General features: G+C 44.9%; 50 protein-coding genes and 7 tRNA genes (1 of these 57 running past the window's edge). 34 read left to right on the top strand and 23 right to left on the bottom strand.

The window, feature by feature from the left end:
- A partial coding sequence (locus NI468_RS04995) for a transposase family protein (RefSeq protein WP_478244144.1) occupies positions 1 to 424 on the bottom strand: 424 nt, incomplete at its 3' end.
- A 461-nt stretch (positions 425 to 885) separates the two neighbouring features.
- Here NI468_RS04995 and NI468_RS05000 point away from each other — a divergent pair.
- From NI468_RS05000 to NI468_RS05015, 4 genes are read left to right on the top strand one after another with little or no spacing between them, the layout of a single operon-like run.
- A complete protein-coding gene (locus tag NI468_RS05000; RefSeq protein ID WP_034438391.1) occupies positions 886 to 2,244 on the top strand; it encodes a COG3014 family protein in 1,359 nt (452 codons plus the stop codon).
- Between the two features lie 19 nt (positions 2,245 to 2,263).
- Positions 2,264 to 2,665, top strand: a complete 402-nt coding sequence (locus NI468_RS05005; protein ID WP_005248406.1) for a YcfL family putative periplasmic lipoprotein — start codon at positions 2,264 to 2,266, stop codon at positions 2,663 to 2,665.
- A 12-nt stretch (positions 2,666 to 2,677) separates the two neighbouring features.
- Positions 2,678 to 3,277, top strand: coding sequence for a penicillin-binding protein activator LpoB (gene lpoB / locus NI468_RS05010; RefSeq protein WP_005108476.1), 600 nt, complete (start codon positions 2,678 to 2,680; stop codon positions 3,275 to 3,277).
- Positions 3,278 to 3,329: 52 nt separating this feature from the next.
- Entirely contained in the window at positions 3,330 to 4,316 is a 987-nt protein-coding gene (locus NI468_RS05015; RefSeq protein WP_005108477.1) for a CsgG/HfaB family protein, read from the top strand.
- Between the two features lie 86 nt (positions 4,317 to 4,402).
- Here the strand turns inward: NI468_RS05015 and recN are convergent, their stop codons facing one another.
- A complete protein-coding gene (gene recN, locus NI468_RS05020) occupies positions 4,403 to 6,064 on the bottom strand; it encodes a DNA repair protein RecN (protein ID WP_253100393.1) in 1,662 nt (553 codons plus the stop codon).
- 440 nt (positions 6,065 to 6,504) lie between these two features.
- Between recN and ppnP the strand changes: the two genes are divergently transcribed.
- The 3 genes from ppnP to NI468_RS05035 all read left to right on the top strand — a co-directional run bounded on the left by ppnP (position 6,505) and on the right by NI468_RS05035 (position 8,642).
- Positions 6,505 to 6,828 (top strand): pyrimidine/purine nucleoside phosphorylase, encoded by a 324-nt coding sequence (gene ppnP, locus NI468_RS05025; RefSeq protein ID WP_004281089.1) that lies wholly within the window; start codon positions 6,505 to 6,507, stop codon positions 6,826 to 6,828.
- Positions 6,829 to 6,962: 134 nt separating this feature from the next.
- Positions 6,963 to 7,712 carry a 23S rRNA (guanosine(2251)-2'-O)-methyltransferase RlmB gene (gene rlmB, locus NI468_RS05030; RefSeq protein WP_005101440.1) on the top strand — a complete coding sequence of 250 codons (750 nt, stop codon included), beginning with the start codon at positions 6,963 to 6,965 and terminating at the stop codon, positions 7,710 to 7,712.
- 6 nt (positions 7,713 to 7,718) lie between these two features.
- Positions 7,719 to 8,642: a DMT family transporter gene (locus NI468_RS05035; RefSeq protein WP_005108480.1), complete on the top strand. Its 924-nt coding sequence runs from the start codon at positions 7,719 to 7,721 to the stop codon at positions 8,640 to 8,642.
- A 21-nt stretch (positions 8,643 to 8,663) separates the two neighbouring features.
- On the opposite strand, the gene coaE is transcribed toward NI468_RS05035, so the two are convergent.
- The 4 genes from coaE to pilB are packed head-to-tail and all read right to left on the bottom strand — an operon-like array spanning position 8,664 to position 13,095.
- Positions 8,664 to 9,263: a dephospho-CoA kinase gene (coaE, locus tag NI468_RS05040; RefSeq protein WP_253100396.1), complete on the bottom strand. Its 600-nt coding sequence runs from the start codon at positions 9,261 to 9,263 to the stop codon at positions 8,664 to 8,666.
- A 1-nt stretch (position 9,264) separates the two neighbouring features.
- Complete coding sequence (locus NI468_RS16260; protein WP_276534265.1) at positions 9,265 to 10,125, bottom strand: prepilin peptidase; 861 nt, start codon at positions 10,123 to 10,125, stop codon at positions 9,265 to 9,267.
- Positions 10,125 to 11,354 carry a type II secretion system F family protein gene (locus NI468_RS05055; RefSeq protein ID WP_247143108.1) on the bottom strand — a complete coding sequence of 410 codons (1,230 nt, stop codon included), beginning with the start codon at positions 11,352 to 11,354 and terminating at the stop codon, positions 10,125 to 10,127. The genes NI468_RS16260 and NI468_RS05055 overlap by 1 nt, the downstream gene beginning before the upstream one ends.
- A 31-nt stretch (positions 11,355 to 11,385) precedes the next feature.
- On the bottom strand, positions 11,386 to 13,095 hold the full coding sequence (gene pilB, locus NI468_RS05060) for a type IV-A pilus assembly ATPase PilB (protein ID WP_253100399.1): 1,710 nt from the start codon (positions 13,093 to 13,095) through the stop codon (positions 11,386 to 11,388).
- A gap of 277 nt (positions 13,096 to 13,372) precedes the next feature.
- Between pilB and tpiA the strand changes: the two genes are divergently transcribed.
- The 11 genes from tpiA to NI468_RS05115 all read left to right on the top strand — a co-directional run bounded on the left by tpiA (position 13,373) and on the right by NI468_RS05115 (position 20,633).
- Positions 13,373 to 14,164: a triose-phosphate isomerase gene (gene tpiA / locus NI468_RS05065; protein ID WP_253100402.1), complete on the top strand. Its 792-nt coding sequence runs from the start codon at positions 13,373 to 13,375 to the stop codon at positions 14,162 to 14,164.
- Between the two features lie 13 nt (positions 14,165 to 14,177).
- Positions 14,178 to 14,507 carry a preprotein translocase subunit SecG gene (secG, locus tag NI468_RS05070; protein WP_005248398.1) on the top strand — a complete coding sequence of 110 codons (330 nt, stop codon included), beginning with the start codon at positions 14,178 to 14,180 and terminating at the stop codon, positions 14,505 to 14,507.
- A gap of 53 nt (positions 14,508 to 14,560) precedes the next feature.
- Positions 14,561 to 14,645, top strand: a tRNA-Leu gene (locus tag NI468_RS05075).
- A gap of 53 nt (positions 14,646 to 14,698) precedes the next feature.
- Positions 14,699 to 14,775, top strand: a tRNA-Met gene (locus NI468_RS05080).
- A gap of 80 nt (positions 14,776 to 14,855) precedes the next feature.
- Positions 14,856 to 14,932 (top strand) — tRNA-Met (locus tag NI468_RS05085).
- 65 nt (positions 14,933 to 14,997) lie between these two features.
- A tRNA-Met gene (locus tag NI468_RS05090) sits at positions 14,998 to 15,074 on the top strand.
- A gap of 88 nt (positions 15,075 to 15,162) precedes the next feature.
- Positions 15,163 to 15,239: transfer RNA gene (locus NI468_RS05095), tRNA-Met, on the top strand.
- A gap of 227 nt (positions 15,240 to 15,466) precedes the next feature.
- Positions 15,467 to 15,991, top strand: a complete 525-nt coding sequence (gene rimP, locus NI468_RS05100; RefSeq protein WP_004281103.1) for a ribosome maturation factor RimP — start codon at positions 15,467 to 15,469, stop codon at positions 15,989 to 15,991.
- A gap of 34 nt (positions 15,992 to 16,025) precedes the next feature.
- Positions 16,026 to 17,510 carry a transcription termination factor NusA gene (nusA, locus tag NI468_RS05105; protein ID WP_004281105.1) on the top strand — a complete coding sequence of 495 codons (1,485 nt, stop codon included), beginning with the start codon at positions 16,026 to 16,028 and terminating at the stop codon, positions 17,508 to 17,510.
- 10 nt (positions 17,511 to 17,520) lie between these two features.
- The gene (gene infB / locus NI468_RS05110; protein WP_086044369.1) at positions 17,521 to 20,229 is read left to right on the top strand and encodes a translation initiation factor IF-2; all 2,709 of its coding nucleotides are present in this window, start codon (positions 17,521 to 17,523) and stop codon (positions 20,227 to 20,229) included.
- Positions 20,229 to 20,633 carry a ribosome-binding factor A gene (locus NI468_RS05115; protein WP_064102366.1) on the top strand — a complete coding sequence of 135 codons (405 nt, stop codon included), beginning with the start codon at positions 20,229 to 20,231 and terminating at the stop codon, positions 20,631 to 20,633. The genes infB and NI468_RS05115 overlap by 1 nt, the downstream gene beginning before the upstream one ends.
- Before the next feature lie 84 nt (positions 20,634 to 20,717).
- Here NI468_RS05115 and NI468_RS05120 read toward each other — a convergent pair whose 3' ends face one another.
- The 11 genes from NI468_RS05120 to NI468_RS05170 all read right to left on the bottom strand — a co-directional run bounded on the left by NI468_RS05120 (position 20,718) and on the right by NI468_RS05170 (position 33,783).
- Positions 20,718 to 21,119, bottom strand: coding sequence for a Na+/H+ antiporter subunit G (locus tag NI468_RS05120; protein WP_086044370.1), 402 nt, complete (start codon positions 21,117 to 21,119; stop codon positions 20,718 to 20,720).
- Positions 21,120 to 21,129: 10 nt separating this feature from the next.
- On the bottom strand, positions 21,130 to 21,405 hold the full coding sequence (locus NI468_RS05125; RefSeq protein WP_064094624.1) for a monovalent cation/H+ antiporter subunit F: 276 nt from the start codon (positions 21,403 to 21,405) through the stop codon (positions 21,130 to 21,132).
- Entirely contained in the window at positions 21,402 to 21,920 is a 519-nt protein-coding gene (locus NI468_RS05130) for a Na+/H+ antiporter subunit E (protein ID WP_004281112.1), read from the bottom strand. The genes NI468_RS05125 and NI468_RS05130 overlap by 4 nt, the downstream gene beginning before the upstream one ends.
- Positions 21,920 to 23,728 (bottom strand): monovalent cation/H+ antiporter subunit D, encoded by a 1,809-nt coding sequence (locus tag NI468_RS05135; RefSeq protein ID WP_086044371.1) that lies wholly within the window; start codon positions 23,726 to 23,728, stop codon positions 21,920 to 21,922. The genes NI468_RS05130 and NI468_RS05135 overlap by 1 nt, the downstream gene beginning before the upstream one ends.
- Positions 23,728 to 24,093: a Na+/H+ antiporter subunit C gene (locus NI468_RS05140; protein WP_004281114.1), complete on the bottom strand. Its 366-nt coding sequence runs from the start codon at positions 24,091 to 24,093 to the stop codon at positions 23,728 to 23,730. Before NI468_RS05140 ends, NI468_RS05135 begins: the two co-directional genes overlap by 1 nt.
- A gap of 4 nt (positions 24,094 to 24,097) precedes the next feature.
- The gene (locus NI468_RS05145) at positions 24,098 to 26,935 is read right to left on the bottom strand and encodes a monovalent cation/H+ antiporter subunit A (RefSeq protein ID WP_253100549.1); all 2,838 of its coding nucleotides are present in this window, start codon (positions 26,933 to 26,935) and stop codon (positions 24,098 to 24,100) included.
- A gap of 436 nt (positions 26,936 to 27,371) precedes the next feature.
- Complete coding sequence (locus NI468_RS05150; protein WP_253100405.1) at positions 27,372 to 28,754, bottom strand: ATP-binding protein; 1,383 nt, start codon at positions 28,752 to 28,754, stop codon at positions 27,372 to 27,374.
- Between the two features lie 41 nt (positions 28,755 to 28,795).
- Positions 28,796 to 30,298 carry a UvrD-helicase domain-containing protein gene (locus NI468_RS05155; protein WP_253100408.1) on the bottom strand — a complete coding sequence of 501 codons (1,503 nt, stop codon included), beginning with the start codon at positions 30,296 to 30,298 and terminating at the stop codon, positions 28,796 to 28,798.
- 15 nt (positions 30,299 to 30,313) lie between these two features.
- Positions 30,314 to 31,096 carry a bifunctional phosphoribosyl-AMP cyclohydrolase/phosphoribosyl-ATP diphosphatase HisIE gene (hisIE, locus tag NI468_RS05160; RefSeq protein WP_253100411.1) on the bottom strand — a complete coding sequence of 261 codons (783 nt, stop codon included), beginning with the start codon at positions 31,094 to 31,096 and terminating at the stop codon, positions 30,314 to 30,316.
- A 226-nt stretch (positions 31,097 to 31,322) separates the two neighbouring features.
- Positions 31,323 to 32,210: an SDR family NAD(P)-dependent oxidoreductase gene (locus NI468_RS05165; RefSeq protein WP_174894126.1), complete on the bottom strand. Its 888-nt coding sequence runs from the start codon at positions 32,208 to 32,210 to the stop codon at positions 31,323 to 31,325.
- Positions 32,211 to 32,505: 295 nt separating this feature from the next.
- A complete protein-coding gene (locus tag NI468_RS05170) occupies positions 32,506 to 33,783 on the bottom strand; it encodes an O-acetylhomoserine aminocarboxypropyltransferase/cysteine synthase family protein (RefSeq protein WP_004732469.1) in 1,278 nt (425 codons plus the stop codon).
- A 308-nt stretch (positions 33,784 to 34,091) separates the two neighbouring features.
- On the opposite strand from NI468_RS05170, the gene ettA reads away from it, so the two are divergent.
- On the top strand, positions 34,092 to 35,753 hold the full coding sequence (gene ettA, locus NI468_RS05175; RefSeq protein ID WP_253100414.1) for an energy-dependent translational throttle protein EttA: 1,662 nt from the start codon (positions 34,092 to 34,094) through the stop codon (positions 35,751 to 35,753).
- A gap of 69 nt (positions 35,754 to 35,822) precedes the next feature.
- Here ettA and NI468_RS05180 read toward each other — a convergent pair whose 3' ends face one another.
- The 5 genes from NI468_RS05180 to NI468_RS05200 all read right to left on the bottom strand — a co-directional run bounded on the left by NI468_RS05180 (position 35,823) and on the right by NI468_RS05200 (position 38,498).
- Positions 35,823 to 36,164, bottom strand: coding sequence for a membrane protein (locus NI468_RS05180; protein ID WP_004281123.1), 342 nt, complete (start codon positions 36,162 to 36,164; stop codon positions 35,823 to 35,825).
- A 150-nt stretch (positions 36,165 to 36,314) separates the two neighbouring features.
- A tRNA-Glu gene (locus NI468_RS05185) sits at positions 36,315 to 36,390 on the bottom strand.
- A gap of 36 nt (positions 36,391 to 36,426) precedes the next feature.
- Positions 36,427 to 36,502: transfer RNA gene (locus tag NI468_RS05190), tRNA-Ala, on the bottom strand.
- A gap of 57 nt (positions 36,503 to 36,559) precedes the next feature.
- Positions 36,560 to 38,068, bottom strand: a complete 1,509-nt coding sequence (gene gltX / locus NI468_RS05195; protein WP_253100417.1) for a glutamate--tRNA ligase — start codon at positions 38,066 to 38,068, stop codon at positions 36,560 to 36,562.
- 127 nt (positions 38,069 to 38,195) lie between these two features.
- Positions 38,196 to 38,498 carry a hypothetical protein gene (locus tag NI468_RS05200; protein WP_004281126.1) on the bottom strand — a complete coding sequence of 101 codons (303 nt, stop codon included), beginning with the start codon at positions 38,496 to 38,498 and terminating at the stop codon, positions 38,196 to 38,198.
- Between the two features lie 393 nt (positions 38,499 to 38,891).
- On the opposite strand from NI468_RS05200, the gene NI468_RS05205 reads away from it, so the two are divergent.
- The 9 genes from NI468_RS05205 (at position 38,892) to NI468_RS05245 (ending at position 49,334) form a co-directional block, all read left to right on the top strand.
- Entirely contained in the window at positions 38,892 to 39,893 is a 1,002-nt protein-coding gene (locus NI468_RS05205) for a sulfate ABC transporter substrate-binding protein (protein ID WP_253100420.1), read from the top strand.
- Positions 39,894 to 40,137: 244 nt separating this feature from the next.
- On the top strand, positions 40,138 to 41,157 hold the full coding sequence (locus NI468_RS05210; protein WP_005248379.1) for a sulfate ABC transporter substrate-binding protein: 1,020 nt from the start codon (positions 40,138 to 40,140) through the stop codon (positions 41,155 to 41,157).
- A 185-nt stretch (positions 41,158 to 41,342) separates the two neighbouring features.
- Positions 41,343 to 42,254 carry a 16S rRNA (cytosine(1402)-N(4))-methyltransferase RsmH gene (gene rsmH / locus NI468_RS05215; protein WP_085064331.1) on the top strand — a complete coding sequence of 304 codons (912 nt, stop codon included), beginning with the start codon at positions 41,343 to 41,345 and terminating at the stop codon, positions 42,252 to 42,254.
- 76 nt (positions 42,255 to 42,330) lie between these two features.
- Positions 42,331 to 42,597: a cell division protein FtsL gene (gene ftsL / locus NI468_RS05220; protein ID WP_370940785.1), complete on the top strand. Its 267-nt coding sequence runs from the start codon at positions 42,331 to 42,333 to the stop codon at positions 42,595 to 42,597.
- A 15-nt stretch (positions 42,598 to 42,612) separates the two neighbouring features.
- Positions 42,613 to 44,436, top strand: coding sequence for a penicillin-binding protein PBP3 (gene ftsI / locus NI468_RS05225; RefSeq protein WP_005101401.1), 1,824 nt, complete (start codon positions 42,613 to 42,615; stop codon positions 44,434 to 44,436).
- An 11-nt stretch (positions 44,437 to 44,447) separates the two neighbouring features.
- Positions 44,448 to 45,944, top strand: a complete 1,497-nt coding sequence (locus NI468_RS05230; protein ID WP_253100423.1) for a UDP-N-acetylmuramoyl-L-alanyl-D-glutamate--2,6-diaminopimelate ligase — start codon at positions 44,448 to 44,450, stop codon at positions 45,942 to 45,944.
- 9 nt (positions 45,945 to 45,953) lie between these two features.
- Complete coding sequence (locus NI468_RS05235) at positions 45,954 to 47,357, top strand: UDP-N-acetylmuramoyl-tripeptide--D-alanyl-D-alanine ligase (RefSeq protein WP_253100426.1); 1,404 nt, start codon at positions 45,954 to 45,956, stop codon at positions 47,355 to 47,357.
- Positions 47,358 to 48,476, top strand: coding sequence for a phospho-N-acetylmuramoyl-pentapeptide-transferase (gene mraY, locus NI468_RS05240; protein ID WP_253100429.1), 1,119 nt, complete (start codon positions 47,358 to 47,360; stop codon positions 48,474 to 48,476).
- 54 nt (positions 48,477 to 48,530) lie between these two features.
- A complete protein-coding gene (locus tag NI468_RS05245; protein ID WP_253100552.1) occupies positions 48,531 to 49,334 on the top strand; it encodes a putative RNA methyltransferase in 804 nt (267 codons plus the stop codon).
- A 51-nt stretch (positions 49,335 to 49,385) separates the two neighbouring features.
- Here NI468_RS05245 and ponA read toward each other — a convergent pair whose 3' ends face one another.
- Positions 49,386 to 51,911 carry a penicillin-binding protein PBP1a gene (ponA, locus tag NI468_RS05250; protein WP_253100431.1) on the bottom strand — a complete coding sequence of 842 codons (2,526 nt, stop codon included), beginning with the start codon at positions 51,909 to 51,911 and terminating at the stop codon, positions 49,386 to 49,388.
- A 165-nt stretch (positions 51,912 to 52,076) separates the two neighbouring features.
- Here ponA and NI468_RS05255 point away from each other — a divergent pair, with 165 nt between their 5' ends.
- The 6 genes in view from NI468_RS05255 to aroK are tightly spaced (at most 36 nt apart) and all read left to right on the top strand, a layout consistent with a single transcriptional unit that may run on beyond the window.
- Positions 52,077 to 53,135: a pilus assembly protein PilM gene (locus NI468_RS05255; RefSeq protein ID WP_004644949.1), complete on the top strand. Its 1,059-nt coding sequence runs from the start codon at positions 52,077 to 52,079 to the stop codon at positions 53,133 to 53,135.
- Positions 53,135 to 53,773: a PilN domain-containing protein gene (locus NI468_RS05260; protein ID WP_004281141.1), complete on the top strand. Its 639-nt coding sequence runs from the start codon at positions 53,135 to 53,137 to the stop codon at positions 53,771 to 53,773. The genes NI468_RS05255 and NI468_RS05260 overlap by 1 nt, the downstream gene beginning before the upstream one ends.
- Entirely contained in the window at positions 53,770 to 54,480 is a 711-nt protein-coding gene (locus tag NI468_RS05265; protein WP_044109013.1) for a type IV pilus inner membrane component PilO, read from the top strand. Before NI468_RS05260 ends, NI468_RS05265 begins: the two co-directional genes overlap by 4 nt.
- Positions 54,480 to 55,007, top strand: a complete 528-nt coding sequence (locus tag NI468_RS05270) for a pilus assembly protein PilP (RefSeq protein ID WP_005248368.1) — start codon at positions 54,480 to 54,482, stop codon at positions 55,005 to 55,007. Before NI468_RS05265 ends, NI468_RS05270 begins: the two co-directional genes overlap by 1 nt.
- Before the next feature lie 17 nt (positions 55,008 to 55,024).
- Positions 55,025 to 57,193, top strand: a complete 2,169-nt coding sequence (locus NI468_RS05275) for a type IV pilus secretin PilQ (protein WP_222112336.1) — start codon at positions 55,025 to 55,027, stop codon at positions 57,191 to 57,193.
- A gap of 36 nt (positions 57,194 to 57,229) precedes the next feature.
- On the top strand, positions 57,230 to 57,671 hold the 5' portion of the coding sequence (aroK, locus tag NI468_RS05280; RefSeq protein ID WP_005101380.1) for a shikimate kinase AroK. It continues 95 nt past the right edge of the window; 442 of the gene's 537 nt are visible here — the first part of the coding sequence; the start codon lies at positions 57,230 to 57,232; its stop codon lies off the right edge, out of view.

Consider the following 57,671-nt stretch of genomic DNA (forward strand, 5'->3'; position numbering starts at 1 on the left):
CTTGTTTAGCTGCACAATAACTGAAGCCAGCATCGGTTTTAAAATTTCTATGTTTTTTTGCTCGAGCATAGCGACAAACAGGAATAGGAAAGCCATCAATAAAATGAATATTATCGTGCATAAAGGTTTTTCTAATCTTGGTCATAATTTGCTGATTAACTTGCCATAAATTTGCACAGTGTTTACAGAAATTAGGATAAGAACCTAATTTTGGAAACCAGTCTAAGTAATTGTGTTTAAAATATTTCCAGATATTTTTATCAGAATCCAATCCTAAAAATTCACCTACAATTTGTATAGTAATTATTTCAATATCGGTTAAAGCTGGAGGAAATCCTCTCGTTCTTAATGGCTTTGTGACGATAAGTGAATAGCAAGAATCTATGAATAAATACACAGAAATGATAAATTCGTAAATGGACATAACACGAGGTAGTTTTCTTGGTCGAAATCTAAATTGTGTTATGTCCTTTTTATTTCAATAGTTTAGAAAGTTGAGATTCGCGTTTAAATTTTAATAAAAAATATTAAATATATTGTGGTGGAATGAATTAAATAATAACAATAGATCATTCATGGTTAAAAGTAGACTATATATAGTTTCTTGCTTTTAAATAGAATTTATCTGAAAACTAAAGGCAAGTTATTACAATCTCAGCTCATTAATTAAGCTCTAACTATATTTCGATACATAGTTTCTAGTGATTAAAAAATGGTCAATATTAGATAACAAACTATAATATTTGTTTATTTATGTAATAAATTTGCGATATATTGTACAGAATATTTCAATTATTATACAAAATATACATATTGAAACCATATTGCTTTGTTCGTAGAATGCAGAAATTTTCATCTTTAATTTATTTTTTTAATGGGGTTGTTATGCATCATATTTTAAAAGGGACTTTAATTTCTGCGCTATTTTCTGTGTCGGTCACTTCACAGGCAGCAGTATTTAGTAGTTATAATGAAGAAGGTAGTTTTTTCCGTAGTCATTTGAATAGCGCTTTATCTGAAAACCTCATTACTCAGTTTAAGGACAAAGCTGATTCAAAGGATGGAGTTTTATATTTACTTGAACAAGCCCGCTTATTACAAGTTAACCATCAATATGAAGAAAGCCGAGATTATTATAAGCAAGCCTTTACGCTGTTAGAAAAACAAAAAAATCGGGCCAAAATTAGTGTGTCCCGAATGGGGTTTAAGGCTCTTGCCATGGTCAGCAATGACTCTGTAGTGCCTTATCTGGTACCAGCACATGAGCAGGTGCTGGCGCATATTTCCCAAGCTAAAAACTATATTTTCTTAAAGGATCTGGAAGCTGCTGCGGTAGAAATGCGCGTGGCTCAGGGCCTCCAGCGTGAAATCGAATTGTTGCACCAAAAAGAACTAGAAAAGAAAAAAGACAAAGTAGCTAAAAACACGGAAGCAGAGAAGAATCTAAGTGTGCTGGATGAAGCTTTTGTCGGTCTGGACCCCATAGCCGGCAAGATTAAGAACAGCTATCAGAATGCCTACGCTTTTTATATGGCAGCCAATTTATGGGAAACCTTGGGTGAATACAATGATGCCTTGGTTGATTATAAGAAAGCTTATGAGTTACAACCAGATAAGCAAATTTCCGAAGACGTGAAACGTCTGGATCAACTGGTCACACAGCATAAGAAGGGTAGTGTCCCGGTGATTGTATTTATCGAACAGGGAATTGTACCGCAAAAGGTGGAAAATAAAATTGATGTCCCTACACCGGGCGGTTTAATCAATATTGCTTTTGCGACCTATGAACCAAGTACCTATGTGATACCAACTAGCCTGAAAGTGAAAGTCAATAATAAAGCTTTACAAGACAGTTATGTGATTAGTGATATTGGTGCTTTGGCCGTCAAGGACCTCAAAGAAAAAATTATGGCGAATGTGAGCAGTCAGGTGCTGCGCGCCACTGCAAAATATGCCGCACAAAAAGAACTTGGTAACCAGTTTGGTGTGTTTGGTCAACTTGCCGGTAACGTCTTAAATATGGCGACTGAGCGTGCTGACTTGCGTGGCTGGAGTACCTTGCCGAGTAATGCCCAGATTGCGCGCTTAAATTTAACGCCGGGCAAACATAATTTACAACTTTCTAGCGGGAGTGTATCTAGCTCTCCGGTCACCCTAGATGTGAAAGCCAATCAAACAGTGTTTGTCTATGCCCATCATGTTAATGACAAAATTACGGCTAGTGTAAGCACCATTCCACATTAATCATAAATAAGGGAACAATATGAAACGTCAATTTAGCTTTGCTGTACTTGGTTTAGGGGCGCTGTTCATGGTGGGTTGTACCGCACCGAATGCCTTATCTACCCAAACCAATGCCAATAATGAAATGAGTATCCGCACCATTACCAATAATCCGGTATTAACTACGGAAGTCTTTGTGGAACGTGTGAATATGAGCTTGGTTGGTGATTTAAAGCGTGCTTCAATCGCGATCAAAAACCGCCGTTTTAACAATAAAGATTTTAGCTACAAGATTGTTTGGGTGGATGCACAAGGTGTGGAAGTTAATCCTGAAGGTGCCATCTGGAAGCCGATCCAGTTAACCGGACGTGAAACCAAAGGTGTGCAGTCCTTGGCGCCAAATCCATCTGCTGTTGATGTTGTTGTGTATTTGAAAAAATAAGAGAGACTTGAAATGAACGCAAAATTGATTTTCGCCGCATTGGCAACTACGACACTGCTTAGTGGCTGTGCCTCTACTGGTTCAGTAAGTTATGGTGATGCCCAAGCAGTCGAAACCTTAACCACAGACTTTGGTTCAACTGACTTGCAAATGATTGCAGCCAAAATGGTGGATGACATGTTGATGTTCCCGCCAGTGGTGCAAATGACCCAAAACCGCCGTCCGGTCATTGTCCTTGATCGGATTCATAACAAAACCCAGGAACATATCGATACCGAATCGATTACTGACAGTATTCAGAACAAACTAATCAATTCTGGAAAATTTCGTTTTGTTGATATGAAATCGGTGAATGCGGTGGCACAGCAGCTAGCTTATCAAAAGCAAAGCGGTATGGTGAACCAGTCAACAGCAGTACGTGCCGGTGGTCATATTGGTGCCGAATTTATGCTAAATGGCAACTTGTCGAGTATTGTGAAGAATGCCGGTGGCAAGAGTGATGTGTATTACAAGTTCACTTTTAAATTGCAAAACCTGCAAACTGGTATCGTAGAGTGGACTGGCGAGAAAGAAATCCGTAAGGCAGGCAAACGCTCGACTTTTGGTCTGTAATTTCAATGAAGGTCACTGTGCTTTTGGCACAGTGACTGTAGAAGAATATAATATGAAAAAAATATTACTTGCAGGCCTGTTGTCTGGATTGTTGAGCGCTCCGGCCTTTGCAGCCATTAAAGAAGTGGTTAAAGAAGCCAGTGGAAGTGGTCCAACTCAACACCAGGCGATTTCTGAAGCCTTATTAATTGCTGTGCAATCGGTAAATGGTGCTTCAGTTTCTTCCCAAATGAATTATGAAGAGACTGTTTCTGTATCGGTGAATAATCAGGGCTGGAGTTATAACGGTAAAGTTTCACCAGTTTTTAGTGTGGCAAATCAAGGTTCAGGTTCAGTGACCAAGTTTCAGGTGCTGAGTGTGACGGGTGCAAAAAATAATTACCGTGCCAAAGTTCGCGCACATGTGGTGAAGTTTGAATCGACTGTACAAGACCAGCATTTGCGCAGGATTGCAGTATTGCCATTCCAGATGGCCGAGAAAAATAACCGACTGGCCAATGACACATCTGCCTATGAGTTTAGTCAGGAATTATCCGACACTTTAGGAAATTATCTGGCTCAAAGCGGACAGTTGAGTGTGGTAGATCGTCATTATCTGGATGAAATGCAGTCTGAAAATGCATTCCTGTATTGGGATGGTGCACCGCATGAGCTGGCGCGTATCGGTCAGAAAGTTGGAGCAGACTATTTACTGGTGGGACGAATTAATGATCTGTCTAGTGCCAGCCATCAGCAAATGTATGGTTTGAATGCCGGCGCTGAACAAGTGCGTTTAAGCTGGCGTGTCATTGAAGCCAATACCAGTAAAGTGGTAGCAGCGGGCACTTTCAATCGAACTCTGTCTAATTTAATGACACAGAATATTCTGACCAATAGTTTAAATGACAGTACGGCGGATAAAATTGCTCAGGGCTTAAACCCGGAAATTTTACAGGGCTTAAAATTACAGCCTGTACAGTCGCAGACTGGTCAATCTTATGATTCATCACCGGGCTATGAAATGACGCCAGGTTCAAGCGATCAACCTGTAAAATGGTAAGTTAATATTAGTTCGAATGATTTTTAACACATAAAGAATCTCTGACCTAAATGCAGGGATTTTTTATGTGTCGCTTTACAAGTAGCTCAAGCCTGCTGAAATTTCAGCTGACGTAACTGGCGGGCATGTTGCAAGGTGGTTTCACTAATCTCTACACCGCCTGTCATTCTTGCAAGCTCCTGAATAATTTCATTTTCCTCAAGGTCAATGATTGTGCTGCTGGCAGGATCAGTCTGCTGTTTTTTTACCAGTAGATGCTGATCAGATTGTGCTGCCACTTGTGCCTGATGGGTAATACACAGAATCTGTACATGCTGGGCCAGATCGGCCAGTAAACGCCCGACAATCTCTGCGGTACCACCACTAATCCCGACATCAATTTCATCAAAGACCAGCACTTCAGCTTCGGTTTTTTCCGCATTCATGACTTGCATCACTAGCGCAATACGCGAGAGTTCACCGCCTGATGCAACCCGGGCCAAAGGCTGTGCCGGAATGCCTTTATTGGCAGTAAACAGCAATTGAATAAAGCTGAGACCTTCACTAGAGGGATGCTCCAAAGGCTCAAACTTGAACTCAAAATGTGCTTCAGGCAATGCCAGTTGTTTGACCTGCTCAGTGAGCTGCTTGGCCAACGGTGCTGCGGCTTCACGGCGAATCTGATCCAGATATTGGGCTTTATCCAGAAACTCCTGATAAGAAACCGCGACCTGTTCAGCCAGTGTTTCCGGATCTTCCAGTTGATGCAGCTGTTCTAATTCGGTTTGCCAGGCTTCATATTCTTCTTTGAGTAATTCTGGCTGGGTACGATATTTACGTGCCAGACGATGGAAGATTTCTAAAGTCGAATTTAGTACTTCCATGCGTTCCGGATCAAAACTCTGCCGATCCATAAACTGGCGTAAATTCGCTGCTGCATCTTCAAGTTCGCTTTGGGCATTCAGCAGGGAGGTGTAAATTCCGGAAAGCTGTTCGCTACGACCGGCATGTGATTCCATGCGACGTAGAATGGAAGCCAGTTCTTGGGAAATATTCTGTTCAGCTTCATCCAGCACATTCAGGCTATACACACAGTCTTGCATGATAGCTTCATGATGCGAGAGCCGATCAAATTCCTGCTCAATTTCCGGATAATCCGTCTGAACAATTTCTTCCAGTTCTTCGAGTTGCAGCTCAAGGGTTTCCAGACGCTGCTTGCGTGTCGCTTGTGCATCCAAAGCTGCCTGATGCTGGCGGATATTTTTTTGCCAAGTGCTATAGGCATCACGTACGACTTGAGCCGGCGCATAAAAATGATAGTAACGATCCAGCCAGTGCTTCGGATAAGGCGGTTCTAATAATTGTTGCTGACTATGCTGGCTATAGAGTTGTACCAGTAAACGCCCAATTTCTTTCAGTTCAGACAGGCTGCTCGGACGTCCATTGATCCAGGCCTTGCTGCGGCCAGTGGCAAAAATTACACGGCGTAAATGAATTTCACCTGACTCATCATCCAGCTCATGTTCTTTTAACCAGGCGGCTTCAGGACTGTGTTCCTGATAGCTGAAACTGGCAGTGACATCGGCTTTTTCTGAGCCATAACGCACATAATTGGTATCGGTTCGCTCACCCAAACAGGCAGACAATGCATCCAGTAACAGGGATTTACCTGCACCGGTTTCACCGGTTAAAACGTTAAAACCTTTATCAATATCAATAGCAAGATGTTCAGCTAAAGCAAAATTGATCAGAGTTAAATGTGTCAGCATAAACGCATCCGGGCTGCGAAAAGTTTGATTGAAATAGCCTGATGTTGGATTGGGGTCACAACATGGCTGTGATTATTATAAATCAGGACGAATCAATTTCATTCTATCTTAAATTTTAACGATTCATATATGCTTATTTCACTGTATTTTCGCAAGAAGCTGACTCAGAAGTCCGTTAATTCACTGCTGATTTTCATATTTTTGACATCCCCAATCTTTAAATTAATGACTCAATTCAGCTTATTTCAAAAGAGAATGCACAAATCGAAACTGAAGCTCATCTACCAGCAAAATACAGGCCAAAACATCCTACAAATAGAAGGGATTCAGCGATACAGAATATTTTATCGGCGTCGATAAACTTCGATTGATTAGTTGAGGGTGCACATTTAAACTACAGCAATCAAAATATTACAAAATGCTTTATCTGGAGAAATCGCATGTCAGCTCAGTTTGATCATGTATCGGTACTTAAAAAATCTAATGTATATTTCGGCGGGTTGTGTATTAGTCACATTGTACAATTTGAAGATGGGACCAAGAAAACGTTGGGTGTCATTCTGCCATCAGAAAATGCCTTGACCTTTGAAACACATGTTCCTGAGCGCATGGAAATTGTTTCAGGTGAATGCCGTGTTCAGATTGGCGATAGCGAAGAAAGTGAGCTGTTCCGTGCGGGGCAGTCTTTCTATGTGCCGGGCAATAGCCGTTTTAAAATCGAAACCGATGATGTGCTGGACTATGTCTGCCATTTTGAAGGTTAAGTCCAGATTCAAGATCAGTGCAAACCGGGCAAGAAATTTCAGTGCGAATCGGTTAAACTAATCAGCTATAGAAATCCTGTGAAGTCAGCTTTACGGGATTTTTCTTTTGTATATAACTAATCTAGAGGTCGTTCATGGCAAAACCTGAATATTTTTATGGCGTACATTCAGTGGAGTCATTGTTAGAGCTTGAGCCTGAACGTGTCTTGACATTATTCACTCTCAAAGGACGCGATGATCAGCGTTTAAAGCGTGTACTGGAACTGGCTGAACCGTTTGGGATCAGTGTGCAGCAAGCCAGCCGTGACAAACTGGAGAAACTGGCCGGGCAACCGTTTCACCAAGGTGTGGTCGCTGCGGTACGTGCACATCCGACCCTGAATGAAAAAGATCTTGAGTCATTATTGAGTGCGAATCCTCAAGCATTGTTATTGGCTCTTGATCATATTACCGATCCGCACAATCTCGGTGCCTGTATCCGTACAGCCGCTGCAATGGGCGTTGAGGCAGTGATTGCGCCACGTGATCGTTCTGCAACTTTAACCCCGACAGCACGTAAAGTGGCTGCTGGTGGTGCGGACAAAGTCAAATTCATTCAGGTGACCAATCTGGCGCGTACTTTGGGTCAAATCAAAGAAGATTTTAATGTTCGTGTGGTTGGTACCATGCTGGATGAAAAAGCGCTGCCGATTCAGAATTTTGATTTTACCGGTACCGGGGTTTGTGTGGTGATGGGTGCGGAAGATACCGGCCTACGTCCAATTACCCAAAGCCAATGTGATCAGACCGTGTATATCCCGATGGCAGGTAATCTGCAAAGTCTGAATGTCAGTGTGGCTACAGGTATGGCACTGTATGAAGCCTGCCGTCAGCGTAACCTTTAATTGATGATGGCATTGTCAGACCGTACCCAAGGCTATGTTTTTTTAGTTGTTACCATGTGCATCTGGGGCGGTTTTACCTTAACGGCCCGCCTGAATGCACTTTGGCAGATCAGTGCCTGGGATATTGTGGCCTTGCGTTTTTCTCTGGCCTTCCTGATTCTGATGCCGATCTTGCTCTATCGTAAAGAGGCCGCTTTTTTACTGAAAAAAGAGCCTTTTATTTTAGCGATGATTGGTGGGGTGATTTACTGCCTGTTTGCCTATAGCGCTTTTCACTACGCACCTACCGCCCATGCTGCAATTTTCTTGAATGGCTGTATTCCAATCTGTACCGCGATTATGGCTTTTTTTCTGATGGGGCAGGCTTTTGATAAACATACCTGGGCCAGCCTGATCATTATGATCGTAGTACTATGTCTCATGAGTATGCTGATGTATAGGGAAACTGGTGTGGCCTTTGGAGCAGGAGACGGGCTGTTTTTTATTAGTGCTATACTTTGGGCGATTTTTACCGTTTTATTGCGTAAATATCAGCTAACTGCATGGCAGGCAATGTGTGGTGTCGCGATCTGGTCGGCAGTGGTTTATGTGCCGATTTATCTGCTATTTTTACCGAAAAACCTGAGTGTGCCTGAACCCGAGCATTTACTGTTTCAGACCATTTTTCACGGCATATTTGTGGTGATTATTGCTACTTTAAGTTATGTAGAAGCCATCAAGCGTCTTGGTGCATTTAAGGCAGGCAGTATTACCAATCTTGCACCTTTTATTGCGGCAATTCTGGCTGTACCTTTATTAAATGAAACTTTAAGTCTGGCCATGGTGTGTGGCCTGATGGGTATGGCAGTTGGGGCCTTACAGCCGTGGCGCTGGTTACAGCATCAGGACAGTCTAAGCCGAAAATTAGCAGAACAAAAAAAACAGTCTTAATCAGACTGTTTTTTTTATGCTTCAGCTGGCTGCCATGTTTAAATATTTTTGATGTAATAGTCTGAGATGAGCATAGAGATGATCCAGATGACCATCATTTAGGACAATATCATCGGCCATGGTCTGCTTTTGTTCGCGGGACATTTGGGCAGCAATGATATTGCGAATTTGTTCGATATTCTGGCCGTCACGTTGTGAGGCCCGCTCAATTTGCAGTTCGATGGTGGCGTCAATCAGTAAGGTGTGCTGGGTGAGTTCGTGCTGATTGGTCTCAAATAGTAGTGGTGAAACCAGAATGGCATAGGGACTTTGCGCAGCATGTAGTTGCTGGATAATGGAAGTACGAATTGCCGGATGGGTAATACTTTCCAGAGTTTTGCGTGCTTCAGGAGACTGGAAGATATATTCACGCAGGGCACGACGATTCAGTGAGCCATCGGCAAGCAGTACCCAATCGCCAAAAGCCTGCTGAATCTGGGTCAGTGCAGGCTGCCCAATTTCAACTACTTCACGCGCAACGACATCGGCATCGACCACGATTATGCCTTGTGCTTCAAACCACTGACTGGCAGCAGACTTGCCACTGCCAATCCCGCCGGTTAAACCGAGTACAAATTTCAATTTACTGACCTAAATACACTTTCATAATTTGTTCACCCCAAAGAAAAGCGATCCAACCGGCAATAGCAATATAAGGACCAAAAGCAAAAGGCTGATTTTCCTTGCGAACTTTTAGCAGAATGATGCCAATAATCGCACCTACCAGGGAAGACAGCAGCACAATTAAAGGCAGTAATAATGGACCCATCCAGGCACCCAAAGCCGCAAGCAATTTAAAATCGCCATAACCCATGCCTTCCTTGCCGGTGATGATTTTAAACAGGTAATACACTATCCATAGACATAAAAAACCAATGATATACCCCCAGATGGCTGAGCTTGGTGAGGTATAGAGTGCATAACTATTTACGCCCAGACCTAGCGCGGCCAAGGGCAGAGTATAACGGTCCGGCAATAGCTGGGTGTCGAAATCAATAAAAGTGAGTGCAATCAGCACATAAGTCAGGATCAAGCCAAACAGCATTTGCATGGTTGGGCCAAATACTGCTACGACAAGCAGTGCACAAACTGCCGTCAGAATTTCAACAAATGGATAGCGGATGCTAATGGAATTCTGGCAGTTGCTACATTTCCCGCGCAGGACCAGCCAGCTGATAACTGGGATATTCTGGTACCAGCGAATTGGCTGATGACATTTAGGGCAAGTCGAAGCGGGTTTGCTTAAACTTAATTTCGCTTCATCAATCACCGGCTGTTCCGGATGCAGGAACATCTGGCAATCGGTACGCCATTCCTGTTCCATCATCTTGGGAGTGCGGTAAATCACTACATTCAGAAAGCTGCCGATACATAAACTAAAAAGCCCAACTGCGATATACAACGCCGTTGGGTTTTGAATAAAATATTGAATAAGATCTTGCATTAAACCACAGAACCCATTTGGAAGATTGGAAGGTACATAGCAATCACCAGACCACCAACAAGCACACCGAGAACAGCCATAATGAGCGGTTCCATCATTGAAGTTAAGCCGTCAACTGCATTGTCGACTTCATTTTCATAATGCGTGGCTACTTTATCCAGCATGGCATCTAGTGCACCCGATTCTTCACCAATTGCGACCATTTGGATGGCCATGGAAGGAAACTTGTTGGTGACCCGCATAGCAAACTGCAGCTGTTGGCCTGTGGCAACATCTTCACGGATTTTCATCACGGCATCTTCATACACCACATTATTAGTGGCGCCGGCAGTAGATTCCAGTGCATCAATCAAGGGTACACCGGCTGCGAAAGTCGTGGCGAGGGTACGGCTATAACGTGCAATAATCGCTTTATACACCAGATCACCAAAAATCGGTGCTTTGAGTGCGGCCTTATCCAGAAAATCACGGAATTTTTTACTACGTTTCTTGGCTTCAAGAAAAGCGGTAATCAAAGCGCCAATGGCAATAATCAGCAGGAACCAATATTTTTGCATCCATTCCGACATATTGACTACCATTTTGGTGAAAGCAGGCAGGTCGGCGCCAAATGAAGAGAATAAGTCCTGGAAAACCGGTACCACTTTAACCATCAAGATAATGGTAACAATCAGGGCGACCACAACCACCGCAGCCGGATACTTCATGGCTTTTTTGATTTTTTGCTTGAGCAGTTCGCTTTTTTCTTTATAGATTGCGACCCGATCCAGCATGGTTTCTAGCGCACCGGATTGTTCACCAGATTCGACCAGTGAACAGAACAGGTTGTCGAAATATTGTGGGTATTTGCGCAGTGCACCGGCAAAGGTATTACCGCCTTCTACTTCACCTTTAATTCCCAGTACAACTTCACGCATCGCTGGATTTTCCAGACCTTCTGCGACAATTTCAAAGCCTTGCACCAGTGGCACACCGGCTTTCATCATGGTCGCCAACTGTCGGGTAAAAATCGTAATATCTAGTGTACTAACACGTTTTTTCATCAAGCCTTCGAGAATATTTTTTTTCTTTTCCCGAATGGTCTTGATGCTGATGCCTTGTTTTCGCAGGGTGACCTTGGCCAAAGCCATATTTTTTGCTGGCAATTCCCCCTTGATCTTTGCCCCCTTACGATCAATTCCTTCATAGCTGAAGATCGGCATCATCTGGCCTTTCTTTACTGCTGCCATACCTTTATCCTTATTTTAGATCAGCATCCGATCATTCGCTGGTGACACGATTGACTTCCTGTAAAGAAGTCACCCCCTGCATCACCTTGATTAAACCTGACCGGCGTAAATTGTTAAAACCTGCACGTGCGGAAGCATCGGCAATTTCAAGTGCATTACCGTCCTCCATAATAATTCTGGAAATTTCGGGCGTTACTTTCATAACTTCATAAATACCGACACGACCTTTATAGCCTTCGCGACACTCATTGCAGCCCACCGGTTCATAAATTTGGAACTCAGGTTGCTGCAAGTCGGTTTCGGTAAAACCCATCTCCAGTAAGCTTTGTTTCGGAATATCGGCAGGTTTTTTACATTGTGAACACAAACGACGTGCCAACCGTTGTGCAATGACCAGGTTGACTGAAGTGGCAATATTGAAAGAAGGCACCCCCATATTGCGTAAACGGGTCAAAGTCTCAGGCGCACTATTGGTATGCAGCGTCGACATCACCATATGACCGGTCTGCGCAGCTTTAATCGCAATCTCGGCAGTTTCCAGATCCCGGATCTCACCGACCATGACGATATCCGGGTCTTGACGTAAGAAGGACTTCAGTGCGGCAGAGAAGGTCAGGCCAACTTTATTATTAACGTTGACCTGATTAATCCCTTGCAAGTTAATCTCGACCGGATCTTCCGCTGTGGAAATATTGGTATCTTCACGATTCAGGATATTCAAACCGGTATAAAGTGAAACGGTTTTACCGGAACCTGTTGGACCAGTGATCAGGAGCATGCCTTGCGGTTTGTCCAGCGCTTGCATAAAAAGGTCTTTTTGTTCCGGTTCATAACCTAGCGCATCAATTCCCAACATCGCGCTGGAGGGATCCAGAATCCGCAGTACCAGCTTCTCACCAAACAGGGTAGGGAGAGAGTTGACACGGAAATCAATGGCTTTATTTTTAGAAAGTTTTAATTTAATACGACCATCTTGCGGTACCCGTTTTTCAGAAATGTCCATTTGCGACATGACTTTAAGACGCGAAGACAAGCGATTTGCCAGCTGTAGTGGTGGTGTTGCAATCTGGCGTAGCACCCCATCAACCCGGTACCGTACTCGATAGATTTTTTCATAAGGTTCAAAGTGTAGATCCGAAGCACCCATACGAATCGCATCGATGAGTAACTTATTTATATATTTGACAATTGGTGCTTCATCACCTTTATTGCTTTCATCCTCTTCTTTATTCGGATCAGCAGATTCGACATCAACATCCAGATCAAATTCTTCATCAAACTCAAACGTGCTTTCTTCAGTAAAATTCTGCTCGATCAGTTTTTCAAGTTTATTGTGTTCAACAATAATGGTTTCAATATTGAGTTTAGTCGAAAAACGGACTGCATCGATCGCTTCGATATTGGTCGGGTTGCTGGTCGCAACATATAAAATACTGGAATTTTTAAAAATCGGCAGGATGCGATACTTGGTAATCAGCTTTTCATCAATCGCATCCCGCAAAATTTGGGCAGGATCATAGGCACTGATATCAAACAGCGGTTCGCCAAATTCAACTGAAATCGTTTCAGCAATGATGGTCGGAGAAAGCTGCTGCTGGTTAATTAACTCAGCCACAATATCGACTTTTTCTTGTTTGGCATGCGCCAACGCACTGCGCATATCTTCAGCCGAGATGACGCCTTCCTCGACCAAACGACGAATAAATCCGGTAAATCTTGGCGACCCCTGTAATGCTGTCATGCTATAAATGCCTACTCATCAAATTCTTTTAATTGCTATACTAAAATTATACGTTTGTTACGTAAAAATACCATAGCCAAGAGTGCCGCTAGCTTCCTCATCTCCAGTAAAAGCATGAACTGGTTAGAAGAAGTCCCCATTTTTTTAAGTGATAACAAAAAATAACCATTTTGGATAGTCTAAACCGAGAATGAGTGATAAGAAAACTATTCTTTTAATTTTCCAATTCCGTGTAGAATGTGCCCAATTCAAAATATGTAAATGAAATAGGTTAATTATGTCGGTTTCGACGATTACCCCTTGGGTGATAGGTAACTGGAAAATGAATCCGGTGCAGGCAGAGGCATTGAGCTTGGTGCGTGGTATTAAGAATTTGCTGGAAACTGCGCCAATTGCCGAAGATCGATGTTATTTAGGTGTGGCACCGATTGCCATTGCCTTAAGTCAGATTCAGGCAGAGCTGTCATCTGCGGTTCGTCCGATTTATACTGTAGCACAAGATGTTTCACGTATTTCAGGAACGGGTGCCTATACCGGTGAAGTCAGTGCTGAATTACTCGCAGACAGCCAAATCCAGTATGTACTGGTAGGTCATTCTGAACGCCGTGAAATATTTGCAGAAAATGCTGATATTTTAAATGCTAAAATCAAGAATGCTTTAAGTGCTGGTTTGACGGTAATTTATTGTATCGGTGAAAGCCTGGAACAACGTGAAGCAGGGCAGGCAGAAGCTGTAGTATTGCAACAAATTTGTGATATCGCTGCTGTGGTTGAAGCCGAACAATGGAAAAATATCGTGATTGCCTATGAGCCGATCTGGGCGATTGGTACAGGTAAAACAGCTTCTCCTGAAGATGCGCAGGCCATGCATGCACAAATCCGTCAAGGTTTAAGCCAGATTACGGGCTATGGCGAGAGTATGGCGATTTTATATGGTGGTAGTGTCAAGCCGGAAAATGCAGTAGAGTTAGCAGCCTGCCCAGATATCAATGGGGCATTGGTCGGTGGTGCATCACTCAATGCTGAGTCGTTCCATAAAATTGCTCATGCATTTGCAAATACACAATAATTAGGAGTTCAGCATGCAAACTTTTGTGCTGGTAGTACATATTATCTTAGCTGTTTTGATGATTGTCTTGATTTTGGTTCAGCATGGTAAAGGTGCAGATGCTGGTGCCTCTTTCGGCGGCGGTGGTGCAGCGACAGTATTTGGAGCTTCAGGTTCGGGTAATTTCATGACCCGTTTAACTGCGATTTTTACTGCACTGTTCTTCGTGACCAGTCTGACTTTGGCGATTTTGGCCAAGCAACAAACCTCGAATGCCTATAGTTTGGGATCTGTTCAGTCTGCGCCGACCGTACCTGTGCAATCGAATGAAACTTCACCAACTGCACCAGAAACGACCGAATAGTTTTAATTAATCCTTTCTTTTTTTCAGTGATGCGACTAGAATGCGTCACAGCTGCGGTGGTGGTGGAATTGGTAGACACGCTACCTTGAGGTGGTAGTGCTTTCGGGCGTGGGGGTTCAAGTCCCCCCTTCCGCACCAACTTATAATCCAGAAATTTAAGTTGGTGTATGCAGCTGAAAAACTTCTATTGATGCGGGATGGAGCAGTCTGGTAGCTCGTCGGGCTCATAACCCGAAGGTCGTTGGTTCAAATCCAGCTCCCGCTACCAATCAATCCTTTTTAAAGACGCAAACTTTCAAGAGGCAGCTTAAACCAGTATTAAGCTGAGAAATATAATTTGCATGTTGTTGCGGGATGGAGCAGTCTGGTAGCTCGTCGGGCTCATAACCCGAAGGTCGTTGGTTCAAATCCAGCTCCCGCTACCAATCTTTTAAAGATGCAAACTTTAAAAGCAGCTTGGAATATTAAGCTGAAAGTTTTTGTACGCTGATGCGGGATGGAGCAGTCTGGTAGCTCGTCGGGCTCATAACCCGAAGGTCGTTGGTTCAAATCCAGCTCCCGCTACCACTTTTTCAGCGACAGATGACAAATATGCAGAATGATGTGGTTTTGATTGAAAAGTTCTCATCTTTTGTATATAATTTTTGCACGTTGATGCGGGATGGAGCAGTCTGGTAGCTCGTCGGGCTCATAACCCGAAGGTCGTTGGTTCAAATCCAGCTCCCGCTACCAAGTTTCTAAAAAGAGGCTCACAACAAGGTGGGCCTTTTTGCACAGTGGGATTTGAAAAAATCTTAAATTGTGCATTAATTGGGGCGATTTACGCCCTTTTTTATTGGCTATCGTGTAGTGTCGACATTATTTGGTCAAATCTCCATGTTTCACTACTACTATATATAGTTTGTATTGGTTTGTAGTGGTCAAATAGATCATAAAATCGCACCAGATGACGAGAGTAAATGAAGCTATCAAATAAAACTCAAGCACTTCAGGACTTGATTGCACCAGCAGTTGAAGCCTGTAATGTAAACCTTTGGGGGATTGAATTCCTGCCACAGGGTAAATGTTCGTTATTACGTATCTACATCGACAAGCCAGTCGATGAGAGCGTTGCACCAGCAATCAATGAAGATGGTGAAGAAGAGCAGGGGCGTGGTATTGGCGTTCAGGATTGTGTGCGTGTCACGCAGCAAGTGGGCGCAATGCTGGATGTTCATGATCCGATCTCGGGTGAATATTCACTTGAAGTATCTTCGCCAGGCTGGGACCGTCCATTCTTCCAGCTCGAGCAGATGTCAGGCTATATCGGTCATACCGTAGCACTACGTTTGATCAGTGCGGTAGATAACCGTCGTAAATTCCAGGCCAAACTGGTTGCTGTCGATCTTGAAAATGAAATGATTCAGGTTGAAGTAGAAAAGCAACAGGTATTGGAGATCGACAGTCACAATATCGATAAAGCAAATTTGGTCTTCCAAGATTAATTTAATAAATAAAAATTTAACGAATAGGTGACGTATGGCACGTGAAATTCTGACCGTCGTTGAAACGGTTAGTAACGAAAAAGGTGTACCTCGTGAAGCGATCTTTGAAGCGCTTGAGCAAGCTTTAGTTGCTGCGACAAAGAAAAAATTCTACGAAGGAACACATTCGGAAGAAGCACGTTTACGTGTGGAAATCGATCGTAAAACAGGTGACTATCGTACTTTCCGTCAGTGGGAAGTGGTTGCAGACGAAGACCATGAAATGCCAGCTTGTCAGGATGCCATCTCTGATGTCGATCCGGCAAAATGGTCGATTGGCGACATTCGTGAGCTTGAAGTGGAATCGATTGACTTCGGTCGTATTGCAGCGCAAATTGCCAAGCAAGTGATCGTACAGAAGATCCGTGAAGCAGAACGTGCACTTGTAGCCGATGCTTACGAATCGAAAGTCGGCGAGCTGATTTACGGTGAAGTGAAAAAACAAACCAAAGACGGTTTTATCATTGACCTAGGTGACAATGCTGAAGCGTATCTTGCTCGTGAAGAAATGATTCCGAAAGAAATCCTTCGTCCGAAGCAACGCGTGAATGCGATTCTCTTCAATGTCAACCGTGAAGGTCGTGGTGCGCAGTTACAACTGTCACGTGCTAAACCGGATATGCTGATTGCATTGATGAAGAAAGAAATCCCTGAGATTTCTGAAGAAATCATTGAAATTAAAGCGGCGGCTCGCCAACCAGGTGTTCGTGCTAAAATTGCAGTGAAAACCAATGACCACCGTATTGACCCGGTGGGTGCTTGTATTGGTATGCGTGGTACTCGTATTCAGGCTGTACAGCAAGAGCTCAATGGCGAGCGTATTGATGTGGTAGTTTGGTCGGATGATCCTGCGCAATATATCGCAAGTGCATTGGAACCAGCAGATGTATCGAGTATTGTCATCGATGAAGATGCACGTACTGCAGACATCATTTTCGCAACCAGCGACCAGCTGGCACGTGCGATTGGTTCACAAGGTCAGAACGTTCGTCTGGCATCTGAATTGACTGGCTACAAGCTGGACATGATGCTGGAAGAGGAATACTACGCCCGTCAACAAAACGAAGCGCAACAATATTTAGACATGTTTGTTACCCGTCTGGATATCGCGGAAGATTTGGCGATGGCATTGGTAGAAATGGGCTTCACCTCGCTTGAAGAAATTGCTTATGTCCCTGCAGAAACGTTTGATGAAATCGAACTGGATGCGGAACTGGTTGAACTACTGCAAAGCCGTGCGAAAGAAATTGCACTTGCTGATGCATTACAACAGCAAGAGAACATACAAGCGCCAAGTGAAGAACTTGTTGCAATGGAAGGCATGACAGTAGAGATCGCGCAAGCGCTAGCAGCTCGTGGTGTGGTAACAGTGGATGATTTAGCAGATCAGGCGACTGACGATATCGAAGATATTGAAGGTTTGGGTGCTGAGAAAGCAGGTCAACTCATTATGAAAGCGCGCGAATCATGGTTTAACTAGGAGGTAGTATATGACGGACAAGTCGATTAAAGAGTTAGCCCTCAATGTGGGTCGTCCAGTTGAGAAGCTCCTAGAGCAGGTTCGTGAGGCAGGTTTACCACAGCGTAAAGCTGACGATATTATTACCACCGAACAACAAGACAGCTTGATGAGCCATGTGAAAAAGTCACAGGGTTCAGAAAGCCAAGCAGGGCAAATCACGTTGAAACGTAAAACGACTAGTACGGCTAAAGTAGCCAGTACTTCAGGTAAGGCGAAAACGATTAATGTAGAAGTTCGCAAGAAGCATACATTTGTTAAGCCGGATCCAGAACAGATCAAAGCAGAAGCATTGGCGAAAGCCAAGGCTGAGCAACAGGCCAAAGCTGCGCCTGAACAGAATACAGCGCAAGCTGCTTCTGCTGAAGCTCCAAAAACTGGCGTAAATAACGCGAATAAAGCTTTAGAGGCGATGCGTGCTGCTGCAAAGCAAACCAGCGACAAGCAAGAAGTTTCTAAAGCTGCAGTTGTGGTAAAACGCAAATCAACCAACAAGCCGATTGTGAAGCAAGTTGTTAAACCAACTGAAACCGCTGAACAGAAAAAGGCACGTGAAGCAGAAGCAGCAAAATTAAAAGCTGTTGAAGAAGCGGCACGTCGTAAAGCGGCTGAAGAAGCGCAGCAACGTACGCTTGAACAAATGCGTCAAATGGCGTCCAAGTACACCGCGGAAGATACCACTGCAACGATTCGTGTTGTTGATGATTCTCCTCTGGCTGCCGGCCTTGTTGGTCAGGCATATGAAGACTCTTTTGCCAAAGAAGACCGCGAAATCAAACGTGGTACGAATACGCCGAGCGCGCGTGCACCTAAGAAAGGTGGTCGTCGTGGTCAGGAAGAGCAAAGCTTCAGCAAACAGCCTAAGCGCGGTTTAAAAACCAGTCAGGGCAACAAGCACGGCTTCGAAAAACCTGTGAAAAAACAGGTTTACGATGTTGAAATCGGTGAAACGATTGTCGTTGCTGACTTGGCTGCGAAAATGGCAGTTAAGGTTCGTGAAGTGATTAAATCACTCATGAAAATGGGTGAATTGGTTACTCAGAACCAGGCGATTGATCAAGAAATTGCTGCACTTGTTGTTGAGGAAATGGGCCATAACCCGGTACTGGTTTCTGATACACAAGCTGAAGATAACTTGCTTGAAGCAGCTGAAGAAGCACGTGGTGCGCAATCTACGCGTGCGCCTGTTGTTACCATTATGGGTCACGTTGACCATGGTAAGACATCGCTGCTTGACCGTATTCGTCGTGCCAAAGTGGCTGCTGGGGAAGCGGGCGGTATCACACAGCATATCGGTGCTTACCATGTAACTACTGATAAAGGTATGATTACATTCCTTGATACTCCGGGACACGCAGCATTTACTGCAATGCGTTCACGTGGTGCGAAAGCAACAGATATCGTGGTTCTGGTTGTTGCAGCAGATGATGGTGTAATGCCACAAACTGCAGAAGCAATTGACCATGCACGTGCTGCAGGTACACCAATCATTGTTGCAATCAACAAGATGGATAAAGAATCTGCTGATCCAGATCGCGTATTGAATGAATTGACTGTGAAAGAAATCGTGCCAGAACAATGGGGTGGTGACGTTCCAGTGGCAATGGTTTCTGCACATACTGGTCAAGGTATTGATGAACTTCTTGATATTATTTCGATTCAAGCTGAACTTCTAGAGCTTAAAGCATCGGAAGAAGGCGCTGCACAAGGTGTCGTAATTGAAGCACGTGTAGACAACAGCCGTGGTGCGGTAACGTCTATTCTGGTTCAAAACGGTACATTGAAAGTAGGTGATCTCGTTCTTGCCGGTTCATCTTATGGTCGCGTTCGTGCGATGACGGATGAAAATGGTCAGCGTATCAAATCTGCAGGTCCTTCGATTCCAGTGGAAATTCTGGGTCTTCCAGAAGCGCCAATGGCTGGTGACGAAGTTCTTGTGGTGAGCGACGAGAAGAAAGCACGTGAAGTTGCCGATGCGCGTATGGATCGTGAACGTCAAAAACGTCTTGAGCGTCAATCTGCAATGCGTCTTGAAAACATCATGGCGTCTATGGGCAAGAAAGATGTACCTATCGTGAACGTTGTGTTGAAAACTGACGTACGCGGTACCTTGGAAGCATTACACGTTGCACTTGCTGAGCTTGCGACTGACGAAGTTAAAGTACGTATCATCGGTTCTGGTGTAGGTGCGATTACTGAGTCTGACGTGACACTGGCTGAATCTTCAGAAGCAGTTCTACTCGGCTTTAACGTACGTGCGGACAATGCTGCGCGTCAAAAAGCAGATGCAGACAGTATCGACATTCGTTATTACTCAATCATCTATCAATTGATTGATGATGTGAAAGCAGCAATGAGCGGTAAGCTTGCACCTGAACATCGTGAAACGATTCTGGGTGTTGCACAGGTACGTGAAGTATTCCACTCAAGTAAATTCGGTGCGGCTGCAGGCTGTATGGTGCTTGAAGGTGTATTACATCGTAACAAACCGATTCGCGTATTACGTGATGACGTGGTTGTGTTCCAGGGTGAGCTTGAATCTCTTCGTCGCTACAAAGAAGTGGTTGAAGAAGTTCGTGCCGGTATGGAATGTGGTCTTGCGGTGAAAGGCTATAAAGACATCAAACCTCTCGACAAGATCGAAGTGTACGATGTTCAACTGATTAAACGGAGTCTTTAATGGCGGGTAGTCAACGTCTGAAGCGTATGGCGGATACAGTACAACGCGAGTTGTCAGAACTGATCCGTCAGGAGCTGAAAGATCCACGCTTAGGTGGTCTGGTGACCATCTCTGCGGTGAAGGTGAGCCCAGACCTGGGATATGCGGAAGTTTATGTCACTGTAATGGGACGTGAACTTGGCGACGAACAAAGCGAAGCGGCAAATAAAGAAACTCTGGATGTATTAAACAAAGCATCCGGTTTCCTGCGCCATGAGCTGAGTCGTCGTATTAAAACCCGTATTACGCCTCGTCTACGTTTCCATTATGATAAGACCAATGCATATGGTAACTATATGTTTGGTTTGATCGCTGAAGCTGTGAAGGACTTGCCTGAAGCAGAAGCAAAAAAAGACGATGAATAAGTCTTAGGACTAAAAAAGCCACCTTCGGGTGGCTTTTTTATCTCTCTATTTTGAGATTTAAGAAAATTTGAATTGCTTGCTCAATTAACCTAAATCATCATTGCGATTGATTTTCTTTTCATAAAAAGCACGGCGACGTGAGCGCTGCCAAGGCAGAGGGCGTTCCAGCGTTTCCGGAACCTCGCCACTCAAAGAGCGTAAACGCAAATGCAATGCAGCCTGTGCCATCAGGTTGGCAGATACCGGTGCGGTAATGAAGGCGAACAGGGTGATGAGCACTTCAGCAAAACCGAAACGGCCATATATGGCCGAAAACAGAATTGAGGCCATCAAAAAGCTGCCCAGGCCCAAAGTACTGGATTTGGTCGGGGCGTGCAGACGCATAAACAGATCGGGCAGACGGACCATACCGATCCCGCCGACCAGCATAAAGAAAGCACCAATCAATAAAAAAATCGACACCAGTATTTCTAAAATTAAGGACATTTAAAAACTCCTAGTCGATCACATGGCCAGTGGTGAAATAACGTGCCAAGGCTGCAGTCGAAACAAAGCCAAGCATCGCAACCAGTAAGGCCCCTTCAAACAGGAAGCTGCTACTCCAGTAAATCCCTAAAATGACAATCAGACAGGTGGCATTCAGGAACAGGGTGTCGAGTGCCAAGAGCCGGTCAACGATAGAAGGGCCAGTGATGAGCCGGATCAGGCAGAGTAACATCGAGACAGTGATAGCACCCAGGCAAATCATTAATGCATAAGGCAGAATAGTCATGCTTTTTCTCCTGTCTGTGCGCTGAAAATTTCAATCAGAGGCTGTTCGTAGCGCTGTTTGATCGTTTCGATTTCTGCTGCTTCATCCTCTGTGCTTAAGGCATGAACCAGAATATCACCACGATCCTGATCAATGCCTGCAGATACTGTACCGGGCGTTGTGGTAATGATCATTGCCAGCAAGGCATTGACTTCCTCATGCTCGGTTTCCAAAGGCACGCGAAACCATTTTGGATGCAGGTTCTTGGTTGGACCAAGTACCAGTTTTGCGACTTTAATATTGGCTACTACAATATCCCAAACCACGACAAAGAACAGGCGCACGGCAGGAGCCCACTGGATATTCGGGGTATAGTCAATAAAAGGTGCAACCATTTTCGGAATGACAATCGCCAGAACCAGCGCGAAAAGCAATGTTCCAGCTTCCAGATTATGTGCCAGTAGAATCCAGCTTAGCCCAACGATCACAGAAACTAGCGGATGCGGGAACCAACGTTGCAGGAATGATACAGCCATTAAGGTCCCTCCACCGGTTTAAGTTGATTATCATCATATCTGTTTTGTTCAACATACTGCTGATCAATCTGGCGTTGCTTGAATTCAGAAATATTTTCACCTTCCAGAGTGGCTTCCGAAATCGTATAAGGAACCAGATGTGCATTCGGATCGACTGTCTCACCACCGTACTTGGTTTCAGGTAAATAGCTTGGATCAAAAGGTTGCACACTGATAAACTGGCCTTCTGCATCGCGTTTTAACAAGGCAGCTTCATAAACCGGATTATTTTTAATCTGTTCTGCAGTCTGATAATTATATTGATAGATCGGTCCGGCAAACACCACATAGGCAGTCAGGCCAGCAAGCAATAGATAGATTACACGATCATTACGTGCCGGTGCCTTACTTGGTAGGGCTTCGTATTTGTGAAAATCTTCAGAATTAAGGTCATCCTCAGGTCTGGTCGAACGCCAGAACAGCACGAAACCAACCCGGGTAAAGGCCAGAATACTGAGGAAGCTTACCAATAAAATGGTCAGGATAATAATCATCTGATAGTCTGAATTGGCAGAAGCCTGCAAAATAAAGACTTTACCGAAGAAACCACTAAACGGTGGCAGGCCGGCCATCATCAAGGCAATGATGAAATAGACAATCGAAACCAGCTTGTTCTGTTTCATCAGTGGCGCGATTTTAAAGTGATCCTTAAATTCGCCGCGCTGTGAGGTAATCCAGCCTGACAGGATATAAAAGGCTGCGCCAATCAGGGTACTGTGCACCATATAATACAATGCACCGGCCCAGGCTGCAGTTGTATTCATGCCGATTGCTACCAGAATTGTTCCGACTGAAGACAGCACCATAAAGCCGATAAAACGGCGCAGACGTTCTGTGCCGATTGCGCAAATCACGCCATAAACCGACGTAATCAGACCAATCACCAGCAGGCAATTCATCAGGATCTGGTGGCTGTATTCATCATCAAAAACAGTTCCATTAATCCGTAAAATTGCATACACCCCGACTTTGGTCATGATGGTAAAGAGTGCTGCCACAGGTGTGGTGGCTACGGCATAGGTTTTGGGTAACCAGAAGCCAAGCGGTAGCATCGCCGCTTTAATTCCGAACACGACAAACAGCATTAATCCACCAGCAACCGCCAGCTTGTGCTGATCTTCAGCGAGGGTAGGCATCAAGCGGGCCACATCTGCCATATTCAGACTGCCGACACTGCCATAAATCATCCCGAGTCCAATCAGGAATAGGGCAGAAGCAAACAGATTAATGGTGACGTAGTGGATTCCCAGCTGGAAACGGGCCTTGCCTTGTCCATGTAGCAGTAGTACATAGGATGCCATCAACAAGATTTCAAAAAACACGAACAGGTTAAACAGGTCACCGGTCAGGAAGGCACCGGTCAAACCCATCAGCAGGAAATGCACCATGGCATGGAAATAACGCCCACGCATATCCCATTCTTTACTGGCATACCAGAGCACCGGCACTGCAAGGGCATAGGTCAAAACCAGCATCATCGCAGAGAGCTGATCGAGAACCAGTACAATACCAAAAGGTGCGACCCATTCGCCCAGCGTATAAACATTGATCTGACCCTGACTACTGTCTACTAAATAGCTGACAGCAATGATCAGGCCCAAGATACTCGAGACATAGCTGATACCCCGACGCCAGGGCTGACGCCAGTCCGTCACCAGAGAGCCTGAACCCGGGTTGCCTAAAAGAACCAGGACAAAAGCGGTAAAGGCCGGTAAAAGAATACCGAAAATAGGGGTATGTTGATTCCAGAAATTGAGAAGATCAGTCATTAAGGCTCATCCTCGCGCGGGTCAAGATTTGGTATTTCTTCTTTGGAGTCAACGTGGTCTGTTCCTGATTCGTAGCGGCTACGCAATGCCAGTTGGACAATAAAGGCAGTGGTGGCAAAGCCAATCACGATGGCTGTCAGCACCAGTGCCTGAGGAAGGGGATCGGTCACTTTCGAGGCTTCAGTCAATACTGCAGGCGAATTCATCTGAATTCGGCCCATGGCAAATAAAAACAGGTTGACTGCATAACCAATCATGGCGAGACCCAACACTACCGGGAAGGTACGGGCACGCAGGATCAGATAAATGCCTGTGGCCGTCAGCAGGCCAATCGCAGAGGCTAATAAAAATTCTAAACTGATCATTCTATTATCCTCTTGGTACAGGGCCAGTCATGCTTGAGTGACGTGAATCGCCTAAGACTGAAATCATCAGCATCGTTGCACCCACAACAGTGACATAAACGCCAACATCAAACAGCGCAGCCGAAGCCAAATGCATTTCTCCAATCATTGGCGGAGAGACATAGATATGTGCACTGGTCAGGAATGGACGTGACCAGAACCAGGCCGCGACACCGGTCAAACCGGCAATGGTTAAGCCGACTCCAATCCAGATTTCATAGAGACGGCCAGATTTGGCCCCCAGCAACTGTTCGGTTTTATCCTGCCCCACTGCGATATATTGAATAATAAGTGCCAGTGAGGTGACCAAGCCTGCAATAAATCCACCGCCTGGCAAATTATGGCCACGCATAAAGATGTACAGGCTGACCACCAGTGCTACAGGCAAGATCCATGATGCAGTAATACGTAACATCAGGGGTGAAGGATTAAAACGATAGGTCAGACCCTGGGTGATGGTGGCGCCATGGGCACGCATTCCATCCATCAGGCTAAGTACACCAATCGCGGCAATTCCAAGTACGGTAATTTCGCCAAAGGTATCGAAACCACGGAAGTCGACCAGAATCACATTCACCACATTGGTGCCGCCGCCCAGTGGAATCGACTGTTGCAGGAAGAACCATGAAATGGAATTATGATCACGGGTCATGATCAGCCAGGCAATAGCTGCTATTCCAAGACCGCCACCTATTGCAATAATGGCATCACGCCAGCGACGGGTCGGACTCGATTCATACGGTGTTAACTGAGGCAGTAAAGATAAACTCATCAGTAGCAGAACCGTGGTGACCACATCGACCGTAATCTGGGTCAATGCCAGATCGGGCGCCGAGAAGCCGATAAAGACCATGGTGACGACCAGGCCGACTGCACCGCTAATCAGTACAGCTTTAATCCGCTCATGATGGAACCACAGCAGCATCCAGCAGGCAGAAAACAGGAGTAACCACAAGATAATCGCCAGAGCAGGGGCGTGGGTCAGTTCACGTGTACCCGTGCCCACCCCATTGTTCACCAGTGGGAAACTGACCAGTGCGACAGTAAAAATTACGATCCACAATAAATAGCTTTGTAATTTGCCATTTTCAGTGGCACGGCGGAAACGGCGTGAATTCAGCAGCAGATTTTTCAAAAACAGTTCGAACAATACCCGGCCCTGCAAGCGGCCCAGTTTTGGATCCAAGTCGATTTCTCGTAAGGCGCCGCCTTTGGCGAGAGAAAAGTAAAAGATTATTCCGCCGAGCAGAGCAATCACACTCATTAGCAGGGGCAGGTTGAAGCCATGCCATAGTGCCAGATGAGTGCCTTCAAAAGCAAAATCCTGAGTCGATGCCCGGGTGGAGCTGTTTACAATTTTTTCAACCAGAAGTGCCGGGAATATACCCACCAAAATACATAAAATTGCTAACAAAGTGGCCGGTGCGCGCATACCAAAGGCCGGTTCATGTGCATCTTTATTCGGGACCTGCTTGCCTAGCGGACCATCGAAAAAGACCCCATGCACCAGTCGAATGGAATAAGCGACCGCAAAAATCCCGGCCAGTGTCGCGACAATAGCAGAGCCGACCATAAGTGGACCACTTAAACTGGCGACCAGTTCGGTAAAGAACATTTCCTTGGACAGGAAACCATTGGTCAAGGGTACACCCGCCATGGATGCTGCCGTGATCATGGTCAGCGTGGCGGTAAATGGCAGTAATTGCCACAAGCCAGACAATTTACGTAAGTCACGGGTACCGGATTCATGATCGATGATGCCGGCAATCATAAACAGTGCCGCTTTAAAGGTGGCATGGTTAATAATATGGAAAATCGCTGCTGCAACAGCCAATGGTGAACCAATCCCGAGCAGACACATGATCAGACCTAAATGGCTGATGGTGGAATAGGCGAGCAAGCCTTTCAGGTCTTCCTTAAAAATGGCAAAGAAGGAGGCCATGCACAGGGTAAACAGACCAACAAAGGTCACAATATTATGAAACAGTGCAGCGCCGGCAAAGATCGGGAGCAAACGTGCGACCAGGAATAAACCGGCTTTGACCATGGTGGCCGAGTGCAAATAGGCAGAGACCGGTGTCGGTGCAGCCATGGCATTCGGCAACCAGAAGTGGAACGGGAACTGCGCACTTTTGGTAAAGGCACCAAGTAAAATCAGCAACAAGGTTGGAACAAATAAATGATGGGACTGAATCTGCTCAGTCATCGTCAGGATTTGGTCAAGCTGATAAGTGCCGGTAATTTGACCAAGCAGGACAAAACCGCCCAGCATCGCCAGACCACCCATTCCGGTAATGGTCAGGGCCATACGCGAACCACGTTGCGCCGCTTCGTAATTGCTCCAGTAACCCACCAGCAGGAAAGATGAAATACTGGTCAGTTCCCAGAAAATCAATAAGATAATCAGGTTATTCGACAATGAAATTCCGAGCATCGCCGCCATAAATAGCATCAGCAGGAGATACAGTTTGCTCAGTGAATTTTTTGGATTGAGATAATAATAGGCATAAATATAAATCAGTGTACCAATTCCGCTGATCAGCAAGGCAAACAGCAGTCCCAGAGAATCCAGGCGAAAACTGAAATCGATGCCGAGCTGGGGCAGCCAGGACCAGGTCTGGGTAATCACTGCACCATCAAATATGGCGGGCGCCTGACTCAATAATAATAAGAAACTGCTGAGGCTGACACCAATTGCCCCTAAAGCCGTTACCCCGCGCGAAAATTGCTTCAGCCACGAGACAAGGGTTGTGCCTAATACTAACGGTAACAATATAATAATCGGCAGCACACTCGTATCCATTGTCATGATTTAGGTTTTGATCAACCTAAGGTGAATCTTTATCTTTCAAGGATTACAGGACCCCAAGGAGCGACCCAAACTTCTCAATCTTGAAAGCCAAAAGAATATTCAAAAAGAATATAAAACAGTTGTATTGCGCAACTTATAAACGATAGCAAATTCCGATTTTACAATGAAATTCGCAAATAAAACCGATCATATTACAGGATAACAACAACATCAACGTTTTTATGTGGAACTTATAAATTATACGCCGGCTCGGTTTTAACAGGCGCTGCATGCTTAAACAGATCATCCAGAAGTGACCGAAAATTAAGATTAAATTGCAGGCATTGATTGTAAATTTGACTCAAAACAGTTCAATCCTAGTAAAAACAGAATGCTGGAAAAGGCTGCCTTATTGACTCAAACAATCGCGCTTATTTTTTGAATCTGTTTAGAGCGACTGAGGTAGCGTCGGATGGTACTCCTGAGTAAGTAGGGCCAGCAGTTCCTGCTGTTGTTCGGGATTTAACTGTTGCTGAATCATTTGCAATACTGCAAGCGGTGTGACGGGTTCGGTGACCGTTTCCAGTAAAGTATCTTCAGGCGAGATATCTTTATTTCGCTGCAATTCCAGCTCTGCGTAGATCTGATCAAACTGGGTTTTCATACTTTCAAGATGAATGGGGTGCAGCTGTTTATTTTCCAGTTTCAGACATTGAAAGCCTTGCGCCTGTTCCAGTAATTCAGGCCGGTTGCCGGTCGCAATAATCTGCAAGTTAGGAAAAGCCTGATGCAGGCGTGACAGGATCACTGCTGCCATCTCCTGATCCAGTTGATGATCAATTGCATCAATCAACAAAACGCCTGTACCTTCCTGACACGGGAATAAACTGTTGGTATTCAACAGACAAAGCCGCCGTACAATGTCACCCACCAGCGCAATCCAGTTGCGGATACTGTTGGGAAGTTGCTGAAAACTAAAATTTTGTTGCTGATAGGTCACCATCAGCTGCAGCTTGGGCTGGTATTTTAAATATATCTGGCTGACTTCTGGCAGGATCAGTGACAGAGCCTGTTTTAAAGCGCTGAGATTCGGTGCATGCAGATGTGCCTGGGCTTTCTCGATCTGCCGGGCCAGTTTATCTCCCCCGATGTTCTCAGGCTGCTGCAAGGCACGCGCCAAAATTTGGTCCATAATCTTGGCACTTTGCGCATTTTCAATATCACTGATTTCACGAAACCATTCAAAAAAACGGGCAAAAGTGGTGAAAGGAATTGCAGCTATTTCATAAGCATGTGCGGACTGGAGAATGGCCGGGTTATTTTTGCTGAGCAGATTGACTTCATTGGTAAAGCGTTCAGCCGGATAATAGGCAATTAGCGGCAAGCCGAGTAGGGGATCGTGCAAGCGGGCTTTGTGATACAGGCTGAGCACGCTCTCAAGCTGTGAGGTTTCTGCTTTGCTAAAACCCAGACCCTGACTGTTTAGGGTCTTGTAGATTTGCCATGAACAGCTTTGTAGGTTCGCAGGCTCGGACTGACTGGATTCTGGCAAGCTGCCCATCTCTTCAGGAAAACCGATCCGGATATCGATTTTGGATTGCAGCCGGTTTTGCATGATGTCCTGATCTTGCATCACCAGACCCGCAGCACGGCTATCACGATAACGGGCTGCAAACCAGGTCAGTGCCTGATAGCTAAAACGTAAAAGCGTAGTTTTGCCAGTTCCCTGATTGCCCAGAATCAAGGTGATCGTGCATTGCGAATAATTAAACTGGAGCTGAATGTCGGAAAAATGCAGGGTATGTTTCAGTTGAAGCGCTTGGATGTGCATAGATCACCTGTCCTATGATGTTTACATCCATGCCATGCACTTTAACCGACTGCCTGCCGAAGCGACTGCGGCATTTTGATCTTCAGTTGCTGAATCAGGTCATAAATGTGATGAATATTTAAACTCACTTTAGCACGAGTACAGGCCACGTAAAGTAGTCTTAATTCTTCATCACTAATTTTATGATCTTTTTCATTCAGCTTAAACTGATAGTCATCTTCAATATGAACCCGATCCCATTCCAGACCTTTGGCCTTGTGCGCCGTGGAAATAATATAATCGGCCTGGGCAATTGGAGTGATTTTAGCCAGAGCTTTTTTTAGTGGATCGGTGCCATGTTCGTCCACCAGTTTGACCAGTGGCTTGATGTCACTGCCTTCATTGGTTTCACAGTATTCATGGACATCATGCCAGGAGTTAAACCAGGCCAGTTCCGGTACATCAACCACACGTTTGCCCTGTTTCAGCATGGCGGCCGCATCGACAAAACGATTCAGTTTGACGTGATCGGCTTGCAGACTGACTTTATCCCCACGAACTAAACCTGCTAATAACAGTTCCATGGCGCGGGCATTAGTCCGGCATAAAATTGCATCGCGCATTTTGGTATGCGGTTTATTCACGACTTTAGAATCTAACAACGGATTGCCGAGTAAAGGCACAGTTTCATTTAAGGCACCTAAAATGGCATTGGCATTCAGGGCAATTTCAGGACCGAAACGAAATGAGGTGGTCAGACGTGATTCAGGTAAAGGTAGTTGCTGCATGGCATTCACTGCACCACGCCAGGCATAAATCTGCTGATGCGCATCTCCGACATAGATCACCTGGGTGCTGCGCTGTTTCAGCAAAATTCCCAGCATTAAGGGATCGGCATCCTGAGCTTCATCGAATAGTACATAATCGGCCGGGATGTTCGGCTCGGACAGCGCCCAGAGTTTCAGGTAAATGTCATGACCGATGCCGGCCTGATGATTGGGATCAATCGACTCTAACCAGCGTCGTTCGACTGCCGGATAAAGTTTCTTCTGTAAAGTCTCGATATCATCCGGATGTAGCCAGCTCGGTGCCTGGATATGCCGTGGGGCAGGGTATTGCGAACTGGTCGAACAGAAATAACCGACCGCATTGGCGACTAAACTCGCCAGACGCGAAGGCATCAAGACATATTTCTCATAACGCCCACCCATCATACGGCGCATGGTCATCGGTTCAAGCTGGTATTCTTTGGCAATAAAACTTGGACTCAAGCGTGGCAGACGCAGTTTGTCGGTGACTCCACGTGAAACACTGCGAAACGCCAGCGAGTGAAAAGTCCGGCAATCGACACCCCGGTGAAACTTGGCTTGCGCTTCACTGGCAATGGCCTTGTTAAAAGCCAGATACATGCCACGTCTTTGCGGCATGGCATCACTGATCATTTGCAGGGTAGTCGTTTTACCTGTGCCTGCATAGGCAATCACTTTAAAGGATTTGCCCAGACGTGCGTTATCAATAGCAGTCGCCTGCTCATAGGTCGCGGCCGGTTTTTTTAAATCAGACACAGATGAATTCAAGACTTAATGCTGACGATTGGCTTTTTCAACCAGGCCGGACAAGCCTTGGCGACGAGCCAGTTCATTTAATACCAATTGCACATCCAGGTCGAAATAACCCAGCATCACAATGGTGTGGAACCACAGGTCTGCCACTTCATAAATCAGATCATTTTTATGATCTGCAGAAGCATTCTGGTCATAATCTTTGGCTGCCAGCACGGTTTCAAAGCTTTCTTCACCGACTTTTTCCAGAATCTTGTTTAAACCTTTATGGTAGAGCTTGGCCACATAAGATGAATCTGGATCAGCCTGTTTACGTTCTGCCATCATCTGACCCAGATAAGACAGGACTTCGACCTGTTCAGATTGGGCGGTTGACGCTTCCATCGCCAGCGTATGCGGATTCGTGGATTTTTCGCCATAAATCGCAGAGGGATCTTTCAACTGTGCATCGACAATTTCCCAGCCATTTGGCGTGAGCTTGCGATAGAAGCATGATTCACGGCCGGTATGGCAGGCGATGCCGCCATGCTGTTCAATTTGCAGCACAATCACGTCGGCATCACAGTCCAGACGGATTTCATGTACGGTCTGAAAATGTCCTGATTCTTCGCCCTTATGCCATAACTTGCTGCGTGAACGAGAGAAATACACTGCCTGATTTTTTTCGGCAGTTAAAGCCAAGGCTTCACGGTTCATCCAGGCTACCATCAACACACGTCCAGTTTGATGATGCTGGGCAATGGCAGGGACTAATCCTTGTTCGTTAAATTTTACTTCATCGAGCCATTGCGCGTTGTTCATAAGGGTTTCCATCATTTCAATCAAAATATAAAAATACGGATAGGAAATATCCGCTGATAGTGTACGTGATCTCGCAGCATTTGCGGCAAAAATCTGTGTTGATAAGGACAGACTGTGTCGTGGTTTTTTAAATCAGTCTACTTTAGTCCAGATCTTGCAAAACTGAGACATAGAAAAGCCGCCCGGTCGGCGGCTCGTATTTTAATTAAATTGTCCGTATGAAAAATTACCAGTGTTCGCCCGGGAACAGACGCGCATATGCTTTTTGCACCAAGTTTAATTTTTGTGGTTGGCCCACAGATGCACTTGAACTTGGGAACAGGTTATAGCCAATCGACATCAAGACATTGTTGATATCCGGTGCAATTGAATAGGTAATGGAAGCCAGACGGCCCAAACCGGTCGCCACTTTCTTCGGACGTTTCACAATCGCATAGGCAATCAGGTCAGCCGCCTGTTCCGGAGAAAGCGTCGGTACATATTTATAGATTTTGGTCGGCGCAATCATCGGGGTGCGCACCAAAGGCATATAGATCGATGTGATTGCGATTTTATGTGAATGTACTTCTGCAGACAGGCAGCGGCTAAAGGCATCCAGCGCAGCTTTTGAAGCAACATAGGCCGAAAAGCGGGTGGCATTGGCCAGTACACCAATTGAGCTGATGTTAATAATATGACCCGCACGACGAATCATCATTTGCGGCAGGATATTCATCACCAGACGCACGGCGCCGAAATAGTTCAGCTGCATGGTCCGTTCAAAATCATGAAAACGATCTACTGACTCATGCACGGCACGGCGGATCGAACGTCCTGCATTATTGATCAGAATATCAATATGATCGACTGAGGCAATAATCTGTTTGGAAACTTCATCAATCGCTTCCATATTGTTTAAATCACATGGAAAGATTGAGGCTTTGCCGCCTTTGGCTTCAATTTCTGATTTTACTTGTTCTAGGGTTTCCTGAGTACGGGCCACCAGTAAAACATGGGCACCTGCATCAGCCAGTTGATGTGCTGTCGTTAAACCAATACCGCTGGATGCACCGGTAATCAGGACGGTTTTACCTGCAACACGTTTTTCCAGTTGTTTGTGTAGTCTAGTTTTCACGTTTGTTATCCCTAATTTGAAGTCAGCGTTCAAATTATTTTTATTAAAGGTCTATGGCGCTCTAACAGAAGATGAGAGCGAAGGTGAGTCCAGATATGATAACCAATTCTTCAGGAAAATCTATAAATTAAAGTATTGAAATTAAAATAAAAATTAGAGTAATTGCTCTATTTGTGTTCACTCTTTCATTTAACTTTTAACATGAAAATAAAAAGTAAAGCAAGTGGCTGTTTTAGAAAATAAATAAAAAAACCTCACCAAAATGATGAGGTTTCGAAGCGGCTCGGGCACCTTTTTAAACGGCCGCCAGCGCCTGTTCCAGATCGGCAATCAGGTCATCACTATGTTCAATCCCAATGGATAAACGCACCATATCCTCACTGACGCCTGCCGATTTTAACTCTTCGGCATTGAGCTGACGATGCGTAGTAGTCGCCGGATGGCAGGCCAGACTTTTAGCGTCGCCGATATTGACCAGACGGGTGAACAATTGCAGGGCATCAATAAAACGTGTGCCGCCTTCGAGACCATGTTCTACCCCAAAGGTCAGAATGGCAGAAGGTTTACCTTTCACATATTTCTGTGCCAAGGCATGCTGTGGGTGATCTTTCAGGCCGGCGTAATTGACCCATTTCACTTTAGGATGTTTTTGCAGATATTCAGCGACTTTCAGTGCATTTTCGGTATGACGTTCCATACGCAAGCTTAAAGTTTCCAGACCTTGCAGAATCAAAAACACATTCTGCGGACTGATCGCAGCGCCGGTATTACGCAGTGGCACTACACGCGCACGTGCGATATATGCTGCTTCCCCCAAAACTTCGACATAGTTCACGCCATGGTAGCTTGGATCAGGCGTATTCAGGGCAGGGAAACGTTCAGGGTATTTACCCCACGGGAATTTGCCGCTATCCACAATAATGCCGCCAATTGAATTGCCATGACCACCGATATATTTGGTCAGGGAATGCACCACAATATCCGCACCAAAGTCGAAAGATTTTTGTAGTACTGGGGTGGCAACGGTATTGTCGACAATCACCGGTACGCCATATTCATGTGCAATTTTAGCAATGGCTTCCAGATCAATAATATTACCCAGTGGATTACCAATCGATTCGACAAAGACCAGTTTGGTTTTTTCATCAATCAAGTCACGCAGACTTTCCGGCTTTTCATAATCAAAGAAACGGACTTCAATGCCCTGTTTTGGTAGGGTATGGGCAAAGAGGTTATAGGTACCGCCATATAGCGTTGACACAGAAGCAATGTTGTCACCCGCTTCCGCAATGGTCTGAATCGCATAAGTAATCGCAGCCATGCCAGAGGCCAAAGCCAGCGCGCCAATTCCACCTTCCAGTGCTGCGACACGTTGTTCCAGAACCGCAGTGGTCGGGTTCATGATTCGGGTATAGATATTGCCCTGAACCTTTAAATCAAAGAGATCGGCCCCATGTTGAGTATTGTCAAAGGCATATGACGTAGTTTGATAAATCGGTACTGCCACAGCTTTGGTAGTTGCTTCAGGGGTATAACCTGCATGAATCGCAAGGGTTTCTGCTTTATAACTCATTCTGTTTAATCTTCTTGTTTAAGTTTATGGCTTGAGTGTAGCATTTTCACATATGAGTAAAAGTGCAATTTTATTGAAATAAATATATGAAATATTCATATATCGACCTGGATTTGAGTCATTTATTTTACTGAAAACAGTTGTTTAAAAAAACATCATCAATAAACTTGTAACAATGCATTGAAGTTCATGGCAATGGCTTATGTTTTCGCAGCTTTCTGCGTATAATAGCCGATTATTTTTTCGCTCATTTTTGAGCTGGGGTGGTTGTTTTAACCCCATTTGGTTTTTCAGTTGAGGAGTCCTACGTGGCCCAATATATTTACACGATGAACCGAGTGTCGAAGATGGTTCCGCCTAAGCGCGAAATCCTGAAAGACATCTCCTTATCATTTTTCCCAGGCGCTAAAATTGGTGTGCTTGGTTTAAACGGTGCAGGTAAATCTACCTTGCTTCGTATTATGGCGGGCGTAGATAAAGATTTCTCTGGTGAAGCACGTGCGCAACCGGGTATAAAAATCGGTTATCTTGAGCAAGAACCACCTTTAGATGAAACTAAAGACGTTCGTGGTAACGTCGAAGATGGTTTACGTGAACCGCTTGATGCCTTGGCACGTCTGGATGAAGTCTTTGCTGAATATGCAGCAGAAGATGCGGATTTCGATGCACTTGCGAAAGAGCAAGAGAAGCTTGAAGCGATTATCCAGACTTGGGATGCGCATAACCTTGCCAACCAGATGGATCAAGCAGCTGCAGCATTGAACCTGCCTGCTTGGGATGCAGATGTATCTAAGCTTTCAGGTGGTGAACGTCGTCGTGTGGCGCTGTGCCGATTACTTCTGTCTAAACCAGATATGTTACTTCTAGACGAACCAACGAACCATTTAGATGCTTCATCTGTATCTTGGTTGGAACGTTTCTTGAAAGACTTCCCGGGTACCATCGTCGCGATTACGCATGACCGTTACTTCTTGGATAACGTTGCTGAATGGATTCTGGAGCTTGACCGTGGTATGGGCATTCCGTATCAAGGTAACTACTCTTCTTGGCTTGAGCAGAAAAATGCCCGTTTAGAGCAAGAGAACAAGCAGGAAGAATCTTTTGCTAAAGCATTGAAAAAAGAACTTGAATGGGTTCGTTCTAATGCCAAAGGTCAGCAAAAGAAAAACAAAGCGCGTATGGAGCGTTTTGAAGAGCTTAACTCGCGTGAATTCCAACAGCGTAACGAAACCTCTGAAATCTACATTCCACCTGGCCCACGTCTAGGCAACAAGGTTGTAGAAGTTGAAGGCATCAGCAAATCGTTTGGTGATCGTACCCTGTATAAAGATTTATCATTCGTTGTACCGCCTGCTGCGATCGTGGGTATCGTCGGTGAGAACGGTGCAGGTAAAACCACACTGTTCCGCATGATGACCGGTGAACAACAACCGGATACCGGTTCTGTGGTACTGGGTGAGTCGGTGAAAGTGGCTTATGTGGGTCAGATTCGTGACACGCTTGATGACAACAAAACGGTTTGGGAAGAAGTTTCTGGCGGTTTAGACATCTTGAAGATTGGCGAATACGAAATTGCATCTCGTGCATATATCGGTCGTTTTAACTTTAAAGGCCAGGATCAGCAAAAACGTGTCGGTCAATTGTCAGGTGGTGAGCGTAACCGTTTACAACTGGCTAAAATCCTGCAAATGGGCGCAAACGTAATCTTGCTCGATGAACCGTCAAACGACCTGGATATCGAAACCTTACGTGCGCTTGAGGATGCCATTCTGGTGTTCCCGGGTACTGTGATGGTGATCTCGCATGACCGTTGGTTCCTGGACCGTATTGCAACGCACATTTTGTCATTTGAAGGCGAAACACCTGAATTCTTCACCGGTAACTATGCTGAGTTTGAAGAATATCGCCGTAAGCGCGATGGTGATGATCTGGTTGCGAAGCGTCAAAAATACCGTAAAATTGGTGTTTAATCCCTGATTTTAAAATAAAAAACCAGCCTTCGGGCTGGTTTTTGTGCTTATAGGGTGGTGGGTAATGACTTAGATTTCCCACTCATGATTACATTCACGACATTTCCATTTCTTTTGGGTCTGCATGAAGGCCTGCATGGAAATTTTAAAATCAGGCAAATCTTTATAGAACATAAAGCCTGCAATCAAAGAAAGAATAAAGACGATGACGGTTGCAGTCTGTAAAGTTGTACCTGCACCATCACCAAAGATCCACATCGCGATACTGATGATCACTAGCAATAATAATAGGAATAGGGCGGGCACCAGAAACATCAGGCTTTTAGGAACCACCGGACGTGGAGCTGCTTGACCTGGCTGGGCCACCGGCATGATTTTCGGGCTTTGACACTTAGGGCAACGATATTGCATTACAACTCCAAAATTCTAAATTACTGATTATTTTATCGGAAGATGCGAAGAAACCGAAATATTGCCCAACATAAAATATACAGGCAATAAAAAACCCAAGTCATAATGCTTGGGTTTTTTAAAAGACCACTTCAAAAGTAATCTTGAATATGGCGTCCCTACGGGGATTCGAACCCCGGTTACCGCCGTGAAAGGGCGATGTCCTAGGCCTCTAGACGATAGGGACAATTGAGGCGTTACACAGCTAAAGCAAGACTTGATTTGGTGGAGTCAAGGAGGATCGAACTCCTGACCTCTACAATGCCATTGTAGCGCTCTACCAACTGAGCTATGACCCCAGTCTGTGTGAGCGCTATATTAGGGATATCGCGCCCACACGTCAACATAAAAATTAATTAAGCTTGATCAACCGCTTCATTTTTCGGCAATTTTAAGCTTTCATTGAGTTTTTCCCAGACTTTCAGCTCTTTTTTGCTTGGTCCGCCAACAATTTCCAGCGCATGACGTAAACGTGCGAAGGTCAGATCGGGGCCAATGGTGACCATGGTTTGCATCACCGGAGTAGAGGCAGTTGAACCCGCGATGGCAATAAAGAACGCCGGCATGAAGTCGCGCAGTTTGATTTCCATCTGGGTGGCCAAATCCATCAAGGTCTGGCTTACGGTGTCGTTATTCCAGATGAACAGGCTTTCCAGACGCCAGATTGCAAACTGCAAGCTTTGACGGACCTGTTCGTCAGACAGTTTTTTGCTGACAAACTGTTCTTTAGACAGAGTCGGGAAGTGGTTGAAGTAATGCGCAGACCAGTTCACCGCTTCAGACAGCAGATTAATACGTGGCTGAATTGCTGCTGCAATTTCTTCTAACTTGGCACGATCTGCTTTCCAGGCAAGCAAAGTATCAAGTAAGTCACTTGGAGAAAGCGCTTTGATCCATTGGCCATTGAGCCAATTGAGTTTTTCCACATCAAAGATCGGGCCACCTAGGGATACACGTTTGATATCAAAATGTTCAATCATTTCAGCCAAAGTGAATTTTTCACTTTCATCTGGCATTGACCAGCCCATGCGACCCAAGTAGTTCAATAAAGCTTCAGGCAATACACCGATGTTTCTATAGTAGTTAATTGAAGTCGGGTTTTTACGTTTAGATAGCTTAGATTTATCCGGATTACGTAGCAGTGGCATGTGGCAGAGTACCGGCATGCCCCAACCGAAATATTGATACAGTAACTGATGTTTCGGCGCAGATGGAATCCATTCTTCACCACGAATCACATGGGTGATTTGCATTAAATGATCATCTACCACGTTGGCCAAATGATAAGTCGGCAAGCCGTCAGTTTTAAGCAGAATCTGCATGTCGACCTGTGCCCATGGAATCTCGACTTCACCACGCAGCATGTCATTAAATTTACAAATACCTTCAGTCGGTACTTTCATGCGAATCACATGTGCTTCGCCAGCAGCCAAACGACGCTCGACCTCTTCTTGAGAAAGGTTTAAGCCTCGACCGTCATAACGTGGAGATTCACCACGTGCTTGCTGTTCAGCACGCATTTGATCCAGTTCTTCGGCAGTGGCGAAACAGTAGAAGGCATGACCTTTCTCTACCAGTTCCAAGGCATAATTTTTATAGATATCCATACGTTCTGACTGGCGGTACGGCGCATGCGGGCCACCGACATCAGGACCTTCAGACCAGCTCAGACCCAACCAGCGCAATGAATCCAGGATCATTTTTTCAGATTCAGGCGTTGAGCGCAGTTGGTCAGTATCTTCAATACGAAGAATGAATTCACCGCCATGCTGTTTAGCAAAACATAAGTTAAACAAGGCGATATAGGCAGTACCTACATGCGGAAAACCAGTAGGAGAAGGTGCAATACGAGTACGAACAGTCATAGCCGGATCTAATCTTAGATATAAAATTGCAGCTATTATAGCGAAAAAGCCACATCACTTAATGCTTTATTCAACATTGAATGATGTGGCTTTTAAATCCGGGAATATTCAGCGCTGTTGAGGCTGATTAAGAATGAGCGCTCGAAAAAATACTTTGGACAAAGCGGGTGAAGCGGTAATTCTGTTCTGCAAAGAAATTTTGCGAAGGTGCGACTTTAAATGCAGTCAAGACTTTGAGATTATCTTCTGTTTGAAGTGTTTTTTCAGTTTTTTGTTGCTGAATCGCTTTTTCAATCGGCGAAGTCTTGCTTTCAACAGTGCTTACTGTAGGCTTCGGCAAATCTGTCTTCACAACGACGGCATGACCGAGTTGAATCGAGAACAACATAATCAGGCTTAGGATGCTGGCTGTGAATAATGTAAATTTCATATCCAAACTTCCTCCTTACTTCGGGTTGGTTTTATTTTGTTAAAAATGTTTTTTTAATACTCTGCCTACAATTTAATCACAGTTGATCATAAAGAAGTAGAACCAAGTCACATTTTTTACAAAAGAAATAATATAACTCTGTGGAAAATTACCAAAAATCGTAATTTCCTGTTTTGGTGGCCTATTTTTAACAGACAACTGTGAAGAGAACGTGAAGAACTGTCTTATATTGTAGCAGAAGATTACTTTTCTAGCAGAATATGTATCCGGATTTAATTGTTAGAAGATATCTCAAAATCAGAAATAGATTGTAGATATTGTTATAAATGAATGATTGTTATGCTTATTTTTGATTTGTATAGTGCAGCTCATATAAACAAAGAGTTACATAAGATGAAAAAAATAATAGCATCCGCAATCTTGACAATTTTAGTTGGAACAGCTGTACAGAATTCCGTCGCCAAAGATTTCCTGAATGTCTCTTATGATCCGACCCGTGAATTTTATCAGGAATATAACGAAGAATTTGGCAAGTTCTGGAAGCAGAAAACCGGACAGAAGGTCAATTTTAAACAGTCACATGGTGGTTCAGGCAAGCAGGCGCGTTCAGTGGTCGATGGTTTGCAGGCCGATGTCGTAACCTTGGCCTTAGCCAATGATATCGAAGAAATCGTCAATGCAGGTTTAATCGAGAAAGGTTGGCAAAAAGAGTTTCCGAGTAATTCGGCACCTTATACGTCTACGATTGTATTCTTGGTGCGTAAAGGGAATCCAAAGCAAATCAAAGATTGGAATGATCTGACCAAAGCGGGTGTAGATATTATTACCCCAAACCCGAAAACCGGTGGCGCGCCGCGTTGGATCTATCTTTCTGCTTGGGGTTATGCACTGAAACAGCCCGGCGGTAATGATGCGAAAGCCAAAGAGCTGGTGAAAAAACTTTATCAAAATGTCAAAGTGCTCGACTCTGGTGCCCGTGGTTCACTGACGACGTTTGCCGAGCGCGGTATTGGGGATGTGCTTTTATCCTGGGAAAATGAAGCCTTGCTGGCGACCCAAGGTCTGGGTAAAGACAAGTACGATATCGTTTATCCATCGATTTCCATTCTGGCCGAGCCATCAGTAGCGATTGTCGATAAAAACGTGAATAAAAATGGCAATACCCATCTGGCCAAAGGTTATTTGAACTATTTGTATTCACCGAAAGGGAAGGAGCTTGCTGCGAAATATTTCTTCCGTCCGCGGGACGCCAAAGTGGCTGCCAAATATTCAGACCAGTTTCCGAAAATCCAGACCTTTACCATTGATAAAGTCTTTGGTGGTTGGGCCAAAGCGCAAAAAACACATTTTGTGAATGGGGCGATTTATGACCAGATTTACAATGAAAAAAGATAAGTGAGCGGTAGTCTAAATACAATAAAGAAAATGGCTAAAGTGTTATCCATTTTCTTTATATCTAATGCATAAAATTCTATATATTGGATATAAGTAGAATGATAAATAGTATTTTCCTTTTAAAAACAAAATATTAATACAGAAAAACCTTTTATTTTATCGTGTTGTGATGTTGTAGGGTGAATTGCGATAAATGATTTTATTTCATATAGTTATATCTAATGAAGATAAACTCCGTGCTGCCATGAAAATTCAATTAAAATCGTTATTTAGTGCTGCCTTATTGGCGACTGGTTTAGGCATGACCGCGACTGCTTCACAAGCAGCAGACCGTCAGTTTCTGAATGTATCCTATGATGCTACGCGTGAGTTCTATGATGAATTTAACAAATCATTTGGCGCTTACTGGAAAAACCGCACCGGTCTGGATGTGAATTTTAAGCAGTCACATGGCGGTTCGGGCAAACAGGCGCGCTCTGTGGTCGATGGCTTGAAAGGTGATGTGGTGACTTTGGCGCTGGCCAATGACATCGAAGAAATTGTGAAATCTGGTCAGATTCAGCCGGGCTGGCAAAAGGAATTCCCACACAACTCCGCACCTTATACCTCGACGATCGTATTCATGGTACGTAAAGGCAATCCGAAAGGCATCAAGGACTGGAATGACTTAACTAAACCAGGCGTGCAAATTATTACGCCGAACCCGAAAACGGGTGGTTTGCCGCGTTGGGTGTATCTGTCTGCATGGGGTTATGCCGAGAAACAGCCAGGTGGTAATAAAGCCAAAGCACAGGAATTTGTCGGCAAGCTTTATAAGAATGTGAAAGTGATGGATTCTGCTGCACGTGCTTCAATGACCACCTTTGCTGAGCGTGGGATTGGCGATGTATTGCTGACTTGGGAAAATGAAGCCTTGGTCACGCAAAAAACCTTGGGTAAAAACAAGTTTGATATCGTTTATCCATCGATTACGATTTTGACTGAACCGTCAGTGGCGATTGTGGATCGTACCGTGGAGAAAAATGGCAATAAATGGTTAGCAACAGGTTATATCAATTACCTGTATTCACCGTTGGGTCAGGAAATGGCAGCTAAACATTTCTATCGTCCACGTAATGAAAAAGTATTAGCTAAATATTCGGCACAGTTCCCGAAAATTAAAACCTTTACCATTGATGAAGTCTTTGGTGGTTGGGCCAATGCACAGAAAACCCATTTTGTGAATGGTGCAATTTTCGACCAGATTTATAACAGCAAACGTTAATTGATCTGCCAAGTCATCTTGATTGAAAAAAGCCTCCGGTTTTTGGAGGCTTTTTTGTATGAGAAAAATGCTAAAACGGTTTTCTCTATGGAAAGTAATATTTATCTACAAAAAGTCGTTTGGAGCTTTGTCTAAACAGGGTGATAATGTGCAGTTAAATTTTCCCCCCTATTGATTGAGTTTTTATGTCACATATTTCTGTATTACTTCACGAAACGATTGATGCCTTGTTGGCGGGTCGCAATACGGGAACTTATGTGGATGGGACCTTTGGCCGTGGTGGACATACGCGTTTATTGCTGTCCAAATTAGATGAAAATGCACGCGTCTATGCCTTTGATAAAGATCCACAAGCACTGGCTGTAGCAGCTGAACTCGAACAAGAAGATTCACGTTTTAAAATTATCCATGCCAGCTTTGCTGATCTGAAAGATGCCTTGGCTGAACTGGGCATTGAACAGGTTGATGGGGTGATGGCGGATCTTGGTGTTTCTTCACCGCAGCTGGATCAGGCTGAACGTGGTTTCAGTTTTATGAAAGATGGCCCGCTGGATATGCGCATGGATAACTCGCAAGGTCCAACTGCAGCAGAATGGCTGACCCAGATTGAAGAAGAAGCGTTGGCGAATATCATTTTTAAATATGGTGAAGAGCGTTATAGTCGCCGTATTGCCAAGGCAATTAAAGCTGCCGGATATATTGATACCACGGCAAAGCTGGCTGAGATTGTAAAAGTAGCCCACCCGAAATGGGAAAAAAATAAGCATGCTGCGACCCGTACTTTCCAGGCGATTCGTATTGCTATTAATAAGGAATTAGAAGATATTGAAATCTTCTTGCCTCAGGCCGTTGAAATCTTGAAACCTGAAGCACGTTTGGCGGTAATTAGCTTCCATTCACTGGAAGACCGTTTGATTAAACAATTTATTCAAAAAGAGTCAACGCTTGAAGAAGATTCAGGCTGGGGAATGCCACAACAACAGAAAGATACGCGACGTTTAAAGAAAGTTTCTCGTGTTAAAGCCAGTGATGAGGAGGTCAAAGCCAATCCTCGTTCACGTAGCGCATGGCTGCGGGTAGCAGAACGTTTAGCTTAATAGGCAGATCATGAAAACGGAAGTGGTTGATAAAAAAACAGAAAAATTGTGGCTGAAAAAAGTTACAATCTATCTCATGCTGATACTGATGGTCTTCATCAGTGCAGTATTTGTGGTATTTCAGGTGTTTGAATACCGTCAGGATAACAGAAAGCTGAGTACCTATCTGCGTGAAAGGGATGACCTGAATGCAGAGTGGGGGCGTTTGCTGATTGAGCAGCAAACTTTCGGCGCGACGGCACAGATCGGTACGCGTGCAGTGACACAGCTGCGTATGTATTCACCTCCGGTTTCACAAAGTGTCGTGATTTCCTTACCACAAACTTCAGATGAGAAAAAATAAGGCTAGCGTTCCGACATGGTAGACAAGAGAAAGAAGCAACCGGTACGTAAAAAACAATCGGTCACCGACAAAAATGCCTCAAATGTTTATATCAATCGTTTTTACATCATGTGGGCGGTGGTGCTGCTGTGTTTTGTGACACTGATTTGCCGTGCTTTCTATGTACAGATTATTAATAAAGATTTTTTGCAAAATAAAGCCAATGCCAATATTTTAAGAACCAATACCATCAAGGCGATGCGTGGCGTGATTTATGATCGTAATGGCATTCCATTGGCGATCAGTACTCCGATCATGAAAATTGTGATTGATCCACGTGATTATTTTGACAATAAAAAACTCTATGACGAGACCATGCTGGCGCTGGAAAAAGAACCGAATAGCCGCAAGCTCAAACGTCAGTTACCCGATAAAAACCTGAATCTGGATGAGCTGGCTGATGCAGTCGGTATGGATCGGGCAGAACTGCGCAAAAAAATGGAAGAACGTCCGCGTTCACGTTATCTGATCCTGAAAAAAGAAGTTCCGCCACAACAGGCCGAACTGATCATGAAACGTAATTTTCAGGGCGTATATACCGAGAAAAACTATAAACGTTATTATCCGCAGCCACAGCCGAACTCTCAGATTATTGGCCTGACCAATAGCGAAGGCAGCGGCATTGAAGGTCTGGAAATGCAGCTGAATAGCCGTCTTTCCGGAAAGGATGGCGAGCAGCAGATCATTCGCGATAAAAAAGGCAACCGGGTCAAAGAACCGGAAGTGATTAAAGAAGTTGAACCGGGCGAAAATATTACCTTAAGTATCGACTCGCGTCTGCAATATATTATGTACCGTGAGCTGACGGCTGCCGGTGTCGCCAATAATGCCCGTTCAGCGACTGCGATTGCGGTAGATGTCAAAACCGGTGAAATTCTGGCGCTATCTTCATGGCCATCGTATAACCCGAATGATAAAAACAGCCTGCTCAACAAGGATGCCATGCGTAATCGCGGTGCAGTCGATTCTTTCGAGCCGGGTTCGACCATGAAGCCGCTGACCGTGGCAATGGCGCTGGAAAGTGGCAAATATACGGCGAATTCAGTCGTGAATACCACACCGGGCAGTATGCGGGTCGGTAATCATACCATCCGTGATACGCATAACTATGGTCAGTTGACACTCGGGGGTATTCTGCAGAAATCCTCTAACGTTGGTGTGGCGAAACTGGCCTTGTCGCTGCCTTATGAAACCTTACCAACCTTCTATAAACGTCTGGGTTTTGGTCAGCGTTCAGCAGTGAAATTCCCGGGTGAAAGTGCCGGTTTGATTCTTCCACCAAGTAAATGGAATGTGTCAGAAGTGGCAACCATGTCCTATGGTTATGGTCTGAACGCGACGGTACTTCAGCTGGCTGATGCCTATGCCATGCTGGCCAATAAAGGCGTAAAAATGCCGCTGAGCCTGTACAAGCTGGAAGAGCAGCCCCAAGGTGAGCAGATGATCGATGCCAATATTGCCGATCAGGTCCTGCTGATGATGGAAACTGCAACCTTGCCAGGTGGTACAGCAACTCGCGCCACCATTCCAGGCTATCGCGTGGCAGGTAAAACCGGTACTGCACATAAGCTGCGTGCTGACCGTAAAGGTTATTCAACCAGTGAATACCGGGCTTTATTTGCCGGCGTAGCACCAGTCAGTGATCCACGGATTGCCATGGTGGTGGTAGTAGAAAATCCACAAGGCACTTACTATGGCGGTACGGTATCTGCACCAGTCTTTGCCCGCGTGATGCAGGAATCCTTGCGTCTGCTGAATGTCCCTCTGGACAAACCTTTAGAACCTCCCAAAGTCCAGTAAATAGGTGATCAATGTCTATTACATTTCAAGATATCTACACCCCTCACGATGTCGCTGACTGGATGAAGCAATCCTTTCAGGGCTTCGAGCTGGATAGTCGTAAAGTTAAACCAGGACAGATTTTTATTGGCCTGACCAGTCTGTCACAACCGGAAAAAACTGCTCAATTTGCCCAGAAAGCTTTGGATCAGGGCGCATTGGCTGTGATTTCAGAAACTGAGCTGGATGTATCTCCACGTTTGGTGGTGACAGATGTACGTCATCTGATGGGACAGTGGCAAAAGCAGTATTTGCAAGCTACTCAACCTGTTCAAGCTGTTCGAATTCTGGCAGTTACCGGCACCAATGGTAAAACCACGATTTCTCGCTTGGTGGCTGAATTCATCATGTTGCAAGGTAAAGCCTGTGCAGTGATGGGTACCACAGGTAACGGGATTTTACCAAATCTGGAAGCATCTTCGCACACCACCCTGGATGCCTTGCAACTGCAAAATGCCTTGCATGGCTATGCGCAGGCTGGTGCGGAGTTTGCCTCGATTGAAGCCAGCTCACATGGTCTGGAACAAGGTCGCTTGAATGGTTGTGATATCGAGATTGCGGGTTACAGCAATTTGAGTCGTGATCATCTGGATTATCACGGAACATTGCAAGCTTATGCGGAAGCGAAATCACGCTTATTTCAGTTTGAATCTTTAAAAGTCGCTGTCATCAATATCGATGATGAGCATGCAAAGATCATGCTGGATGCTGCGAAAAATAATCCGGCACAGCCTAAAATTTTGACTTATTCCACCACACAAAAAGCGGATTATCAGGTTCAGGATATTCAATACAGCATTTCAGGTGCGACCTTTAAACTAAATACTGTTTCTGCTGAATATGTGGTTAACAGTCCATTGCTGGGCCATTTTAATATTGAAAATCTGGTTGCCAGTCTGATCATGGCGGAGCAGGCTGGATTTGACTTGGAAAGTTTGATGGCAACTGTACCACAGCTTAAAGGTGCGCCAGGTCGCATGCAGGTGCTACGTGATGGTGAGCGCCTGTTTGTGGTGGATTATGCGCATACCCCGGATGCCCTGACCCAGGTTCTGGTGACCTTGAAACGTCATGTTTCACAAAATCTATGGGCAGTCTTCGGCTGTGGCGGCGACCGTGATCGCGGTAAACGTCCACTGATGACTCAGGCTGCTTTAGACGGTTCGGATATCGCAGTACTCACTTCGGATAATCCACGGACCGAAGATCCGGCACAAATCTTTGCGGATATGAAAAACGGCATCGATTTTTCCGGCAAAACCTATCATGAAATTCATGACCGTCGTGAAGCGATCAAGTTTGCGGTTAAACACGCGCAGGTGGGTGATATTGTCGTGATCGCAGGAAAAGGGCACGAAAATTATCAGGAAATTGATGGTGTACGTCACTGGTTTGATGACGTGATCGAAGTACAAGCTGCCATTGATGCCCAGCATTGCAACACAGATTCAGCCTATTCAGCGCATTAGGATTCAGATATGCATACCTCAACAACAAGTACTGCGGCGCTGGAGCCGTGGAGCATAGAACAATTACAGCAGGCTACCCAAAGCTACTGGCTGAATGATAAAAAGCCTGCAGGTCAGATCAAGCGGATTTTGACTGATTCACGTGATGCAGAAGCAGGTGATGCTTTTCTGGCGCTGAAAGGCGAGCGTTTTGACGCGCATGACTTTATTGCGCAAGTGGCGGCTCAAGGTTGTGAAATTGCCATTGTCAGCCGTCCGGTGGATGCTGATATTTGCCAGTTGGTGGTGGAAGATACCCGTTTGGCACTTGGACAGTTAGGTGCTTATCGCCGTCAGCAGAATCCTCAACTCAAAGTCATTGCCTTGACCGGCAGTAGTGGCAAGACCACGACTAAAGAAATGCTGGGAAGCATTCTGTCGCGTCTGGCACCGACCTTGGTGACACGTGGTAATTTGAATAATGACCTTGGTGTGCCGGTAATGTTGCTGGAGCTACGTCCTGAACATCAATATGCAGTCATGGAGCTCGGTGCAAGTCATCAGGGTGAAATTGATTACACTTCAAAAATGGTGCAGCCGCATGTGGCGGGGATCATTAATATCGGGACTGCGCATTTAGGTGAATTTGGCGGTCGTGACGGGATTTGCCGCGCGAAATCCGAGATTTATGCGCATATCTCTGAAACCTCAATTATTCCTGCTGCAGATGATTTTGCTGAAGTCATTCGTGCCGCAGTAAGAACTGAAAAAAGCTTAAGTTTTGGTGCTGGTGGTGAAGTCTATGCCAGCGAGGTAGTACTTGAAGCTCAATCTTCAAGCTTTACCCTGAATACAGCACAAGGCTCCAAAACAGTTCAGTTGCCGTTTGCCGGTGAGCATAATGTTGAAAATGCGACCGCAGCAGCAGCTTTTGCCCTGGCGATCGGTATTGGTCTGGATGATATCGTGGCCGGTCTGGAACAGGCCGTGGGTGCGAAAGGTCGTCTGAACTTTATTCCGTACAAAGACTATTTATTTATTGACGACACCTACAATGCTAATCCGGGTTCGATGCGTGCAGCGGCTGAAGTTCTGGCGCAGCAGCAGGGCATCCGGGTGATGGTCACCGGCGATATTGGTGAACTCGGTTCATCTGCCGCAATCGAGCATTACAAGCTCGGTCGCGATCTGGTCTCGGTCAAAGGCATTAATTTTGTGGTGGCTGTGGGTGAATTTGCGCCGGCCGCACAAGAAGGTGCCCGTAGTACACAATATGGTAAAAAAATGCAGGCTTTCCTGAATCAGGAGCAGGCCTTACCGTTTTTAATTGATTTGATTGAAACACATCAACCTCAGCCGATGTCATTTCTATTTAAAGGGTCGCGTTTTACCCATATGGAAACATTGATGGCTGCATTGATGGAGAAACTCTAAATGCTGTTATGGCTCTTTGAACATTTGGCGGGCTTTGACAGCACGTTTCAGGTGGTTCGTTATTTAACTTTACGTGCTTTGCTCAGTGTCTTGACGGCATTGACCATCGGTCTGGTGCTTGGGCCTGTGATGATTCGCAAGCTGCAGGCGCTGAAATATGGTCAGGCAGTCAGCTCATATGCTCCTGAAAACCATGCCAAGAAAATGGGTACACCGACCATGGGCGGGGTACTGATCCTGCTTTCGATTGGTATCTCAACTTTACTCTGGGCGGATCTTTCCAATCCTTATGTCTGGATTGTGCTGGGTGTGATGGTGATTTTCGGTGCAGTAGGCTGGGCTGATGACTGGATTAAAATCCGTTATAAAGACAATGCGGGTTTGCCTGCGAAGAAAAAATTCTTTTGGACTTCAGTGGGTTCGTTGGGTGCTGGTATTGCCTTGTATGTGATTGCGCAGCAACAGAGCAATCCGGTGCATACTGCGAATATGTTGGATCTATTGATTCCATTCTTTAAAGACTTAAGCATTCCATTGTCGATGATCCCGTTGGGTATTGGTTTTATTATCTTTACCTATTTCGTGATTAACGGTGCATCCAATGCCGTGAACTTGACTGATGGTCTGGATGGTCTGGCGATCATGCCAATCGTGCTGGTTGCTACAGGTTTGGGCGTATTTGCCTATCTGGCCGGTGATGTGCGCTTTGCCAATTATCTGCATATTCCTTATGTAAAATATTCGTCTGAGCTGGTGGTGGTCTGTGCTGCCATGATCGGGGCGGGTCTGGCTTTCCTTTGGTACAATGCCCATCCGGCTCAAGTATTTATGGGTGATGTCGGTGCTTTATCTCTCGGTGCAATGCTGGGTACGATTGCCGTCATGGTGCGCCAGGAAATCGTATTTGCGATTATGGCCGGTGTCTTTGTCGTGGAAGCTGTTTCAGTGTTCTTACAGATTGGTTCATTAAGAATGCGCAATAAACGTGTATTCCTGATGGCACCCCTACATCATCATTATGAAAAGAAAGGCTGGCGTGAAACCCAGGTGGTGATCCGTTTCTGGATTATTACGATTATGCTGGTAGTTTTGGGTCTAATGACCTTAAAATTGCGTTAAGAAATGCATGAGAAAAAGTCGGCGCATGCCGGCTTTTTTGTTTTGGAGAAAATGATGAATTTACTCATGTGCCCAGTCTGTCGCCAGCAGTTGAGCTTAAATGAAAGAACATGGCGATGTGAGAATCATCATAGTTACGATGTTGCCAAACAGGGCTATGTGAACCTGCATGTGGTTCAGCACAAGCACAGTAAAAATCCGGGAGATACGCCTGAGTCTGTGCAGGCACGTCGCGCATTTCTCAGTGCAGGTTATTATGCGCCTTTGCAACAGGCCGTCGTGGAAAAGATTCGCGAGTTGCGGATTGAAAACCTTTTAGATATTGGTTGTGGCGAAGGTTATTATACGAATGCCATGCGGGCCGAAGTGCTGCAATGCGTCGGGGTTGATATTGCCAAGAATGCGGTTCAGGTCGCAGCCAAACTGAATAAAGATATTACTTGGGTGGTGGGAACCGGGGCAACCTTGCCAGTACTGAATGAATCAATTGATCTCTGCACCAGCTTGTTTAGTCCGATTCCCAAACAGGAAATCCTACGAGTCCTAAAACCAAAATCTTATTTGATGGTGGTGACACCGGCACCGCAACATTTATACTCGATGCGTGAAGCTCTATTTGAAGAAGTGAAACCACATGAGCCGCAGAAGTTTGTTGAGCAGTTACAAGATGAATTTAATCTGGTTAGTGAGCAGGTGATTGACGCCCCAATGGTTTTACCACAGGCAGATTTAAAAAACCTGATTGCGATGACACCCTATGCTTATAAGGCCAAATCTGAACGTCGTTTAGCACTTGAACAGCAGGATCAGTTTGAATTACTGGCGCAATATCAGATTTACCTATTCCAGAAAAAATAAAAAATGCATATAAAAAAACCCTCAACTGAGGGCTTTTTTATATCAGTCAGATTACTGGACTTCTTCGATCAGATTTTCCAGTGAGTCTACCCGGTTTGGCTGAAGAGGCTGTTCTTGAGGTGCAGAACCTTCATCATCTGGTAAACGAATCGGTTGATCTGGTAAATCCTCAAAGTCAGTTTCTGTGCGTTTCGGGACGACCACAGGTGCTGGACGGTAAAGTGCTGTCGCCAGAGGCGGAGAAGACGGATCATTCTGCTGCTCATCAGCCTGAACCGCTTTGTTGCGATTCACTGGTGCCTTGGCATTCCGGTCTAAACGTACCCATGCTTCCGGCTGGCCTTTTAATGCCTTGCCCATAAAATCGGTCCAGATCGGTAGAGCTGCCACACCACCATATTCACGACGACCTAAGGTGGTCGGCTGGTCAAAGCCTACCCAGGTCACGGTGACCAGCTTGCCATTAAAGCCAGCAAACCAGGCATCTTTAGCATCGTTAGTGGTACCAGTCTTTCCGCCAATATCACTACGACCAATTCTTAATGCAGCACGACCGGTACCATGCTGAATCACATCACGCAAAATGTTGGCCATGTCATAGGCAGAGCTGGATTTTAAAATACGCTGTGCCTGACGATAATTACTGTCTTCGGCAGAGACTTTAGGTGCGGCCTGTTTTTGCTCTAAAGTTGTATTATTGATTGCAATTGCTTCGTCATCTGCGGTAATAGGATCAGTGGCTTGAACTGTTTCTTCTTTTTCATTAATACATGAAATGCAGGCATATTCAGGCTTGGCTTCAAAGATGGTATTGCCATAGGCATCTTCAATGCGGGTAATAAAATGCGGCTGAATTCGGTAACCGCCATTGGCAAAGGTGGCATAGCCAGTCGCCATCTGGATCGGGAGGACCTGTGGGGTGCCTAAGGCAATGGTATAGTTACGTGGAATCTGACTGTCCTGTAAACCAAAATCCATGAATAACTGACGTGTACGTTCAATCCCGACGGCCTGTAATAAGCGCACTGAAACTGTATTACGTGACAGATAAAGTGCACGACGTAGCGGGATCATGCCCAGATAACGGCCATCCGAATTACGTGGGGTCCATTTGCCAATGGTAATGGGTGCATCATTGACCATGGTATGCGGTGTCATGCCACGTTCTAAAGCCAGGGCATAAACAAAAGGTTTAATGGTTGAGCCCGGCTGACGCCAGCCTTGGGTTGCACGGTTAAATTTCGACTGATAAAAGTTATATCCCCCGACAATGGCTTCAATCGCACCATTATTTGGGTTGATGGCAATCAATTGTCCTTGCACATTGGGAATCTGCACCAATGACCAAGAGGTTTTATTTTCATTAGGTCTTAAACGAACAATGTCTTTGACTTTGACAATCTCGGACGCTTTGCTCGGTGCACCACCTACACTATTGACGTTACGAAAGCGACGTGCCCAGGACATACCTGACCAGGGAACAGTCACGCTGCTTCCGTCCTGCATGAGGGCTTCAAAACTGGAATTACCCACCTGAGTTACTTGCGCAGGATAAGTGTTGGCATAAGCACGGAACTTGTCGAGGGGTTGATCATGTGCTTCAGCACCACGCCAGCCATGTCGACGGTCATAAGCCTCTAGGCCTTCCTGTACCGCTTGCTCCGCATAGGCCTGACGTTCACTATGAATTGTAGTATAGACTTTATAACCAGAATCTACCGCCTGTTCACCAAAGTTTTGTACCAGTTCAGAACGTACCATTTCGCCGACATACGGGAATTTATTACGGGTACTCCGGTCAGGCATATCTAAATTTACCGGTTCAGCAATGGCTTGCTGATACTGGCTCTGGTTCAAATAGCCTAGTTGTAGCATACGACCCAAAATCCAGTTACGACGTTCCAAGGCACGCTTAGGATTGGCGACTGGATTGTATCGAGAAGGTGCTTTAGGCAGGCCAGAGATCATCGCCATTTGTGCAATTGAAAGCTCTTCTAAACTCTTGTTGTAGTAAATTTTAGCTGCTGCTGCGATGCCGTAAGCATTTTTCCCCAGGAAAATTTTATTGACATACAGGGTCAGAATGTCTTCTTTACTTAAGCTTTGCTCAATTTTACGGGCCAGAAAAATTTCAGTCAGTTTACGCTTCAGCGTCCGTTCAGGACTAAGGTAATAATTTTTTGCCACTTGCATGGTAATGGTCGAACCACCGGTCTGTACATCCGAGCCGGTCACCGTCTCACTGAGTGCGCGTCCCAAACTTTTAAAGCTGATTCCGCTATGCTCAAAAAAGCTGGAATCTTCCGCGGCGAGGAAAGCATGAATAAATTCGGGTGGAATTTGTTCATATTTCACGGGAACAGAAAGCTTGCCTCCATATTCGGCAATTAATTCATTATCTGAACTAAAAACTTGTAAAGGCTTTAATAAAGGTGCCTTTTTAAGCGTAGACATTTCAGGCAAAGATGGGGCAATATAGAGATACATGCCATAGAAACCCATCGGAATTGAGATCAGTATAATGATAATGATCAAAAAAAATGGATGAACAAGGCCTGAACAAGATAGCTTTTTCATAACAAGTAAGTTTTAATAAGAGCTAATGGCGAACTAATTACCGGTCAGTATATCCTGTCGATATCCATATTGTTAGATGAGTTATTGTATCTATATAAAATTATAGACTGGACCAATTGGTAAGTTAGATTGAATTGGGGACAAAAAAATAATAGGAATTATATTGTGCGCAGGTTATATCGTAAACCAAATAAGGGGTTAATAGGAGTCGATATTAGTTCGACTTCTGTTAAGGTTTTGGAACTTTCTGTAAAAAGTGGCCGTTACTGGGTAGAGAGCTATGCTTTGATTCCTTTATCGGAAAACAGTGTTGTTGAAAAAAACATCTTAAACCCAGAAGCTGTCGCTGATGCCCTTGGGCGTGCAATTAATTTGGGTAATACCCAGTCGAATCAGGCCGCTTTTGCGATTCCAACTTCAATGGTCATCACCAAAATCATTGAGATGGATGCAGACATGTCAGATGATGAACGTGAAGTTCAGATTCGTGAAGATGCGGAACAATATATTCCTTTTCCACTCGATGAAGCGAGTCTGGACTTTGAAGTTCTGCCAGACCGCCTTTCCAATCCGAACCGGGTCAATGTGCTGCTGGTCGCGACACGGATCGAAAATGTCGAAGCACGTTCTGAAGTTTTAGAGATTAGCAGTCTAACGCCTAAGATTGCAGATGTAGAAAGTTTTGCGCTGGAAAATGCCTTTAAGGTATTTTCGGACACTTTGCCGATGGGGGTCAATACGGTTGGTATCTTAGACATTGGTCATAGTATGACGACCTTGTCGGTGATGCAGAACAACAAGATTATTTATACTCGTGAGCAGGTGTTTGGCGGTAAGCAATTAACTCAGGAAATTCAGAATCGTTATGGATTATCCTTTGAAGAAGCTGGACGTGCTAAAAAAACCCGTGCCTTGCCTGATGATTATGATATTGAAGTCCTAGAACCCTTCTTGGATGCCGTGGTACAACAGGCAGCCCGTTCATTACAATTCTTCTTTTCATCTTCTCAGTTTAATGAGATTGACCATATTTTACTGGCCGGCGGGAATGCCAATATTCCAGGTCTGGCAAAATTATTACAACAAAAACTCGGTTACCGTGTCACGATCGCGAATCCATTTTTGCAAATGGGCTTTTCTCCTCAAATTGATATTAAAAAAATTGAAAATGACGCGTCATCACTCATGGTTGCATGCGGTTTGGCATTAAGGAGTTTTGATTAATGGCAAGAATTAACTTACTTCCTTGGCGTGATGAGCTAAGAATTAAAAGAAATAATGAATTTGTGGCAATCTGCGTGGGGGCGCTTTTCTTGGGATTAGCGGCAGCAGGTTCAACCTGGTTTTATTATGATCACAAACTTCAGGATCAGGAGCAGGCCAATCAGCTGATTCAAAGTACCAACCAGAATCTGGATGTGCAGTTAAAGGCGCTTGAAGGTTTGCAAGAGCAGCGTAATGCGATTGTTGAACGGATGAAACTGATTCAGGGTCTACAAACTCAGCGTCCGATTGCGGTACATTTGATTGATGAAATTGTACGGGTGACCCCAAGCAATATGTATATCACCAAATTCCAGCGTATCGGCGATAAGTTTACCATTGAAGGTCGGGCTGAGAGTCCAAATACAGTAGCAGAACTGCTCCGTAATCTGGAGGCTTCATCTTGGTATCGAAATGCCTTTATGAACGCTTTCCTGGTGGCTGAAGAAGCAAAAGAAAAGGCACCGAGCTCTATTATTCCACGTGTGGAAGAGTCCTATGGTAGTTTTACCGTGACGGTAGATCTGGATCAGATCGCTCAGCCAGTACTTAACGAAGAACAACAAGCAGTCGCTACAACTACGGGGGCATCATCATGAGTAATGAGGAATTCGATGAGTTCAGCCAGGATGTCGTCGCTGTACCCAAAAATAAAATGACTGTTGAAAAGTTTTTTCAGCAATTCAATACATTGGATCCAAACAATTATGGTAGTTGGCCTTTATCAGTCAAAATTACCTGCTGGATTTTTATTGTTGCACTGGCCTTTGCAGTGATTTACTTTGTCATGATCAGAAGTACAATTGAATCGATTTCACAAGCCAGTGCCCAGGAACAAAACCTGCTGAATGAATTCCGTGAAAAAGAATCCAAATTACGCAACTTACAACAATATCAAATCCAGCTTCAGGAAATGGAAGCTCGTTTTAACCAGCAGTTAGAACAGTTACCGAAAGAAACTGAGATTCCGGGTCTGGTTGAAGATATTAACCTGAGCGGTGTGAATTCAGGCCTGAAGTTTAAAAATATCCGTCTGGAACCTGAAATTAAACAAGAATTCTTTATTGAACAGCCGATTGCAATTGAAGCCACTGGGGATTATCACGCTTTTGGTTCTTTTGTCAGCAGTATTGCCGGCTTGTCGCGTATTGTCACACTGCATGATTTCACCATTACCGGTACTGAAAACAAAGAGAAAAAATCTGAAATTCCGGTCATTGATTATGTGGTGAAAGCCAAAACTTATCGTTATGTCGGTAATGCGGAAAGCGCTGCAGCTAATAGCACTACTCAGGGGGCGCAGTAATGAAGAACATTAAGATTACTTCGGCTTTAACACTTGGGTTTTTATTATTGGGATGCGATTCACGCATTGATGCTGTCAATCAGGAAATGGCCAATATTCGTAATCAGCCGCCTTTGCCGATTGAACCGGCTCCTGATTTTATGCCAGTTGAAACCTTCAGCTATGCAGCACATCAGATTAAAAGTCCTTTTTTACCAAGCTCTCTGGCGGCTGAACTGAAAATTATGGCGGGGAAACGGGTTTATCCAAACCTATCACGTCAACTGCAACCGCTAGAAAGTTATCCGCTCGAAACGTTGACCATGAAAGGCAGCATGCGCAATCAGGCAGGACAGATTCTGGCTTTAATCCAGACACCTGATGGTGAGGTTGAGCGGATTCAACGTGGTAGCTATATGGGACTTAATCATGGTCGTGTGGTTGGAATTACACCAACACAGATCGATTTGATTGAGATTATTCCAGATGGCCGTGAGGGATATGTGGAACGTCCGCGAAGTCTGGTTCTTATCGGGCCGGCGCCATAAGTTTTAAAGGAATAACAATGAATAAGAGTATTAAAGAATTTATTTTTGGGGATGTTAATACAATGAATCGTGTGTTTCGTCAGTTTTCAATGGGTGCTGTTGCGATTGCGGTGATGCAAGCGGCCAGTGCGCAGGTTTCAATGACCAATGTAGTACCCATGCAGCTTCCTGGACAAGGAACTGAGATTCGGGTGATGTTCAATGGTTTGCCACCACAACCACAAGCCTATCAATTAGAATCGCCGTCACGTTTGATTCTGGACTTTGACAAAGCACAACAGAATTTAAAACAAAGCAGTATTCCGGTGGCAACACGTGAAGCCAGTTCAGTGGATGTCACTTCGGATGCTCAGCGGGCACGTCTAACGGTAAATCTGACCGAGGCTGGAGCCTTTACGACTCGCGTGGAAGGCAATACCTTTATTCTTAAAATTAACTCGGCAACTCCTGTAGCCATAGCTCAACCTGTGCAGCAACAGTCAGCTCAGGGTATCAGTAATATTGGTTTCCAGCGCGGTGTGCAAGGTGAAGGCCAGGTCGTTATTGATCTATTAGGGAATAATACTCCTGTTGATGTACAGCAGCAGGGTACCAAAGTCATTGTACGCACTTTAGGGAGCAAGATTCCTGCACATTTGACCCGCCGTCTTAATGTGACAGATTTCGCGACTCCGGTATCGAGTGTGGATGCTGTGAATCAAAATGGCTCAGGCGTGATTACGATTCAGTCTGCGGAAAGTTATGAATATATGGCTTATCAGACTGATAACAAGCTAACCATCAGTTTGAAACGTCCGGAAGCCAAGAGCCCATTACGTCCTAAAACCGTCAATTATTCGGGTAAGAAAATCTCTTTGGATTTTCAGGATATCGAAGTCCGTCGTGTTCTACAGCTCTTAGCCGATTTCACCGATATCAATATGGTGGCTGCAGATAGTGTACAAGGCAATATTACTTTGCGCTTGAAAGAGGTACCTTGGGATCAGGCGCTGGATATTGTGCTGAAAACCAAAAATCTGGATAAACGGCGCAATGGCAATGTGATCTGGATCGCACCAGTTACAGAGCTGATAAAGGCTGAAGAGGAAGAAGCTAAGGCGATTAAGCAGAGTGTTGCACTTGCGCCTATCCAAACGGAATATATGCAGCTCAGTTATGCCAAAGCCGCTGATATTGAGAAACTGATTACGCAGAATAAAGGCGCATCTAGTTCAGGTAGTTCGAGTAACACTACAAATAATGATGAGAGAGAAAGCTTATTGAGTTCACGTGGCTCTGTGTCTATTGATGCACGAACCAATACTATTATTGTGAATGATACCCAGCCTTTTATTGATAAAATCCGTAATATGGTAGATCTGCTCGATGTACAGGTAAAGCAGGTAATGGTTGAAGCACGTATTGTGCGAGCTACCACGGACTTCACCAAAGAAATGGGAGTGAAGTGGGGGATTCTGTCTCAAGGAATTACCAACAATAATAATCTTCTGGTCGGTGGTAGTGACACGACGTTATGGGATCTTAGAGAGCCAGAACTAGATAGTGAAACAGGTCGCTGGACCTACGATATTCAAAGACCAGATAACTTAAATGTGGATTTGGGGGTAACCAGTTCAGGTGCCAGTCGTATTGCCTTTGGTTTGATCAGCCTTTCTGATTTTATGCTGGATCTTGAGCTTTCTGCACTTCAGGCAGATGGCTATGGTGAGGTGATTTCTACCCCTAAAGTACTGACTGCAGACAAGCAGAAAGCAACTGTTGCCTCTGGTTCTCAAATTCCGTATCAGTCAGCAGAGGGTGGTGGTGCGAATGCAGTATCTACTACGGAATTTATTGATGCTACGCTAAGTCTGGATGTCACACCAAGCATTACGCCAGATGGCAAAGTACAGATGGAACTCAATATTACCAGTGACTCACCGGGTAACCCGACACCGACTGGACAGCTCACTATTAACAAAAACCAGATCACTACCAATGTCTTGGTGGACAATGGCGAAACCGTGGTTCTAGGCGGTATTTTTGAGCAAGAAACCCGTAATGCACAAACTAAGGTACCTTTCCTGGGGGATATTCCTTATGTAGGACGTTTATTCCGTAAAGATTTAAAGTCGGATAATAAACGTGAGCTACTGATTTTCGTTACACCTCGAATTGTTAATGACAGTGTTTCAAGAAATCATTAATATATTTTGAATTTAACAAAACGAATAGGTGACTCCTTGCCAAGCAAAGAGTTTGAAACCCTGCCAAATATTTATTTGGTAGGGCCGATGGGGGCCGGTAAAACAACAGTAGGACGACATCTCGCAGAATTGTTAGGACGTGAATTTCTAGACAGTGATCATGAAATTGAACGTAAAACAGGCGCGACCATTCCCTGGATTTTTGAAAAAGAAGGGGAGCAGGGTTTCCGTGACCGTGAAACTGCTGTGATTAATGACCTTACCTCACGTCCCCATCTGGTCTTAGCCACCGGTGGTGGTGCCATTACTCAGACCTTAAATCGGGATTATCTGAAACAGCGCGGAATCGTTGTCTATCTCTATACGCCGGTTGAAATTCAACTGCAACGTACCTATCGCGATAAAAACCGTCCACTCCTTCAAGTCGAAAATCCGGAACAAAAGTTACGTGATTTATTGGCAGTCCGTGATCCCTTGT

Origin of the sequence: Acinetobacter lwoffii, assembly GCF_024129355.1 — a bacterium.
Taxonomy (GTDB): domain Bacteria; phylum Pseudomonadota; class Gammaproteobacteria; order Pseudomonadales; family Moraxellaceae; genus Acinetobacter; species Acinetobacter lwoffii_I.

Bases quoted from the DNA above. Each gene is read 5' to 3' on its own strand.
- NI468_RS05000 (WP_034438391.1), top strand. From the start codon at position 886: ATGCATCATATTTTAAAAGGGACTTTAATTTCTGCGCTATTTTCTGTG.
- NI468_RS05005 (WP_005248406.1), top strand. From the start codon at position 2,264: ATGAAACGTCAATTTAGCTTTGCTGTACTTGGTTTAGGGGCGCTGTTC.
- lpoB (WP_005108476.1), top strand. From the start codon at position 2,678: ATGAACGCAAAATTGATTTTCGCCGCATTGGCAACTACGACACTGCTT.
- NI468_RS05015 (WP_005108477.1), top strand. From the start codon at position 3,330: ATGAAAAAAATATTACTTGCAGGCCTGTTGTCTGGATTGTTGAGCGCT.
- recN (WP_253100393.1), bottom strand. From the start codon at position 6,064: ATGCTGACACATTTAACTCTGATCAATTTTGCTTTAGCTGAACATCTT.
- ppnP (WP_004281089.1), top strand. From the start codon at position 6,505: ATGTCAGCTCAGTTTGATCATGTATCGGTACTTAAAAAATCTAATGTA.
- rlmB (WP_005101440.1), top strand. From the start codon at position 6,963: ATGGCAAAACCTGAATATTTTTATGGCGTACATTCAGTGGAGTCATTG.
- NI468_RS05035 (WP_005108480.1), top strand. From the start codon at position 7,719: ATGGCATTGTCAGACCGTACCCAAGGCTATGTTTTTTTAGTTGTTACC.
- NI468_RS16260 (WP_276534265.1), bottom strand. From the start codon at position 10,125: ATGCAAGATCTTATTCAATATTTTATTCAAAACCCAACGGCGTTGTAT.
- NI468_RS05055 (WP_247143108.1), bottom strand. From the start codon at position 11,354: ATGGCAGCAGTAAAGAAAGGCCAGATGATGCCGATCTTCAGCTATGAA.
- pilB (WP_253100399.1), bottom strand. From the start codon at position 13,095: ATGACAGCATTACAGGGGTCGCCAAGATTTACCGGATTTATTCGTCGT.
- tpiA (WP_253100402.1), top strand. From the start codon at position 13,373: ATGTCGGTTTCGACGATTACCCCTTGGGTGATAGGTAACTGGAAAATG.
- secG (WP_005248398.1), top strand. From the start codon at position 14,178: ATGCAAACTTTTGTGCTGGTAGTACATATTATCTTAGCTGTTTTGATG.
- rimP (WP_004281103.1), top strand. From the start codon at position 15,467: ATGAAGCTATCAAATAAAACTCAAGCACTTCAGGACTTGATTGCACCA.
- nusA (WP_004281105.1), top strand. From the start codon at position 16,026: ATGGCACGTGAAATTCTGACCGTCGTTGAAACGGTTAGTAACGAAAAA.
- infB (WP_086044369.1), top strand. From the start codon at position 17,521: ATGACGGACAAGTCGATTAAAGAGTTAGCCCTCAATGTGGGTCGTCCA.
- NI468_RS05115 (WP_064102366.1), top strand. From the start codon at position 20,229: ATGGCGGGTAGTCAACGTCTGAAGCGTATGGCGGATACAGTACAACGC.
- NI468_RS05120 (WP_086044370.1), bottom strand. From the start codon at position 21,119: ATGTCCTTAATTTTAGAAATACTGGTGTCGATTTTTTTATTGATTGGT.
- NI468_RS05125 (WP_064094624.1), bottom strand. From the start codon at position 21,405: ATGACTATTCTGCCTTATGCATTAATGATTTGCCTGGGTGCTATCACT.
- NI468_RS05130 (WP_004281112.1), bottom strand. From the start codon at position 21,920: ATGGCTGTATCATTCCTGCAACGTTGGTTCCCGCATCCGCTAGTTTCT.
- NI468_RS05135 (WP_086044371.1), bottom strand. From the start codon at position 23,728: ATGACTGATCTTCTCAATTTCTGGAATCAACATACCCCTATTTTCGGT.
- NI468_RS05140 (WP_004281114.1), bottom strand. From the start codon at position 24,093: ATGATCAGTTTAGAATTTTTATTAGCCTCTGCGATTGGCCTGCTGACG.
- NI468_RS05145 (WP_253100549.1), bottom strand. From the start codon at position 26,935: ATGGATACGAGTGTGCTGCCGATTATTATATTGTTACCGTTAGTATTA.
- NI468_RS05150 (WP_253100405.1), bottom strand. From the start codon at position 28,754: ATGCACATCCAAGCGCTTCAACTGAAACATACCCTGCATTTTTCCGAC.
- hisIE (WP_253100411.1), bottom strand. From the start codon at position 31,096: ATGAACAACGCGCAATGGCTCGATGAAGTAAAATTTAACGAACAAGGA.
- NI468_RS05170 (WP_004732469.1), bottom strand. From the start codon at position 33,783: ATGAGTTATAAAGCAGAAACCCTTGCGATTCATGCAGGTTATACCCCT.
- NI468_RS05180 (WP_004281123.1), bottom strand. From the start codon at position 36,164: ATGCAATATCGTTGCCCTAAGTGTCAAAGCCCGAAAATCATGCCGGTG.
- gltX (WP_253100417.1), bottom strand. From the start codon at position 38,068: ATGACTGTTCGTACTCGTATTGCACCTTCTCCTACTGGTTTTCCGCAT.
- NI468_RS05200 (WP_004281126.1), bottom strand. From the start codon at position 38,498: ATGAAATTTACATTATTCACAGCCAGCATCCTAAGCCTGATTATGTTG.
- NI468_RS05205 (WP_253100420.1), top strand. From the start codon at position 38,892: ATGAAAAAAATAATAGCATCCGCAATCTTGACAATTTTAGTTGGAACA.
- NI468_RS05210 (WP_005248379.1), top strand. From the start codon at position 40,138: ATGAAAATTCAATTAAAATCGTTATTTAGTGCTGCCTTATTGGCGACT.
- rsmH (WP_085064331.1), top strand. From the start codon at position 41,343: ATGTCACATATTTCTGTATTACTTCACGAAACGATTGATGCCTTGTTG.
- ftsL (WP_370940785.1), top strand. From the start codon at position 42,331: ATGCTGATACTGATGGTCTTCATCAGTGCAGTATTTGTGGTATTTCAG.
- ftsI (WP_005101401.1), top strand. From the start codon at position 42,613: ATGGTAGACAAGAGAAAGAAGCAACCGGTACGTAAAAAACAATCGGTC.
- NI468_RS05230 (WP_253100423.1), top strand. From the start codon at position 44,448: ATGTCTATTACATTTCAAGATATCTACACCCCTCACGATGTCGCTGAC.
- NI468_RS05235 (WP_253100426.1), top strand. From the start codon at position 45,954: ATGCATACCTCAACAACAAGTACTGCGGCGCTGGAGCCGTGGAGCATA.
- mraY (WP_253100429.1), top strand. From the start codon at position 47,358: ATGCTGTTATGGCTCTTTGAACATTTGGCGGGCTTTGACAGCACGTTT.
- NI468_RS05245 (WP_253100552.1), top strand. From the start codon at position 48,531: ATGAATTTACTCATGTGCCCAGTCTGTCGCCAGCAGTTGAGCTTAAAT.
- ponA (WP_253100431.1), bottom strand. From the start codon at position 51,911: ATGAAAAAGCTATCTTGTTCAGGCCTTGTTCATCCATTTTTTTTGATC.
- NI468_RS05260 (WP_004281141.1), top strand. From the start codon at position 53,135: ATGGCAAGAATTAACTTACTTCCTTGGCGTGATGAGCTAAGAATTAAA.
- NI468_RS05265 (WP_044109013.1), top strand. From the start codon at position 53,770: ATGAGTAATGAGGAATTCGATGAGTTCAGCCAGGATGTCGTCGCTGTA.
- NI468_RS05270 (WP_005248368.1), top strand. From the start codon at position 54,480: ATGAAGAACATTAAGATTACTTCGGCTTTAACACTTGGGTTTTTATTA.
- NI468_RS05275 (WP_222112336.1), top strand. From the start codon at position 55,025: ATGAATAAGAGTATTAAAGAATTTATTTTTGGGGATGTTAATACAATG.